The sequence below is a fragment of the Variovorax sp. R-27 genome, assembly GCF_049913215.1.
Lineage (GTDB): Bacteria > Pseudomonadota > Gammaproteobacteria > Burkholderiales > Burkholderiaceae_C > Variovorax.
This window is the reverse complement of sequence record NZ_CP183984.1, coordinates 1-55791: the sequence shown is the minus strand read 5'-3', so window position 1 is coordinate 55791 and position 55791 is coordinate 1. Positions and strand designations below refer to the sequence as shown.

Sequence of the window (55791 nt, the reverse complement as noted above, 5' to 3'; positions counted from 1 at the left end):
GCTGGGCTTGATGTCGAGGATGGGCGCCGAGCCGGACTTGGCCAGCAACATCTTGAGGCCCAGCCACGCCAGGTAGGCGGCGCCCAGCCACTGCACTGCCTTGAAAGCGGTCGGGTAAGCGGCCAGCACGGCCGACACACCAGCCACCGCCGCCCACATCAGGCACTGGTCACCAATGATCAGGCCAGCTGTTGCGGCCAGTCCTCCACGGATGCCGCCTTTGCTCGTCGAGGTAATCAGCGCCAGATTGCCCGGGCCGGGAATCAGAAGGAACAGGACGATGGCGGCGACGAATGCGCCGTAGTCAGCGATGCCGAACATGGGATTTGCCTCGAAAAAGCGAGTCGGAAAAGGGACCGGAGGGAGGCATCGAGTCTAAGCGAGCACACCGCCGCGAGGATCGTTCGGACACCGGCTTTTACCGGTGTCGCCGCTTCATTTGCGGATTCAGGCGCCGATTTCAGCTGCTTCTTTGCGCGCCCAGACGATGCAACGCTCGGCATCCAAGCCGGGAACCGTCAGTTGTTCCACGTGAAACACTGCCACGTCTTTTGGCAAAGCGGCGAGTTCGTCGGTCGGAACTTTGCCCTTCATGGCGAGCCAGACACCACCGGGTGCGAGCAGATTCATCGAACCGTTGAAGAAATCCGGCAGCGACGCGAAGGCGCGCGAGCTGATGACTTCGTAGCTGCCGACCAGAGATTCAACCCGGGCGTGCAATCCCCGAAGGTTCGTGAGCTCCAGTTCGGCTGCCACTTGCTGGACGAAAGCCGCCTTCTTGGCGACCGCATCGAGGCAGCTCACCTCAAGATCAGGCCGCATGATGGCGATCACCACACCCGGCAAGCCACCGCCAGAACCCACGTCCAGCAGCTTGCCCTTCCCTGCCCACTCGCGCTGCAGCGGCGCGACTGCCGCCAGACTGTCGAGCAAGTGGTGCGTCAGCACGCTTGCCGGATCGCGCAGCGCCGTCAGGTTGTAGACCTTGTTCCACTTGAGCATCAACGTGCCGTAGGCCAGCAGCTGTTCACCTTGAAGATCGGACAGTGCCACGCCCATGGCGGCTGCGCCGGCGCGCAGCGTATCGATCTGCGCCGTCATTCCGCGGACTGCGGCTCGGTGGCTGCTTCCGTGGTGGCGGTATCGCGGGCGAAGGCCTTGTGGCCGCCCTTGCGCAGATGGATCATCAACAAGGAGATGGCGGCAGGCGTCACACCGGAGATGCGCGAGGCCAGGCCCAGCGTTTCCGGCCGGTGCTTGTCCAGCTTCTGCCGCACCTCGAAACTCAGTGCCTTGACCTGACCGTAGTCGAAATCAGCCGGCAGCTTCAGGTTCTCGAAGTGCGCGGCCCGCTCCACTTCGTCGTGCTGACGCTCGATGTAGCCAGAGTACTTGGCCGAGATCTCGATCTGCTCGATCTCGGTTTCGCTCAGCGCCGTCTGGGCACCATACTTGCCGCCGTCCAGCGACATCAGCGTTTCGTAGTTCACGTCGGGCCGGCGCAGCAGGTCGGCCAGGTTGTATTCGTGGTCGATGGCCTTGCCCAGTACCCGCTCCGACTCGGCGGCCGGCAGGTTGCGCGGGTTCACCCAGATCGACTTGAGCCGCTCTGTTTCACGTGAAACAGCGTCGCGCTTGCGGCTGAAAGCGTCCCAGCGCGCGTCGTCTACCAAGCCCAGCTTGCGCCCTGCTTCCGTCAGGCGCATGTCGGCGTTGTCCTCGCGCAGCTGCAGGCGGAATTCCGCGCGGCTCGTGAACATGCGGTACGGCTCGGTCACGCCCTTTGTAATCAGGTCGTCGACGAGCACGCCCAAGTAGGCTTCGTCACGGCGCGGCAGCCAGGCATCTTCGCCACGGCATTGCAGCGCAGCATTGATGCCGGCGAACAGGCCTTGGGCAGCGGCTTCTTCATAGCCGGTCGTGCCGTTGATCTGTCCGGCAAAGAACAGGCCCTTGACCGAGCGGGTCTCGAAGCTGCTCTTGAGCTCGCGCGGATCGAAGTAGTCGTACTCGATGGCGTAGCCCGGCCGCAGGATGTGCGCGTTCTCCAGCCCAGGCATCGAGCGCACCAGCTGGTACTGGATGTCGAACGACAGGCTCGTCGAGATCCCGTTCGGGTAGTACTCGTTGGTCGTCAGGCCTTCAGGCTCGAGAAAGATCTGGTGGCTTTCCTTGTCGGCAAAGCGGTTGATCTTGTCTTCCACGCTCGGGCAGTAGCGCGGACCCACGCCGTCGATCTTGCCGGTGAACATCGGGCTGCGGTCGAAGCCGGAGCGGATGATCTCGTGCGTGCGCGCGTTGGTGTGAGTAATCCAGCAGGGCATTTGCTGCGGATGCATGTCCGCGCGGCCCATGAAGCTGAACACCGGCATCGGCCCTGCCCCACCGGGCATGCCGTCGCCGGGCTGCTCGGTGCACTTCGAAAAATCGATGCTGCGGCCGTCGAGCCGTGGCGGCGTCCCGGTCTTGAGCCGGCCTTGCGGCAGCTTCAGTTCCTTGAGCCGCGCCGACAGGCTGATCGCCGGCGGATCACCCGCGCGTCCAGCCTGGTAGTTGTCGAGGCCGACATGGATGCGGCCATCGAGAAAAGTACCCGCCGTCAGCACCACGGTACGGGCACGGAATGCGATGCCCACCTGCGTGACGGCACCGACCACGCGATCGCCCTCCACCATCAGGTCGTCGACGGCTTGCTGGAACAGACTCAGGTTCGGCTGGTTCTCCAGCCGATGGCGAATGGCGGCCTTGTACAGAACCCGATCCGCCTGCGCGCGAGTGGCGCGCACCGCCGGGCCCTTGCTCGAATTGAGAATTCGGAACTGGATGCCGGCCTCGTCGGTGGCAATCGCCATCGCACCGCCGAGCGCATCGACCTCCTTCACCAGATGGCCCTTGCCGATACCGCCGATCGACGGGTTGCAGCTCATCTGCCCCAACGTCTCGATGTTGTGGGAGAGCAGCAGCGTCTTGGCGCCCATGCGCGCAGCGGCGAGCGCGGCTTCGGTGCCGGCATGGCCACCGCCGACGACGATCACGTCGAATTCTTCGGGGTACAGCATTTGAAATGGGGAGCGCACAACTGACGCGTGCGCGGCGCAAAAGGGGCACTGATTTTAATCGTCCAGGCCGATCTGCGCCCTTTGTGTGGACAAGCTAGAGGGCCATGCCAAATTACCCGCCAATGCCCACGGAGCCTCGATAGTTTGCTATATATTTCATAGCAAACTATCCGCGTCAGCCCGTCGCTTCGGCCACCTGCACCACCGGCACAGGCTTCTCGATGCCGACCAGCGCGCCAGTCGGCGGCGGCGCCTTCGACGGTTCAAGGCTTTCATCCTGCAGCTCGCGAACGACGAGCTTCTTGTCCGTCATGCGCACGTTGCCGAAGATCGTGCAGAAGGCCACGTCCTTCGCGTCGCGCCCAGTGCCCACGCGCACCACCCGGTCGACTGGCGCCATGCGCGTCGGATCGAACAGCACCCACTGCCCGCCGAGCCAGGCTTCGAACACGGCGTGGAAATCCTGCGGCGGCTCGTCGAACCACACATAGCCCACCACCAGCCGCGCCGGAATGTTGAGCGCGCGGCAGAAGGTGATGCCCAGGTGCGCGAAGTCGCGGCACACGCCCGCGCGTTCCACGAACACCTCGCGCGCCGTCGTTGTCGAGTCGCTGCTGCCCGGCTCGTAGGCGATGCTCTCGTGGATCCAGTCGACGATGGCCTGCACACGGCCGATGCCCGGCGGCAGGCCGCCGAAGAGCTGCTGCGCGCAGCGCGACATCAGGTCCGACTCGCAGTAGCGCGTCGGCATCATGTAGTGCAGCACCTCGTCGGGCACTTCGCTGACCGGCACCTCTCGCAGGTCGGTCGGCACCACCACATGCGCGCGCTGCACGCTGGCCTTGTAGCGAATCTTCAGCGGCCCGGGCTTCGCGTCGAAACGGATGAAGCGGTTGCCGCTGCCCTCGTCGCAGAACACCTGCATCTCGGTCGGCGGCTCGATCGTCAGCTCCTCGCTGACGACGGCCTGCGCACCCGAGCGCGCCGCTTCGATGTTGAGCAGCATGTGGGCCGGCGCGACGACCTCGTAGCCGAGCTGCGCATCGACGTGGGAGATGTGCATCAGTCGAGCGCCTTTTTCACCGCACCCACGCCAAGCGCGGCCAGCACGACGAACAGCACAGCCAGCACCAGGAACAGGCCGAACAGCAGCTTGGCAATGCCGGCAGCCCCGGCCGCCACGCCACCGAAGCCGAGCAGGCCGGCCACGAGGGAGATGACCGCAAAAATGATCGCGTACTTCAACATCGGGTACTCCTTGCAGCAGGCCTTGCCCACCGTGCGACGCAGCTTAGGAAGCGGCCCGCTCGCGCCCGATAGTCGCCTCGCGCGTGCGGCCGTAGGACAAAAACGCGAGGCAGCCAAACCCGCTAGCATCCGCTGCGATCTCCCACAACAATCAATCAACCTCGTCATCCATTGGAGTTTTTCGAATGAAGCTGTATTACTCGCCCGGTGCCTGTTCGCTCTCGCCCCACATCGCGCTGCACGAAGCAGGCATCGCCGTCGAACCCGTGCTGGCCAGCACCAAGAGCCACAAGCTGCAGGACGGCACCGACTACTACGGCATCAACCCGCTGGGCTACGTGCCGATGCTCGAGCTCGACGACGGCACCCGCCTGCGCGAAGGCCCGGCCATCCTGCAGTACATCGCCGACCTCGCACCCATCAAGAACCTCGCGCCCGCAGCCGGCACCCTGCAGCGCTACCGCCTGCAGGAGTGGCTGACCTTCATCGGCACCGAAGTGCACAAGGGTTTCAGCCCGCTGTTCAACCCGAACATGCCCGAAGAAGCCAAGACCATCTTCAAGGACAAGCTCAAGTCGCGCTTCCAATGGCTCGACGGCGAACTGGCCAACAAGCAATACCTGATGGGCGACCACTTCAGCGTGGCCGACGGCTACCTGTTCACCGTCACCAACTGGACCAAGCCCACGGGCGTGGACATCTCCGGCTTTCCCAACGTCCAGGCCTGGCACGCACGCGTTGGCGCCCGCCCCGCGGTGCAGGATGCAATGAAGGCCGAAGGCCTGCTGAAGTAAGCCGAAGCACGCGAAAGCGTGCAGAAGCATTGAAGCGGCCGGATTCCCTCTAGGGGAAAACCCGGACTGCTTCAGCCACAAGCCGCACGATGCGGCTTTTTTTTCGGGTCACGCTACGGGCAGAACTTCAGACGACCGAAGAAGGAACCCGCGCCATGCCCGAAACCCCGCCCCCCGTCGAACTGCGCGAAGAGATGCGCGGGCCCGTCATGTGGCTCACCATCGACCGCGAAGAGCGCCGCAACGCCATCAACGGCGCAGTGCTCGCCGGCCTGAGCGACGCACTGGCCCGCGCCAACAGCGACGCCGCCGTGCGCGCCGTGGTCATCACCGGTGCCGGCACGCGCGCCTTCTGCGCCGGCGCCGACCTGCAGAGCGGCACCTCCTTCAAGTTCGACTACGCCGCGCCCTACCAGGGCTTTGCCAATCTGTTCCGCCAGGCCCGGCAATCGACCGTGCCGCTGATCGCGCGCGTCAACGGCGCATGCATGGCCGGCGGCATGGGGATCATGGCGATGTGCGACATGGCCGTGGCCAGCAGCCAGGCCGTGTTCGGCCTGCCCGAGGTGAAGGTCGGCCTCTTTCCCGCACAGGTGCTCAGCGTGCTCGGCGGCCTGCTGCCGCGCCGCGTGCTGGCCGAGATGTGCATCACCGGTGAGCCCATCACCGCCGCGCAGGCGCTCGAACTGCGGCTCGTCAACCGCGTGAGCGACGACGTCGACGAAAGCATCGACTGGCTGCTCGGCCGCATGCTCGACAAGTCGCCCGCCGCCATCCGCCGCGGCCTCTACACAATGAAGAAGATCGAGGCGATGGCCTTCGAGGAATCAATGGCCTTCACCGAAAGCCAGATCGGCCTGTTCGCACTCACCGAAGACGCCGCCGAAGGACAACTCGCCTTCCGCGAGAAGCGCAAGCCGCAATGGAGTGGCCGATGAACAGCAGCAACAACAACGAACGCGTCGTCCGCATCGGCGGCGCATCGGGCTTCTGGGGCGACAGCAGCGTGGGCGCGCCGCAACTCGTGGGCAGCAGGCAGATCGACTACCTCGTGTTCGACTACCTCGCCGAACTCACCATGTCGATCCTCGCGGGTGCCCGGCTCAAGAAGCCCGAGCTGGGCTACGCAACCGACTTCGTCTCCGTAGCGATGAAGGCAGTGCTGAAGGACGTCGTGAAACAGGGCATCCGCGTGGTGAGCAACGCTGGCGGCGTCAACCCGCAAGGCTGTGCCGATGCACTCGCGGCCCTGGCCGCCGAGCAGGGCGTTGCATTGAAGATCGCCGTGGTGAGCGGCGACGACGTGTCCCCGCAGCTGCCGCAACTGCGCCAGGCACAACCACCCGTGCGCGAACTGCAGAGCGGGGCCGCGCTGCCCGAACGCGTACTCACCGCCAACGCGTATCTCGGCGCACGGCCGATACAGGCTGCGCTCGATGCAGGTGCGCAGGTCGTCATCACCGGCCGCTGTGTCGACTCCGCCGTCACGCTCGGCGTGCTCATGCACGAATTCAAGTGGCAGCCGGACGACTTCGATCTGCTCGCGGCCGGCAGCCTCGCGGGCCACATCATCGAATGCGGCTGCCAGGCCACCGGCGGCCTGCACACCGACTGGGACACCGTGCCCGACTGGCCGAACATTGGCTATCCCATCGTCGAATGCAGCGCCGACGGCAGCTTCGTCGTCACCAAGCCGGAGGGTACCGGCGGCAAGCTCACGCCCGCGGTGGTGGGCGAGCAGATGCTCTACGAGATCGGCGACCCCGCGGCGTACCTGCTGCCCGACGTGGTGGCCGACTTCACGCAGGTGCGCATCGAGCAGGCCGGCGAGCACCGCGTGCGTGTGCACGGCGCGCGCGGCCATGCGCCGACCGCGAGCTACAAGGTCAGCACCACGTATGTCGACGGCTTCAAGACGGCGGCGCAACTCACCATTGTGGGCTTCAATGCGGTGGCCAAGGCGAAGCGCACGGGCGAAGCCATCCTCGCGCGCACGGGCACGCTGTTCTCGCAATACGGCTTCGGGCCGTACAGCGGCACGCAGCTCGAAGTGCTGGGCGCGGAGTCGTGCTACGGCCCGCACGCGCAGGCATTGCAGACGCGCGAAGCGGTGCTGCGGCTCGCAGTGACGCATCCACGCAAGGAAGCGCTGGAGCTGTTCGCACGCGAGGTCGCACCGGCGGGCACGTCGTGGGCGCCAGGCACCACGGGTGCGGGCGGCGGGCGCGCCTCGGTGTCGCCTTCGATCCGGCAATACGCGTTCCTGCTCGACAAGTCGCGGGTGGAAGCCACGGTGGCCATCGATGGGGAACGCGTCGATGTTCCGCGCAGCGAGGTTTCCGCGTCAGCCCCCATCCCATCGCCTGCCAGAGCGCCAGAAACGCATGAAGCACCCCTGGCCCCTGACGCCATCGAGGTGCCTCTCATACGCCTCGCCTGGGCTCGCAGCGGCGACAAGGGCGACACATCGAACATCGGCGTCATCGCGCGCCACCCTGCCCTGCTGCCGCTGCTGCGCGAACAGCTCACCGAAGCGCGCGTGGCCGAATGGCTCGCGCACCTCGTCAAAGGCCGCGTCACGCGCTACGAGGTGCCGGGCATCGGCGCCTTCAACTTCGTCTGCGAGCAGGCGCTGGGCGGCGGCGGCATGGCCTCGCTGCGCAACGACCCGCTCGGCAAGGGCATGGGCCAGATCCTGCTGGCCGTGCCCCTGCGCGCAAGCCCCGCGCTGCTGGCGTTGCTTGCCTAGCACCAATCGGGACAACCGTGCGACAGCAGGGTTGAGGCCGGGGGCTTAGCCTTGCGCCTCTTTCAACTTTGCTTTCGATCGCACGATGTCCACCCTTTTCGACCCCGTCCAGGCCGGCGACCTGAAGCTCGCCAACCGCATCGTGATGGCGCCGCTCACGCGCAACCGCTCGCCGAACGCGATCCCACCCGACATCGCCGCCACCTACTACGCCCAGCGCGCCAGTGCCGGCCTGCTCATCACCGAGGCCACCGCCATCAGCCACCAGGGCCAGGGCTATGCCGACGTGCCCGGCCTCTACGGCACCGAGCAGCTCGACGCCTGGAAGCGCGTGACCGACGCCGTGCACGCCAAGGGCGGCAAGATCGTCGTGCAGCTGTGGCACGTGGGCCGCGTCTCGCACACCGAACTGCAACCCGGTGGCGGCAAGCCCGTCGCCCCCTCGGCCATCACCGCCAAGACCAAGACCGTGCTCATCAAGGAAGGCGTGCCAACCTTCGTCGAGACCTCCGAGCCGCGCGCGCTCGACGCCGGCGAATTGCCCGGCATCGTGCACGCCTACGCGGTGGCCGCGCGCAGCGCGGTCGAGACCGCCGGCTTCGACGGCGTGGAACTGCACGGCGCCAACGGCTACCTGCTCGACCAGTTCCTCAAGGACGGCAGCAACAAGCGCACCGACGACTACGGCGGCAGCATCGAGAACCGCGCCCGCCTGCTGCTCGAATCCGCGCGTGCCGTGGTCGACGCCGTCGGCGGCGGCAAGACCGGCATCCGCCTGTCGCCCGTGACGCCGGCCAACGACGTGCACGACAGCAACCCGCAGCCGCTGTTCACCTACGTGGTGAAGCAACTCGCCACGCTCAACCTCGCCTACATCCACATCATCGAAGGCGCCACCGGTGGCCCGCGCGAAATCGAAGACCGGCCCTTCGACTACGAAGCGCTTAAGGCCGCTTACCGCGAAGCCGGCGGCAAGGGTGCATGGATGGTCAACAACGGCTACGACCGCCCGCTGGCCGAAGAAGCGCTGAAGGAAGGCGACGACCTCGTGGCCTTCGGCAAGCCCTTCATCTCGAACCCCGACCTCGTGCGCCGCCTGCGCGAGAACGCACCGCTCAACGAGCTCGACAAGGCCACCATGTACGGTGGTGGCGCGAAGGGCTACACGGACTACCCCGCACTGGCGTAATCCGGAAAAGGCCATGGCAAGATGCGGCGGACGCTTTGTGTCCGCCCCAGGAGAGAAATGCCATGGCCCGCATCGAGCAACGACTGGCCGCGCTCGGCCTCGTTCTTCCACCAGCAGTGACGCCGCCACCCGGCGTCGTGCTGCCCTTTCAATTCATCCGCATCGTCGGCCGCCGCGCATTGATCTCGGGTCACGGCCCGCTCAATGCCGATGGCACCATCGCCGCGCCGCTTGGCAAGTTGGGCCGCGAACTGAGCGTCGAGCAGGGCTACACCGCCGCACGTCTCACGGGGCTCGCGATGCTCGGCAGCCTGCAGCGCGCGCTCGGCGATCTCGACCGCATCACAGCCTGGACACGCGTGTTCGGCATGGTCGCTTCGGCGCCCGGCTTCGACAAACAGCCAGCGGTGATCAACGGCTTCTCGGACCTCATCCTCGAGCTCTTCGGACCCGACATCGGCGCGCATTCGCGCAGTGCGGTGGGCATGGCCGAGCTGCCGTTCAACATACCGGTCGAGATCGAAGGCGAAGTGGAATTCGACGCATGACGACGTGGACCATCAGGCGCGCCACCGAGAGCGATGCAACATCCGTCGCCAACTGCGCCGTCGAAGCCTTCAGCCACTACATTCCGCGCCTGGGCCTCACGCCGATTCCGATGACCAGGGACTACGGCGCGGCCATCGCCAATGCGCAGGTCTGGGTCGCCACGCAGCATGGCGAGACCATCGCCGCGCTGGTGCTCGACACTACCGACGAAGGCTTCCTGATCGACGTGATCGCGGTGCTGCCGCAACACCAGGGCACCGGCGTGGGCCGCGCCCTGCTCGAGCTCGCCGAACAGGAAGCACTGCGGCAAGGCCACGACTCGATCTACCTCTTCACCAACGAGAAGATGACCGAGAACCGAGCGCTCTACGAACACATCGGCTATGTCGAATACAAGCGCCTCGCCTTCGCGGAGCGCACTCGTGTCTTCCTGCGCAAGCCATTGAAGTGACCGCCATGCAGCTGGCCCGCATCCATCACGTCGCGATCATCTGCGCCGACTACGCAGTGTCGAAGCGCTTCTACACCGAAGTGCTCGGCCTGCGCGTGATCGCCGAAAACTACCGCGCCGCGCGCGACTCGTACAAGCTCGACCTGGCACTGCCTGACGGCTCGCAGATCGAACTCTTCTCTTTCCCCGATGCGCCTGCGCGCCTCACGCGGCCCGAGGCGCAGGGGCTGCGTCACCTGTCTTTCGAGGTGCCCGACGTGCAGGCCGCGGCCGACGAACTCGCAGCACAGGGCATTGCGGTCGAGCCACTGCGCACCGATGAATTCACGGGCCGGGGCTTCACCTTCTTCGCCGATCCCGACGGCCTTCCGCTCGAACTCTACGAAGCCGCGCCCGACGACGATCTCGACGCGCTGCTGCTGAAACTCGAAGGCGCATTGCATCTTCGCGAGGTGCGCGCAAACGCCGCACGACTCGAAGAACTGCTCGACGACGACTTCCATGAACTGGGCGTCTCGGGCACGGTGTGGACGCGGGCCGCCATCATCGAAGCGCTGCGCGACGAGGCGTTTTCGCAGCGGACGATGTCGGACTTTCGCGTGCTGCGCATGGCACCTGATGTGGCGCTGGTCACCTATCGCGCGCACCGCGAAGCCATTGCGCAGCGCCCCGCCGCGGACTCGCTGCGCAGCTCGCTGTGGCAACGCCGCGCCGGCCGCTGGCGCATGGCGTTCCACCAGGGCACATCGCTCCAAACGCTCTAGATTGCCTCGCCGAACGCCACGCTCACGCGCAGTCCGGTGGGCTCGGCCGCTTCAAGCCGCAGCTCAGCCCCCAGCAACTCCGCATAGCGCGACACGATCGACAACCCCAGCCCCGAGCCCTGCCCGAGCTTCTCGCCCGCGGGCCCTTGCGCCCAGCGCTGCATCAGGGCACGTTGGGCTTCGAGCGGAATGCCAGGCCCGTCGTCGATCACGCTCAGCGTGCGGCCCGCGAGCTCGACGGTGATGGTGCGCCCGCCATAGCGCAGCGCGTTGTCGATCAGGTTGTCGAGGATGCCTTCCACCAGCGCCTCGTTGGCATGCACGACCACGCCGTCGTCGAGGCCGCGCGCACCGAGGTCGACGCCGCGTGCATCGGCACGCGCGAGGTGCCGCAGCACCGTCTGCTCGGCCAGCACGTCGAGCCGCACCGGCACTCGCTTGAGCTCGGTGCGCGCCTCCTCGGCCAGCGCCAGCGCCAGCAACTGGTCGATCAGATGGCTAGCGCGCGCCTGCCGTTCCGACACACGCTCGAGCTGCTCGCGCCACACGTTGGTGTCCTGCTGCGCGAGCCCGTACTCGGCCAGCGCGCGGATGCCGGCCAATGGCGTGCGCAGTTCGTGCGCCACGTTGCCCACGAACTCGCGCTGCGCCTGCACGCTGTTGCCCAGCCGCTCGAACAGCGAGTTGACCGCATTGCCCAGGCGCTGAAGCTCGCGCGAAGTCTGCGCCACCGCCACCGGCGACAGGTCGCGCACGTCGCGCCGGTCGAGCGCGCGCTGCAGGTCGGCGAGCGGGCGCAGGTCGCTGCGAATGCCGTACCAGAGCCAGACTGCAAGCAGGATCAGCAGCACGATCTGCGGCGCCAGCGCATAGCCCAGCAGCTGCCGTACCAGCGCGGTCCGGCTAAGCGTGGTCTGCGCAATGATCACGCGGTAGGGCATGCTGATGTCGGGCTCGGCGTCGTGTTCGAGCACCACCGCGCGCAGCGTGCCGCCTTCGTAGCGGATGTCGGAAAAGCGGTAGCGCGAGCCGTCCACCGGCAGCGGCGCCTGCAGGCCCGATTGCCCCGAGATCAGCGAGCCGTCGAGCCGCTGCACCGCGAAGTACACCTTGTCGACCTGGTCGAAGAGCACGGTGGCCACTTCGCGCGGCGTCAGCAGCAGCTCGATGCCGCGCTCACCCGCCTGCACGTTGGCCGACAGCGCATAGGCATCGTCGAGCATGCCGCGGTCGAAGGCCTGCTCGGAAAAGTAGTTGGCGATGACCAGCGCGATGACAGCACCGACCATCCACGTGAGCGCCAGCGGCACCAGCACGTTGCGCAGCACGCGCCGCGTGAGCGACGGCGCACGCACGATGGCCGCGGGTTGCGTTTCAGTCGGCTGTTGCTGCGGCTCGGTCACGCGCGGATCACACCTCGGCTTCGAGCAGGTAGCCGATGCCGCGCAGCGTGCGGATGCTCGCGCCCGTGCCCTGCAGCTTCTTGCGCAGGCGGGAGATGAAGGCCTCGAGCGCGTTGTCGCCAAGCGATTCGTCGAAGCTCGACAGCTTGTCGGACAGCGCACGCTTGCTCACGGTGCGGCCCGGCGGACTCATGAGTTCCCACAGCACCTCGAACTCGCGCGCCGGCAGGTCGAGCGGACCGCTCGCGGTCGAGAAGCGGCGCGCCTTGCGATCGAGCTTCAGCTGGCCCAGCAGCACGATGTCTTCGGTGCCCTTGGCGCGGCGCACCAGCGCACGCAGGCGGGCTTCGACCTCGGCCAGGTCGAAGGGCTTGCCGAGGTAGTCGTCGGCGCCCGCATCGAGGCCGGCAATGCGCTCCTCGGTGCGACCGCGCGCGGTGAGCACCAGCACAGGAGTGCGGTCGCCGCGCGCTCGTGCCTGCCGCAGCGCGGTGAGGCCGCTTGCGAGGCCGCTGGTCGGGCTCGCGGTGGCCGGCAGGTTGAGGTCGAGCAGCACGGCATCGAAGGGCTGCACGCGCCACAGGTGATCGGCATCTTCGACGTTGGTCGACACGTCGACACGATGGCCGGCATCCGCGAGGCTGCGCACCATCACATCGCGCAGAACGGCGTCATCTTCGACAAGCAGAATTCGCATGGTTATTGAGTGGTTGGGGGTGATCTGCCTTGCGAACGACGGGTCAGCGGCCGGTCAGTCGCTCCAAGCGATAAACGCAACATGAGCATACGACAGCAAGATGAAATACGGGCCATTTTCATGGCCGACGCCACACGATGAGCGCGCGTGAACCCTCCGATCTTTTGAGCCTGGTGCCTCCGGAGGTGGAACGCACCGCCGTGGTCTTGCTGCATGGTTTATGCAGCACGCCTGACGAGTTGCTGACCGTGCAGTCCGCCCTGCGCAGCCGCGGCTACTCGGTGCACCCGCTGTCGATCGAGGGTTACTCGTTCGACGCCAATGCGCCGCTGCAGCGCGCGGCGCCGTACGAACGCTGGCTCGACGCGATCCAGGCGCAGGTGAAGGCACTGCGCGCGCAGCACGACCGCGTGATGCTGGTGGGTATTTCCGCCGGCTCCTCGCTTGCGCTCGGCGCGGCCATCCGCTGCGGCAGCGAAGTCGATGCGCTGGTGCTCATGTCGACCACGCTGCGCTTCGACGGTTGGGCCATTCCCCGCACACAGTTCCTGCTGCCGCTGGCCTTCTACACGCCGCTCGGGCGGCTCTGGCAATACCGCGAACGCCCGCCCTACGGCGTAAAGAACGAACGCGTGCGCGCCTGGATCGAGCGCGAGCTGCGCCACCGCAAAGTCTCGCGCGCCGGCAGCTCCGTCATCGGCGTGGGCCACCTGCGCGAGCACGACCGGCTCATCCGCCACGTGCGCCGCAACCTCAACAGCGTGCGATGCGACAACGTGCTCGCGCTGCACGCCCAGCAGGACGAAGTGGCCAGCGTGGCCAACCTCGACATCCTCGCGCGCGGCCTGCGCTGCCGCGCCTTCCGCACCGTGGTGGTCGCCAACAGCTACCACATGATCACAATCGACAACGATCGTCAACAGGTTGTGCGCGAAACAGTGTCGTTCGTCGATGCAGTGGCGCATGGCACGATGCCCGAGCATCCGCTGTACGCCTGACACCTTCGACAACGTTCGATCACGCCCGAAAGGAAAGCATTTCCATGTCTTCTTCCAACGCTTCTTCGCCCACCTTCAACAGCATCGCCGCGATCCTGGAAACCGACTTCCGCGTCGAGCGCTCGGCCATCTCGCCGGACACCGCGCTGTCCGACCTGGGCCTCGACTCGCTCGCGCTGATGGAGTTCGTCTTCGCCGTCGAAGACGCCTTCCACCTGCGCATTCCCGAAGACCGCCTCGACCCGCGCGAAGCCGGCATCACGCTGCAGCGCCTGTGCGAAGTGATCGACACGGAAAGTGCCGGCAGCGCAGCCGCCGCCCAGCCCGCCGAAGCCATCGCATGAGCAGCGGTGCAGCCCACGCCGCGCTCGCCGCTTCGGCCGCACGCGCCGCCTCCGCGCCGGTGCGCGTGAGCGGCATCGGTTTCGTCACGCCCATCGGCCGCACCGTCGAAGCCTTCGACGAGGCACTGTTCGCGGGTCGCTCGGCCGTGCGCGCGCAGACGCTGGAGATCAAGGGCATGGACCCGATGCTGCTCGCCGTTGCCGCCTGCGACTTCGATTCGAACGGCGTGCGCAGCACCTCGCGCCTCCCGCTGGACCGCGGCACCGCCATGGCGCTGGCCGCCGCGCAGGACGCGGCTGGCGAAGCGAAGCTCAACCTCGACGCCATCGACCGCGACCGCCTCGGCATCTTCTGGGGCAGCGGCCTCGCGGGCGCCGGCACCTTCGACAACACCACCAGCGCGCTCTACGGCGAACAGCGCCGCATGCGCCCGACGACAGTGCTCACCGTGATGCCCAACGCCGCCGTGGCAGAGCTCGCGCTGCACTTCGGCGCGCGCGGTTCGGCCATTGCCTACGCCTGTGCTTGCGCCTCCTCGGCCGTGGCCATCGGCGAGGCGATGCGCGCCATTCGCGGCGGCTGGATCGACGTTGCCATCGTCGGCGGCCACGACGCCATGCTCACGCCAGGCGTGATGGCCAGCTGGCACGCGATGCGCGTGATGGCTCCGCCGCCGGCCGATGCGCCCTCTTCGGCCTGCCGCCCGTTCTCGGGTGACCGCGCGGGCTTTGCCATTGGCGAAGGCGCGGCCGCGCTGGTCCTCGAATCCGAAGCGCATGCAGCCGCACGCGGCGCCGAAGCCGCGCCCTTCGTGCTTGCGGGCTACGCCACCAACTGCGACGGCACACACATCACCAACCCCGACGCCCCGGGCCAGGTGCGCGCGATGCGCGCCGCACTGCGCGATGCAGGCATCGAAGCCTCCGACGTCGGCCATATCAACGCACACGGCACGGCCACTTCCGCAGGCGATGCGGCCGAAGCCGCATCTATCCGCGAGGTGTTCGGCAACCACACACCGGTCAGCGCGACCAAGGCCATCCACGGCCACGTGCTCGGCGGTGGTGGCGCGATAGAGCTCGTTGCAGCGCTGCGCGCACTGGCGCGCGAGACGCTGCCGCCCATCGCCAACCTGCAGACGCCCGACGCCGCATTCGATCTCGACTTCGTGCAAGGCGAGGCGCGCGAGGCCAAGGGCATCCGCTATGTGCTGTCCAATTCCTTCGCCTTTGGCGGCACCAACGCGGTCATCGTGGCCGGCCGCGCGTCCTGACGCTGAAGATTCGCTGAACCCTTCCTGAAAAACGAACGCGGTGCACCGGCTGGTTGTTTTCGTCGTGCCCGTGTTCGCGCTGCTCATGGCGTGCGAGTTCGCATGGGGTTGGCTCAAGCGGCGCAACACCTACCGCTTCAGCGACACGCTCGGCAGCCTGAGCCAGGGGCTGCTGAGCCAGGCACTGTCGGTGTGCACGCAGCTGTTCCAGATCGGTCTCTACGCGATGATCTATCCGCTGGTCGCGATATGGACGCGGCCCAGCTTCTGGGACAGCGTTGTGGGCTGGATCGTCGCCGTGCTGCTGTTCGACTTCTTCGACTACTGGCTGCATCGCGCAGGCCATGAATCGGCCGTGTTCTGGGCTGCGCACTCGGTGCACCACCAGAGCCAGCACTTCAATTTTTCCACTGCGCTGCGGCAGGAAAGCACCGTGGCCTTTCTGGGCTGGGCCTTCTACCTGCCGATGGCGGTGGTGGGGGTGCCGCCCGAGCAGTTCGGCCTTGCGGGGCTGATCGTGCTGGTCTACCAGTTCTGGATCCACACCGAGCACATCGGCAAGCTCGGCTGGTTCGACCGCGTGTTCTCGTCACCGTCGAACCATCGCGTGCATCACGCGGTGAACGACGGCTACGTGGACCGCAACTACGGCGGCATGCTCGTGGTGTGGGACCGCATGTTCGGCACCTTCGCTGAAGAGAAAGAGCGCTGCGTCTACGGCACACGCAAGACGCTTGCGAGCTTCGACCCGATGCGCGCGATCCTCGGCCCGTATGCGCCACTGTTGCGAGACGCCTGGCACACACGGCGCTGGCGGGACAAGATTGCCGTGTGGTTCAAGCCGCCGGGCTGGCGGCCGGTCGACGTGGCGCAACGGTTTCCCGATGCACCCTTTTCGCTGGAAGAAGCGATGCACATTCACGATCCGGTGCTGACGCGCCCGCAGGTGGCTTCGGCCTCGATTCACTTCGCGTGCTGGGTCGGCGTGACGCTGGCCTTTCTGTGGCGCGCCGACGACCTCGCGTTCCAGACGGGACTGGGACTGCTTGCGCTGGCCGTTGGTGGCTTCTGGTCCATTGGCGCCGTGCTCGACTCGCAACTGCGGCTGCGATGGGCCTGGTGCGCACAGCTGGCCTTGCTGGGAGTTTCGGCGGTACTGCTCGCCTGACGGCCTCGCTATGTATGCTCGGCGCTCTCATCGCACCGGGAGCATTCCATCATCATGCGCAGGCTGGCCACACCCGAAGACATCGACGCAGTTTTTGCCCTCTACATGCACGAGAAGGTCGTGCGCTTCCTCGGCTACGACCCGATGCCGATCGAAGACTTTCGCGCCATCTACCAGGCACTGCTCGACACCCTGTGCTTCTATGTCTATGAACGCGAAGGACGCATCGCCGGCTTCTACCGCGCCACGCGCTATCCGGGTCGCATTCAGCATGTGGCCGGCCTCGGTACGCTCGCTGTCGATCCCGCATTCCATGGCCAGGGCGTTGCGCTCGCCATGGTCAGCGAGGCCATCGATGCACTGAAGACTGCCGGCGTCAAGCGCATCGAACTCTTCGCCGAAAGCGACAACGCGCCCGCGCTGCGCTTCTACGAGAAGCTGGGCTTCGAGCGCGAAGGTACGCTGCGCAAGTACTACAAGCGGGCCGGCGAAGATAACTACGTCGACGAGTACGTGATGGCGCTGCTGTTCGACTGAAAAGGCATCGTCAGGGCTTCCAGCGCCGCAGCAGCAGCGCGTTGGCCATCACACTCACGCTCGACAGCGCCATGGCTGCGCCGGCCACCACCGGGCTCAGCAAGCCGAAAGCCGCGAGCGGAATGCCGGCCACGTTGTAGGCAAAGGCCCAGAACAGGTTCTGCCGGATCTTCGCGACCGTGCGTGCAGAGAGCTCGAAAGCCTGTGCCACCAGCGCGAGATCGCCACGCATCAGCGTGATGCCGGCCGCTTCCATCGCCACGTCGGTGCCGCCACCCGAAGGCGCCATCGCGATGCCCACGTCGGCCGCGGCCAGCGCGGGCGCATCGTTCGCGCCGTCGCCGACCATCGCCACGACGTGCCCGTTCTTCCTCAATGCTGAAACCTGCGCCGCCTTGTCGGCCGGCAGCACATCGGCGCGTACGTCTTCGGCCGCGATGCCCAGCCGCGCCGCCATGGCTTGAGCCGCACGCAGGTTGTCGCCCGAGATCATCACCACGCGAAGGCCGCGTGCACGCAGCGTGCGGATGGCTTCTGCAGCTTGCGGCTTGGGCTCGTCGGCGAAGGCAAACAATGCATGCACGTGCGCGGCACCGGCTTCATCGAAGCGCAACAGCGCGGACACCGTGGCGCCTTGAGACTGCAGACGATCGACTTCCGCAGCGTCGGGCATCGCGTCAAGTTCACGACACCAACGCAGGCTGGCGATGGCCCAGTGCACGCCGTCGACCTCACCACGCACACCACGACCCGGCCACGCCTGCATCACACCCAGCGCAGGCGCCTGCACGTTGCGCTGCGCCGCAGCGGCCAGCACCGCCTTGGCCAGCGGATGCTCGCTGCCGCTCTGCAGGCTGGCGGCCGTCGCCAGCAATTGGTCTTCACTGGCATCGGTGCCTGCCACGGGTACCAGCGCAGTGAGCACCGGCCGGCCGATCGTCAGCGTGCCGGTCTTGTCGAATGCAACGGTGTCGACGCGGTGCGCGACTTCCAGCGCACGCGCATCCTTGATCAGGATGCCGTGACGCGCCGCCACGCCCGTACCCGCCATCACCGCGACAGGCGTTGCGAGGCCCAGCGCACACGGGCAGGCAATGACGAGCACCGCCACGGCATGGATCAACGCAGTCTCGATGCCCGCGCCCGCAATCAGCCAGCCCGCCAGCGTGAAGAGCGCAATCACCAGCACCACCGGCACGAACACGGCCGCAACCTTGTCCACCAGCCGCTGGATGGGCGCCTTCGCCGCCTGCGCGTCTTCGACCAACCGGATGATGCGCGCGAGCACGCTCTCTGCGCCGATCGCGCTCACTTCGATGACCATGCGGCCATCGCCGTTCACCGCGCCGCCGGTCAATGCATCGCCCGGCCCTTTGGCCACCGGCAGCGGCTCGCCGGTGAGCATCGATTCATCGACTTCGGATTGCCCTTCGATCACGCGTGCGTCGGCCGGCACGCGTTCGCCGGGCCGCACCGCGAGGCGGTCGCCCACCATCACCTCGGCCAGCGGCACATCGCTTTCCTTGCCGCGCGGGCCCACCAGGTGCGCCACTTCGGGCCGCAACTGCTGTAACGCGCGGATCGCCGACGTGGCCTGGCGCTTGGCACGCGCCTCCAGCCACTTGCCGAGCAGCACCAGCGTGATCACCACCGCCGAAGCCTCGAAGTACAGGTGCGGCATCGCACCGTGGCCCGCATGCTCGCCGGTGGCCGCGCGCCACCAGAGCCAGAGCGACAAGCCAAAGGCCGCGCTGGTGCCGAGTGCCACCAGCAGGTCCATGTTGCCGGTACGCGCTTTTGCCGCATGCCAGCCCGCGCGATAGAAGCGCGCACCCAGCCAGAACTGCACCGGCGTCGCGAGCAGCAGTTGCAACCATGGCGGCAGCATCCAGTCTTGCCCGAAAGGATCGCCGAGCATCGGTGCCAGCAAGGGAATCGACAGCGCCAGGCCGACAGCGACCGGGCCGAAGCCGTGCCATGGCGACAGCGCGGCTTCTTCGGCCGCTGTGCTCGCCGCGCGCGGCTCGTAGCCTGCGGCCCGTACGGCTCGGCGCAGCAGGACGTCCATGTCCTCGTTGCCGCCTGTCACCACGCGGGCCGATTCGGTCGCGAGATTCACGCTCACGTCTTGCACGCCCGGCACGTTTTTCAGAGCACGCTCGACACGCATCACGCATGAGGCGCAAGTCATGCCGCCGACCGAGAGGTCGAGCGTGGTGGTGCCGGGGATTTGCTGCTGCAGAACTTTTTCCATGCGCCAAGGCTAAAGCCTCACACCATGGCAAGGTCAAGCAGATAAATTCAGTGCCCCTGCGCTGGACATTGACATCGTGAGAGGGTTCAAACTTGCGTCCTCAGTCAATCACTTTCAAGGAGCTACCACGATGAGCCAGAAATTCCAGGTCACGGGCATGAGTTGCGGCCACTGCGTGAGCGCAGTACAGAACGCGGTGCAAACGGTGGACCCCGAAGCGCAGGTCACGGTCGATCTGGAAACGGGCCATGTCGACGTATTGAGCGAACAGCCGCGCAAGGACATCGTGGCCGCGATCGAGAACGCGGGCTACGCGGTTCAATGACGACGGGCCATGTCGCCATCGGCGAAGCGGCGCAGCGCTCCGGCGTGTCGGCCCGTATGGTCCGCCACTACGAAGGGCTAGGCCTGCTGCCGGCGGTGGCGCGCACCGAAAGCGGCTACCGCCAATATGGGGAGGCCGACATCCACACGCTGCGCTTCATCAAGCGCTCGCGCGACCTGGGTTTCTCGATGGAAGAAATCGCGGAGCTGGTCGGGCTGTGGAACAACCGTCGGCGCGCAAGCTCGAGCGTGAAGCGCATCGCCGAGAAACACCTCGGTGAACTGGAGCAGCGCATTGCCGACATGCAATCCATGCGCAACACGCTGGCCCACCTGGTTCATTGCTGCCACGGCGACGCAAGGCCGGACTGCCCCATCCTCGACGACCTGAGCAAGGTCTAGATCAGGCGCCCCGCACCAGCGACAGCACCTTGCCTGCACCCAGCGTGCGGGCCTTTTCCTGGATGGCCGGCAGGTACTGCGTCTGCAGGCTCTGCCCTTCCTTCACCACGCCCGAGAACGCGTCCTTCAGCATCTGCGTCGACAGCGTGCGGCCGCCGGCGTAGTAGCGCTTGGCCACATGGCCCAGTGCGTAGGTCGAAGCAAAGCTCATCCCCGAGCTCACGGCCTGGTTGCCCAGCCCGCGAAGCAATCCACCGCCAACCTTGCCAAGGAGGCCGCCGAGCAGCTTGCGCCCGGCCTGCTCCAGGTACTGCGAAGTCAGGCCCACGCCGACCGTGGCCAGGAAATCCTTGATGTGGCCGCTGTCGAGCTGATAGCCGTACGACTGGCCGATGCGGTAGACCAGCTTCATCTGCAGCGGAATGATCGCCATGGTCGAAAGCGTCTCGGGCAGCAGCTCCAGCGCGCCGTTGAGGATTGCAGCGTTGAGGATCGACTTGTCGAGCTCGGCGGTGTCGGGCGTATTCGGCGTCGATGGCGCCGCGACCGCGGTGCCGGCAGCAGCAGCAACAGGCACCGCCGCAATGTCTTCGGCCTGCTGCGAAAACGCGGCCGCCGAAGCATCCAGCCCCAGCGACGTGCGCGCATCCGCCAGGAACATGCGCTCCGCCTCCGACTGCGTGCCGTCCGCGTCGCACACGCACACCGCCATCTCGTAGGCGAGTTGCCTGGCTTCGCTGCTTTTCAGCTCTCCGGCCACCGAGGCCAGCGACACGCGCTTCATCAGCACGTCCTGGTACAGCGTCGGCAGGTTCAGGCCGTCGGCCTGCGACAGGCCCTCGGCAATCCGCTTGATCTCGGCCCGTTCACGCTCGTGCTTCTCACCATCGACAAAGGCAGCCAGCAGGCTCAGGGTAACTATCGACTTTGTTTCTGAAGGTGTCATGTTCAACATTTCGCAATATGAAGGATCAGGTTCGGTCGTCGAAGGGGCCGGAAGGTTCCGGCGAGCTTCTCCCCACAAACCTTGAGTAACTCTGTGGATAACGTTGGTACTTCTGTGTAGCGGAGTTGCAAGTCTTTGATTTAAAAGGGAAATCTACAGATCGCCCAAATTTTCAGCAATGAATTTCTCCGGGGAAAAACCGCCTTTCGCAGATTTTCCGGAAGGAGTCAAAGCACAACTCTGGGGACAGTTTTTGAACAAGCCAGGGCTTATCCACAGGCCGGATCGGTTACCCAATGTTGTTCATGTGGCGGGTACAAACCGGAAGCGCAGCTGCGCACAGTGACAGAGCCATGACAAGTGCTTGTCACATAACGAAAAAAACGGCATGTCCACAGAAGAGGGCAACCCTTATCTACTACTACTAATTTGAATAAGAAGAATAAGAAGACAGGGAAAGGGAAAGCTGCGCGCGAAAAAAAAGCCGCGAACGGCCGCGCCAGTCGATGGCGCCTTTGAACAAAACCAGTCCTCCCGTTCCACTCCCCTCGGTAACATTCGTGGATGAGCTTCAAACCCCGGATCCTGATTGCCGAAGACGAATCAGGCATCGCCGACACGCTGCAGTACGTCCTCAAAAGCGACGGGTTCATTCCGGTCTGGTGCGCCACGGCCGAAGAAGCCATCGCCCAGTTCGCGCAGGAACCCCCGGCGCTGGCCATCCTGGACATCGGATTGCCCGATCTCAATGGTTTCGAGCTCTTCAAGCGCCTCCAGGCGCTCAACCAGTCCATGGGCGGCCCGGAGGTGCCCATGGTGTTCCTGACGGCCCGCAGCGACGAAATAGACCGCGTGGTGGGCCTCGAACTGGGCGCGGACGACTACATCGCCAAGCCGTTTTCGCCGCGCGAACTCGTCGCCCGCGTGCGGACTATCCTGCGGCGCAGCGCCAGAAACGGCGCAGGAGCCTCCACAGCGGGCGCGGCTCCAAACCATGGGATACCCCATCAAATCCAGGCCCAGACGCCTCCAGCGAGCTCACAGGCACCCGCACTGCCCTTTTCGCTCGACAACGAGCGCATGCAGATTCGTTATTACGGACGCCTGCTGGAACTCTCCCGTTACGAATACGGGTTGCTCAGACTGCTGGTGCAACGGCCCGGCCGCGTCTTCACGCGCGACGAGTTGCTCGAACTTGTCTGGGACGATTCCAGCGACAGCTTCGACCGGACGGTAGACGCGCACATCAAGACCCTGCGCGCCAAGCTCAAGGCAATCGCGCCGGAAGTGGAGCCGATCCGCACGCTGCGCGGCACCGGCTACGCACTGAACGAAGAACTGCCCGCCAAGGCGTCGTGACCCGGCGCACGCGGATCTTCATCGGCATCCTGCTGATCTACACGGCGGGCATCGCCTTCCTGCTGTACCGCGTCGTTTCCGACATCGACCCGCGCTACCGCGAGTCGGCCGAGGAATCGCTGGTCGAAACCTCGCAGTTGGTGGCCAGTCTGGTCGAGCAGGACGTGATCGCCGGTGCCATCAACACGGCGCGGCTCGAGCCTCTGTTCCGAACGGTCTACGCGCGCGAGTTCTCCGCCCAGATCTACAACCTGCACAAAAGCCGTGTCGAGCTGCGCGTGTACGTCACCGACCGCAATGGCCGCGTGATGTTCGATTCGCTCGGCAGGCATCTGGGCGCTGACTATTCGCAGTGGGCCGACGTGAGCCGCACGCTCGCCGGCCTGTACGGCGCGCGCACCTCGCGCGATGTCGACGGCGACCCGCGCACTTCGGTCATGTACGTGGGCGCACCGATCCGCTGGAACAACGAGATCGTCGGCATGGTCAGCGTAGGAAAGCCGGTGCAGAGCTTCGGCCAGTTCGTGGAAGACGCCCGCGTGCGCACCATCTGGGTAGGCGTCGGCTCGGCACTCGCGCTGCTGCTGCTCACGCTCATCGTCTCGATCTGGCTGGTGCGGCCCTTCGGCCTGATCCGCGACTACTGGGCCTGGGTGCGCGCGCAGCGCAGCCTGAGCCTTGTGCGCATGGCACGCCGCGCGGTCGACGGCGTACGCACCGGCTTCAGCGAAATGCGCGATGCCCTCACCGGCCGCAACTACGTGGCCGACTACGTGCAGACCTTCACGCACGAAGTGAAAAGCCCGCTCTCGGCCATCCGCGGCGCGGCCGAGCTGCTGCAGGAGCCGTCGATGCCGCATGCCGAGCGCGAACGATTCCTGAAGAACATCGAACGCGAGACGCAACGCATCCAGGAAATCGTCGACCGCATGATGGAGCTCACCGCGCTCGAGACGAGGCGCACGCTGGACCGCACAGAACCGGTGGTGCTGGCTTCGCTGATCGAGGACATCGCCGCCAGCGCACAACCCGCGGCAGCCAAGCGCAACATCAAACTGCTCGTGAACATCCGCGACGATGCCCGCACCGAAGGCGACCCCTTCCTGCTCCGCCGCGCCATCAGCAACCTGCTCGACAACGCCATCGATTTTTCACCGCGCGACAGCGAAGTTCTGCTCACGTTGGAAACGACGTCGAAGCTGGCCCGCGTGAGCGTGCGCGACCACGGCCCGGGCATTCCGGAATACGCGCAGGAAAAAGTCTTCGAGAAGTTCTATTCGCTCGCCAGGCCGCACAGCCAGAAGAAGAGCACGGGGCTGGGGCTGGCGTTCGTGAAGGAGATCGCGGCATTGCACCGCGGCCGGATCGATCTGGGCAACGCGTCGCGCGGTGGCGCCGTGGCGACGCTCACGCTGCCGTTGTTGTCACATCACTGAGGGCGGCCGATCAGCGCGCAATAGGCGCTGCGAGTTTCCGGACTCACAGCCCCGAGCGCCTGCAGGTACTGCGTCTGGTGCTGCCCGATCATGCGAGCCGACGCCACCGTCTTCGAGCGGCAATACCAGTGGCAGGTGTGCTGCATCAGGAACAGCTCGGCCGACATGGTGAAGGCTTTCGATTTAGGCGTGCGCCCGGCTTCGTTGCGCATCACGCCGGCAACGCCGCGTGCGTGGATGAGCAGGGCCTGGCGCACATCGAAGGTCGAACCCGGAAAGAATTGTGTGAACAGCGGAATGGCCACCGGCAGCTTGCTCACGCGCGTGGCGGGTTCGGGCATGCGCGAGAACTCTGCGGCGAAGCTGTCGAACTGGGCGGAGAGCTTTTCCTCGGTGGCGTCGAGCAGGTGCCAGATCTGCTGGCGGCGCTCGGCGTCGTCTTCGCCGAGGCAGCGCATGTAGCCGGAAGTGAGGCTCTCCATCAGCCTTTCGATCTGGTAGCGGCCGAGGTGGCTGGCCAGCAGCGCGATGCGCATGCGCTGTTCCCTGGACTTGAGGATGTAGAAGCCAGTGGCAAAGAGTGCCACCAGAGTAAGAATTTCCATGGATGCGTGGAGAAGAAAAAGAGAAGGCGGGAAGCAGCACCGAGTGTAGGCACCGCGACCCGCCTTCTCTTTTCAGCTTTGCGACTTACCGGAAGAAATCGAGGATCCTGTTGCGTTCTTCCGGTACTGGCGGCGCTCCGATGGGCGCACCCGTGAGTTCTTCGGCCGGCGGTGGCGGCGCTTCGCTCTCCAGGCCCAGGCTCGCCACGTTGTGGCCCGGCGTGAAGTCGTCGAAGTACCACTCGCCGTCGACGTTCACCACGCCAGGCGGTTCCGCGGGCTGCGTCACCGGCACGCCCTGCAGCGCGGTCTGCATGTAGCCGATCCAGATCGGCAGGCTCAGGCTGCCGCCGGTTTCACCGCGCACGCCGAGTTGGCGCGGCGTGTCGTAGCCGATCCACGCGATGCCGACCATGGTCGGCTGGAAGCCCGCGAACCAGGTGTCGAATGAGTCGTTGGTGGTGCCGGTCTTGCCGTAGAGGTCGTCGCGCTTCAGGGCCTGGTGCGCCTTGAAGCCGGTGCCGTTCTTCACCACGCTCTGCAGCAGCGAATCCATGATGAAGGCGTTGCGCTGTGGAATGGCGCGGCGCGCTTCGTCGAGCACAGGCGGCTCGGTTTCCATGATGACCTTGTCCCTCATGTCGGTGACACGCGTGACCAGGTACGGATTGACGCGGTAGCCGCCATTGGCGAACACCGAATAGCCCACCGCCATCTGCATCGGCGTGACCGAGCCGGCGCCCAGGCCCATCGGCAGGTTGGCAGGATGCTTGTCCTTGTCGAAGCCGAACTTGGTGATCCAGTCTTGCGCATAGGGCGCGCCGATCGACTCCAGCACGCGCAGCGTGACGAGGTTCTTCGACTTCATCAGCGCGGTGCGCAGCGGCATCGGGCCTTCGTAGGTGCCTTCGAAGTTCTTCGGCTCCCAAGGCTGGCCGCCGTTGGCGCTGGCGTCGAAGTACAGCGGCGCGTCGTTCACCACGGTTGCGGGTGTGAAGCCTTTTTCAAGCGCGGCCGAATAGATGAAGGGCTTGAAGCTCGAACCCGGCTGGCGCCAGGCCTGCGTCACGTGATTGAACTTGTTCTTGCCGAAATCGAAACCGCCGACCAGCGCCTTGATGGCACCGCTGCGCGGGTCCATGCCGATGAAGGCGCCTTCGACCTCGGGCAGCTGCGTGATCTCCCAGGTGTTCTTCGGCGTCTTCGCCACGCGGATGACTGCGCCGCGGCGGATCTTGATATTTGGTGGTGCCTTCGCCGCGAGGCCCGACTGCGCGGGCTTCAGGCCATCGCCCGTGATCTGGATGGTTTCACCGTTCGCGCGCACGGCGCTGATTTCCTTCGCGTTCGCGTCGAGCACCACGGCCGCGACCACATCGCCGTTGTCTGGATGTTCGGCCAATGCGTCGTCCACGGCTTCGTCGATTTCCTTCTGCTCGGTCGGCAGGTCGACGAACCTCTCGGGGCCGCGGTAGGGCTGGCGGCGCTCGTAGTCCATGATGCCCTTGCGCAGCGACCTGTAGGCAGCTGCCTGGTCGGCCGCCACGAGTGAGGTATAGACCTTCATGCCGCTGGTGTAGATGCTGTCGCCGTACTGCGCGTACATCATCTGGCGCACCGTCTCGGCCACGTACTCGGCATGCAGGCGGTTCGGATCGGCGGCGTCGCGCAGGTGCAGTTCTTCCTTCTTGGCTTCTGCAGCCTGGTCGGCGGTGATGAAGCCGGTTTCCTGCATCCGGTCGATCACGTAGAGCTGGCGCGCCCGCGCGCGGCGCGGGTTGGCCACGGGGTTGTTGGCGCCGGGCGCCTTCGGCAGGCCGGCCAGCATTGCGGCTTCGGCGACGGTGACGTTCTGCAGCGGCTTGCCGAAATAGGTTTCGGCGGCGGCCGCAAAGCCGTAGGCGCGGTTGCCCAGGTAGATCTGGTTCAGGTAGATCTCGAGGATCTGGTCCTTGGTGAGCTGCCGTTCGAGCCGCAGCGCCAGCAGGATCTCGTAGGTCTTGCGGCTCATCGTCCGCTCCGAGCTCAGGTATACGTTGCGCGCAACCTGCATCGTGATGGTCGACGCGCCCTGCTTGCGGCCGCCCTTCAGGCTGGCCACCGCTGCGCGCAGGAAGCCCTTGTAGTCCACACCGCCGTGGTCGTAGAAGCGCGCGTCTTCCACAGCCAGTACCGCGTCTTTCATGACCTTCGGAATGTTGGCGAAGGGCGTGAGGTTGCGGCGCTCTTCACCGAACTCGCCGATCAGCTGGCCTTCGGTCGAGTACACGCGCAGCGGCAGCTTGGGCCGGTAGTCGGAGAGCTCCGATACGTCGGGCAGCTTCGGATAGATGGCGACCACCGCGACGATGGCTGCGACCAGCACCACGAGCGCGCCGGAGCCGACCGCGATGGCGCCCCAGCCGGCAATGCGCTTCCATGGCGCGCGGGGTTCGTTGGACGCCGCATTGCCGTCGTCGGAAGGTTTGGAGCTTGAGCGTTTGAACATAAGAGTTGGCTGCTTACTGGCTAGCGAAAGGATTGGAGCCGCCGCGCGCTGCTGCGTTCCTGCATCGGGAGGTCGAGCGTGCCTTGCCGCGCAGCCTGCAGCGCGCAATGCATGGCATCGAAATACTTGTCGTGGTCGAAGGCGATCAGCAACAGGTCCACGCCGGCGCCAAGGGCGCGAACGGTGGCATCGCAAAGACCGCGGTTGTAGGCTGCGCCCATCGTGAGATCGTCGGTGACGAGCAGGCCCTGGTAGCCCCATTCGCCTCGAATCACCCGCTGCACGATTTTGCGCGAGAAAGAGACCGGATATTCGGCGTCGAACTCTACAAGGATGACATGGCCGAGCATGATCGCGGCATCCGAATGTTTCGACACGTCTTGAAACGGCTTCCAGTCGTGCGCCGCGAGTTGGGCGACAGGCGTGCGCAGTTCGGCGGCGAAATGATGGGTGTCCTCGGCCACGCCGCCCAGGCCGGGAAAGTGCTTGAGCGTGCCGCGAACGCCTGCGGATTCAAGGCCCAGCTCGTAAGCGAGCGCCACCTGCGCAGTGATGGCGGGGTCGGCCGAGATCGCGCGTTCGTCGATGCGGGTGTGGAAGTCCCAGCGGCCCGGTGCGCGGCCGGGCCGCAAGTCGACCACCGGGCTGAAATTGAGCGTGATGCCAAGAGCCGCGAGCGCCTTGCCCTGTTGCGCGCCGTAGGCATGGGCGCGTTGTGTGAGCTCGTTGTCGGGCACATCGGCGTCGAGCAGCGAGGCGAGTGCAGGCTGGCGTTCGACCAGTGGCGAGAGACGCGAAACCGAGCCGCCTTCCTGGTCGGTTGCGACGATCAGCGGTGGCAGGCCGGCTTCGCGGCGCAATGCCTGCAGGCCCTCGATTTCATCGCGCAGTTCAGCGGCCGTGCGGCCCTTTACATTGCGGCCGGTTACGAAGATTCCGCCGATCAGCCCCTTCCTGGCCAGCTCTCGCAGGTTTTTCGCATCGTCGTACCCGACGATGAAATGCGCGCCCAGCGCCTGCGCGAGCGGGCCCTCCGATGCATTCACTTCGGCCCGGTGCTGGTGCGATGCCGCTTCATTGCACAGGGCAGTCAGCAAGGCCGCGAATGCCAGGCCCAGAGCGACCGGGCGCAAGTTGCCCCGTGCAAACCGCCAGGCGATTGCGATGCCGGCCACCAGCATCGCCAGCAGCAAGGGCAGTTCCCACGCGCGCATGAAGCGCAGATGCGGGTCCTTCAGGTGCCAGGCCCAGAACCACAGTGTGGCCAGGGCCAGCCAGCCCGATGCACTCGCGATGACCCGCAGCAGTCTCATGCCGCCTGCGCTTCCGGTGCCGGTTCCACGCGCCGCGAGAGCGCATACCAGTCGACCTTGCGCGTGACGAGCATCAGCGTGGCCAGCATGCCGAAGATCAACAGCGCACCGAGCAGAAGCGCATTGCTTTCGGAAGCCAGCAGGCCGTAGAGCGCGCCATAGAGCAGCGCCACAAAGGCGCCGAAGGACAGGCCGCGCCGCCAGCCTCCCAGCACCGCGCTGAAGTACACGGCCAGCAGCGCGACGCTCGCCGTGGCGGCACCCGCATACGCCATCCAGAACGCGAACTTCTCCGACAGCGCGAGCAGCAGCAGGAAGAACAGCGCGATCGACAGGCCGACCAGGCCGTACTGGATCGGATGCAGGCGCAGCTTGCGGAACAGCTCGAACATGAAGGCGGCCATCAGCACGAGCCCGATGAACAGCGCACCGTACTTGCCGGCGCGCGTGCTCATCGAATACACGTTGATGGGTTGCGCGAGAGACACGTCGAAGGTCTGCAGCGGACCTATGTTCTGGCGTGCCTGGGTGGTGGCGGCTTCAGCGGCGTTGCTGCGACCCGAGAGACCCGCGCGTACCTGTTCGCGCGCAGAAGTCACGAGCGACGACACACGCCAGTGCGCGTCGAAGCCCTGCGGCGTCACGCTGCGCTCGGCCGCGAGAAAGCGACCGCCGAAGCTGGGGTGTGCCCAGGGCGAGGTCAGATGCGCGGTCGTTTCCTCGGCGATGGGCGCGATGGAGAGCGTGTCCTGCCCGACCAGGCCGAGCTTCATTTCAAACGCGATCGGTGTGCTGGCCTGCCATGCACTGAGCGCTGCACCGGTGAGTGGCGCGTGGATGCCGTCTGCAAACCATGCACCGTCGGCCAGGCCCGGCACGCGTTGCTTGAAGCGCAGTGTCTCGCTGCCCACCGTCATCGCGGGCGAGCCGTCGAGGCCACGAAGGTCGCTCACGTTGAAGGCGATGAAGGGCACCTTGAATTCGATGCTCGAGTCGGACTCGCTGTGCGGCACGGCCTTCGGGTCGAAGGCCGTGAAGCCGCCAGTGAGCGCAGCGTTGAGCGTGTAGAACGGAATCTTGAAGATGCCGCGATAGCGCTCCTGCGGCGCCATCGTGCCTTCGATGTGCAGCTTGTCAGGGAACACCACGTGGGCCATTTCCTTGCTGCGCGGCTCCTGGCCGATCACTTTTCCCTGTGCGTCGCGCAGCGGCTCCATCCAGCGCTCCACATACGGCACCAGCAGCAGCGGCCCGACCATCGTCTGGCGGCCCGCATAGGTGGCGGCGAGCTCGTCGGCTGCTTCGCGCTGGCTCTCGCCGCGGGCGCGGTTGATCGAGTCGATCTCCCCCAGCGGAATGCACAGGAGCAACAGCAGGAAGAACAGGCCGGCGACCTTGGCCAGCACCGAGCTCTGAAGGGCCTTCAACAACTGAAGCATTTTTTCTCTCCTCGTCTGTAGCGAAGCCGCGATGCTCGCCGCGCGATCCGAAGGCCGTGTGAAGCGTGCGCGCCGCTTCGCTTCACACAGACTTCACAGAGCCGGGCACGGGTGTTTTCGACTTCAAGAAGTCTTCCAACTGCCTTCTCGTGTGGTGCCGACAGTTGCGGCTGTGCAAGTTCGCACGGACAAGGACCCCCGCCATGGATGCCCACATCACCACCCCACGTCCCGGCCGCTGGCTCTGGCTCGCCACCGTGAGCCTGGCGACTGCGGGCTTCATTGCCATGGGCGTGCGCCCTGCGCATGCGCAGGAAGCGCCCGCCGGCCCGCGCCTGAAGACCGAAAGCCCCTATTTCTTCGTGAAGAGCGACGATCCCTCGGTCGACCGCCTGCCGTTGAAGGGCACCGAGGTCTCGGTGAAGATCTCGGGCGTGATCGCCGACGTGACGGTCACGCAGACCTACCGCAACGAAGGCCAGCGCGCCATCGAAGCGAAGTACGTTTTCCCCGGCTCGACCAAGGCTGCCGTGAGCGGCCTCAACGTGCGCCTGGCCGACCGGCTCATCACCGCGCAGATCCGAGAGAAGCAGCAGGCGCAGATCGAATACGACACCGCCAAGAAGGAAGGCAAGACCGCCGCGCTGCTCGAGCAGCACCTGCCCAATGTGTTCCAGATGAACGTCGCCAACATCCTGCCCGGTGACGACGTGAAGGTGGAGCTGCGCTACACCGAACTGCTGGTGCCGCAGTCGGGCAACTACCAGTTCGTGTTCCCGACCGTGGTCGGGCCGCGCTACAACTCGCCGCAGTCGGAGAACGCGCAGGCCAAGTGGGTCGCGCAGCCCACGCTGCCTGCTGGCGTGGCGCCGGCCACCAACTTCAAGCTCAAGGCCAGCATCGACACGCCGATGGGCATCAAGGAAATCCGCTCGGCCACGCACACCATCGACGTGAAGAAGAGCGACGAAGACCAGCACGCCGACATTGCGCTCAAGGCCGACGGTCGCCCCGCCGACAACCGCGACTTCGTGCTCGACTACCGCCTGGCGGGCGAGAAGATCGAATCGGGCCTGATGCTCTACAAGGGCCAAGGCGAGAACGCAGAGAACTTCTTCCTCGCGATGGTCGAACCGCCCAAGGCCGTGGCCGCCAGCGCCATCTCGCCGCGCGACTACATCTTCGTGGTGGACATCTCGGGCTCGATGCACGGCTTTCCGCTCGACACCGCGAAGACGGTGCTCGAACGCCTGATCGGCGGGCTGCGCCCCAGCGACACCTTCAACGTGCTGCTGTTCTCGGGCAGCAACAAGATGCTCTCGCCCAAGTCGGTGCCGGCCACGCGCGCCAACATCGAACAGGCGCTCGCCACCATCCAGAACTACAGCGGCAGCGGCAGCACCGAACTCATTCCTGCGCTCAAGCGCGCGTACGCCGAGCCCAAGGAAGAAAACGTATCGCGCAGCATCGTGGTGGTGACCGACGGCTACGTGACGGTCGAGCGTGAAGCCTTCGAGCTGGTGCGCAACAACCTCTCGAAGGCCAATGTGTTCGCTTTCGGGATCGGCTCGTCGGTCAACCGCAGCCTGATGGAAGGCATTGCACGCGCCGGCATGGGCGAGCCCTTCATCATCACCGACCCGGTGCAGGCGCCTGAGCAGGCCGCGCGGTTTCGCCGCATGGTCGAGTCGCCGGTGCTCACCAGCGTGAAGGCCACTTTCGGCGGGCTCGATGTGTACGACGTGGAACCGCAGGCTCTGCCCGACGTGCTCGGCGAACGCCCGGTGATCGTGTTCGGCAAATGGCGTGGCGAAGCCAAGGGCCGCGTGATCATCGAAGGCCAGAGCGCCAGCGGCCCGTACCGCCAGGAAGTTCGCATCGACGATCGCACCCGCCAGGACACCGCCGCGCTGCGCACGCTGTGGGCCCGTCACCGCATCCAGAGCCTGAGCGACCAGGAAACGCTGGAAGGCGGCACGGCCTTCAAGGAACGCATCACCGAGCTCGGCCTGAAGTACAGCCTGCTCACGCAGTACACGAGCTTCATCGCCGTCGACAAGGTGGTGCGCAACGTGGCGCCGCAAGACAGCGTGGGCGTGAACCAGCCGCTGCCGATGCCGCAGGGCGTGAGCAATCTCGCGCTGGGCGCCGAAGTGCCGAGCACGCCCGAACCCGAATCGCTGGGCGCCATCGCCGTGGTGCTGTCGATGCTCGCGATGCTGCGCCGCCGTGCGCGCCGCAGCGACGCGCGTCGTTTCACTGCCTGAACAAAAGCAAAAGAGAGAGAAGAAAAATGTCTTTGGCAACGCTCGCCCACCGCCACCCGCGCATCGTGGACTGGGGCATCCACATCGACCGCACGCCGGCCGCCGGCTGGCTGGGGCTGCAGTCCATCGCGCTGATGCCGACCTGGGTCTGGATGGTGCAGCGCATGCGCGACGGCTCCGACGATCCGATGGGCCTTCTGGCGCTGGTCGCCCTCGCAGCGCTGACCTGGAGCCGCCGGCATGAGCTGCGCGCCTCGCCGCGGCTGGGCTGGCTCGCGTTGGCAGGCGCCGGCACCGTGCTCGCGACGCTGCTGCGCACGGGGCTCGGCTTCATGCCCGCGCTGCCGCCGCTCGCGGCCGGGCTGGTGGCCGTGCTGGCGCTGGCTTGCGGGCTGCTGGCTTTTCTGCCGCGCCGCGTGGCGGCGTTTCCGGTGGCCGGCCTTGCTGTGCTCGCGTTGCCGCTGCTGTCGTCGCTGCAGTTCTACGCCGGCTATCCGCTGCGCGTGCTGACGGCCGAAGTCAGCCGCTGGCTGCTGACGCCGGGCTTCGACGTGGCGCGCGAGGGCACGAGCCTGATGATCGATGGCCGCCTGGTGATCGTCGATGCGCCCTGCTCGGGCGTACAGATGGTGTGGCTCGGCTACTTCACGGCCTGCGCCGTCGCACTGTGGGCGCGCCGCAGCGACCGCGCCTTCATGCGACGCCTGCCGATGGTCGGCCTCTTCGTGCTGGCTGGGAACATCGTGCGCAACAGCGTGCTGATCGCCTTCGAAGGCGCTGGCCATCCGCTTGCGCCGTGGGCACACAACGCGCTGGGCCTGCTGGTGCTGGCCGTGGTGTGCGGCGCCATCGCCCGCCTCATGGTGCCGGCGCAGTCCGAACCCCAAGCTGCCGAACACCCCATTCCAGGCCTGATCACCACCCAAGGAAGCCGCCATGTCGACACCGTTCTTTGAACGTTGGTTTGCAAACCATTTCATCAACCGCATCGGCCACAAGACAGCCTTTGCGCTGGCGATGGTGCTGTGCGTGCTGTGGTCGGCAACCGCGGCCATGCGCGCACCAGCCGAACCGGTTGCTGCCGTGATGTCGCACGAATGGCCTGGCGAGTGGGATGGCGTCCCGTTGCGCCCGCTGGCCCTGAGCGACGTGGAGCAGCGCTTTGCCGACCGCTTCCCCGGCGCCATCGGCCGCATGACCGATGGCACGCAGACCCTGGTGATGCGCGAAGTGGCGCAGCCCACGCGCATGCTGCACCCGGCGACCGATTGCTATCGCGCGTTGGGCTACCGCATCGAACAGGCGCGCCTGGAACGCGATGCACAGGAGCGCATGTGGCGCTGTTTTGTTGCGCAACGGCACGGCGCGCAAAAAATCCGCGTTTGCGAGCGCATCGTCGATGCCCGAGGCACTGCTTTCACAGACACTTCAAGCTGGTACTGGGCAGCGGCCAGCGGCCAATCCCATGGGCCGTGGCAAGCTGTCACGGTGGCAAAACCGATCTGACGATCCGAGAACGTGCCTTGAAGAAGATCCTGCGATTCGTGCTCTATGGCCTGCTGGCCTTGGTCATTACGGCGTGTGTAGCTATCTTTTTGATAGTCAAGCTGGCGCTCGCGCCGGCTGCGGGTGAGTGGAGCACCACCGTGAAGACGGGCCCGCTGAATTTCGAGATCGGCATTCCGACTGCAGTGCGCGTGGCCACCTCCACGTGGTTCGCGCCCTACCTCGACGGTCGTTCGCTCGACACCAGCTTCGGCACCGTGCGCTTCGCCTGGAAGCCGGCCGGCGATCTGCTCGAAATGCAGTGCGCCCCCTGCAGCGCGGAGGTTCCGGCGCTCGGCACCCAGCCGATCCGGGTCGAACGCCTGGTCGCCACCGTGAAGCGCGACGGCAACACGCTCAATGGCACCTTCGAAGCCACGCCCCAGGGCACAGACACCACCCGGCTGCAAGGCAACTGGGACGGCAGGCTCACGCCGAAGAACATCCATCTGAACGCCAGCGTGCAGGACGCGCCCATCGCGCGCTGGTACGCGGTGCTGGTGCCCACCCTGCCCGAGCTGCAGCGCGCACGCATCGGCGGCACGCTGGCGCTGCGCGGCCAGCTCGTGCTGCCAGAGGCCACCTTTGCGGTGCAGCCCGTCATCAGCCAGTTCACTGTCGAGGGGCTGGGCACCGAAGCCATGCTCAACGCGCGCACCAGCTGCGGCCCCTCGGCCAAGCTCGCCAACGACAGCTGGCTGGCGCGCGCCGTCATCGCCGCAGAAGACCAGCGCTTCTTCACCCACAGCGGCTACGACCTGACCGAGATCCTCGCGTCGATCGACAACAACCAGAAGCCCGGCCAGATCCGGCGCGGCGGCAGCACGCTCACGCAGCAGCTGGCCAAGCTGCTGGTGACGGGCAGCGACCGCACGGCCGAGCGCAAGCTGCGCGAGCTGCTCTACGCGGTCGAGATGGAGCAGACGCTGGGCAAGGCCCGCATCCTGCAGCTGTACCTGGACAACGCGCCCTGGGGCGGCAACATCTGCGGCGCCGAGGCCGCGGCGCGCCGCTACTTCAAGCGCAGCGCACGCACGCTCGAACCGGCGCAGGCCGTGTGGCTCGCCGCCATGCTGCACAAGCCGCAGGCCGTGCTCGAGCAATGGCGGCGCGACGGCCACATCGACGCCGACCGCATCAAGTGGGTTGCCGAGGGCATCCGCGGGATCAGCCGGAACCAGCGCGAAACGCTGCTCAAGGGCGTGGCCGCGGCGAAGTTCACGGCGCCGGAGGCCACGCCATGAACACCATGACACTGAACGTCACCGACATCGAAGCCATCGAGCGCGCCACCATCGCAGCCGTGTCGCCCGACCTGACCGAGGAGCTCGACGGCTGGCTGCTGCCCTTTGCCGGCGGCACCGTGAAGCGCGCCAGATCGGCCGTGCCGCTGCACCGCAGCGCGGTCGACCACGCAACGCTCGACCGCATCGAAGACCGCTACGACAGCCGCCAGGTCGTGCCCGCGCTGCGGCTGGCCGACGCACCCTGCTTCGACGGGCTGCGCGCCGAGCTGGAGCGGCGGCACTACATCGGCGACAGCCCGACCTGCGTGCAGATCGGGTCGGTGCAGCGCATGCGGCAGGTGGTCGCGCCGGGCGACGCATTGGCCGATGTCGACCGCGCGCCCGACGACGCGTGGTCGGCGCTGTTCCTCGGCGAGGGCTTCGATCCGGTGGACGGCGCCCATCGCGTGCGGATGCTGTCGCGGGCCAAGGGCACGCTCTATGCCAGCGTGCGCGAAGGCGGCCGCACGCTGGCGGCCGGCGCAATGGCATTCGGCCACGGCTGGGCCAGCGTGCACGGCATGCGCACCGACCAGGCGCAACGCGGGCGCGGCCTGGCGGGGCGCGTGCTCGCCGGGCTGGCGCAGGCCGCATCGGCGCGCAGCTTCGAGCGGGTCTTTCTGCAGGTCGACGCACACAACCACCCGGCGCTGTCGCTCTACCGCCGGGCCGGCTTCGAGACGCATTGGAAGTACAGCTACTGGCAGCGCCAGCAGTGGCCTTGACGGGGCGGGTGGCGCGGCAGGCGCGTTAGTGCCACCATGGACGCATGATGAATGCCAACCACCACGCCAACCACCCCACCGATCCCGTCGCCACGCCGCGCGGCATCGACCACATCGTGGCCGGTGTTTCCACCAGCGACGGCGACGGCGTGAAACTCACCCGCGTGCTGCAGCAGCCCCTGCAGAAGCGGCTAGACCCGTACCTGATGCTCGATGCCTTCGGCAGCGACAACCCGGGCGACTACATCGGCGGCTTTCCCAACCATCCGCACCGCGGCTTCGAGACCGTCACGTACATGATCGCGGGCCGCATGCGCCACCGCGACAGCGAGGGCCACGAGGGGCTGCTCGAGAACGGCGGCGTGCAGTGGATGACCGCCGGCCGCGGCCTCGTGCACAGCGAGCTGCCCGAGCAGGAAGAAGGCCTGATGGAAGGCTTTCAGCTGTGGCTCAACCTGCCTGCCAAAGACAAGATGCGCGAGCCCTGGTATCGCGACGTCCAGACCGAAGAGATTCCCGAGTTCACCACCACCGGCGGCGCGCACGTGCGCGTGATTGCTGGCGCAAGCCACGGCATCGAGGGTGCGGTGCGGCGCGAGCACACCGAGCCCCTGTACCTCGACATCACGCTGCCGCCGGGCGCCGAGTTCGCGCAGCCGCTGCCGGACGATCACAACGCGCTGGTCTACGTGTTCCGCGAATCGCTGTGGATCGCGGGCAGCGAAATTCCGACGCGGCGCATGGCGATCCTGGCCAACGACGCGGGCAGCGACGGCGTGGTGCTGCGCGCCGGCGCAACCAACCACAGCCCGGCGCGCGCGCTGCTCATCGCCGGCAAGCCGCTGCACGAACCCATCGTGCAATACGGGCCCTTCGTGATGAACACGCAGGAGCAGGTCAAGCAAGCCGTGCACGATTTCCAGAACGGCAAGCTGGGCTGAGCCTGTTCACCCCCGAAGCGACTGTGGCCGGCCAATCGAGGCAATAAGTCACGCCATGCGTTGTGCCCACGGTCGCGGTTCATCATTCTTTACGCAAGCTCACGCAGGGCTAACTGGCGCGACACAGAGCTCTTCCACACTTCGTCTCACCTGCTGCCCATCGGTGGCGGGCTTCTTCGAAAGGAAGCAACTCTCATGATTTCTCTTCGCCAACGCATCGTCTGGGCCAGCCTGCTGGGTTCGGCCGCCCTCGCCTCTTCGGGCGCCTTTGCTCAAGCGCCGGCCGCTGCTCCCTCCGCACCCGCCGCCGCGGTGGCCCAGGCCGACAGCGCCGCCGCGCCCAAGGCGCAGCACAAGCGCATGGACCCCGCCAAGCGCATGGAGCGCATGCAGGAGCACCGCGCCAAGCGTCTTGCCGCCCTGAAGGAAAAGCTCAAGCTCACTTCGGCACAGGAAGGCGCATGGAGCTCCTTCACCACCGCGACGCAGCCGCCCGCCGGCCCGCGCCCGCACCTGGACCGCGCCGAGTTCGCCAAGCTGACCACGCCGGAGCGCCTGGAACGCATGCAGACCCGCCAGGCCGAGCGCAGCGCGATGTTCGCCAAGCGTGCCGACGCCACGAAGACCTTCTATGCCGCGCTGACGCCCGAGCAGCAGAAGACCTTCGACGCCGAGACCGCGCACTTCGGCGGCCCCCGTGGCCACGATGGCCATCGCGGTCATGACGGCCACCGCGGTGCGCCGGCACCCGCCAAGGGCTGACCCCCGCCCGCGACGCGCCGGTGACGGCGCTGTCGAAGAAAAAGCCCGCAACGCTTTCGCGCTGCGGGCTTTTTCATTGACGGGCGGCCTTGCCGACTAATCCGGCGTGCCGGTGCCGGCCTTGTCCGTCGGGTTGGTCACCACGTTCGGGCGCTCGCCCTTCTGGCCGAACTGCGGCTTGACCTTGCGCCCTGTCTGGCTGACTTCAGCGCGCGACATCTCGCCGGTCGGCTGCGGCATGGCGTTCGGCTGGTGGTTGATCATGGTCGTTGCCTCGCCCTTGGGCACCATCGTGGTGGCGTTGCTGCGGTTCTGAGCGCGGGCCTCGGCCTTCACCGCTTCGCGCGATGCGGGCATCGAGTTGTCGGGGCGCTGCGGCGGGTTGGCGACGCCGGCCGGCGTCATGGTGCTGGCCTCGCCGCCCGCCGAGGGATCGGGCTGGGCGGGAATGGACGTGGTCTGGGCCAGGGCGATGCCTGCCGTACCCAGCAGCGCGGCGAGAACCGTGGCGCGAAAAGTGACTTGCTTCATGGCTTGCTCCTTGTGGCTTGTATCGGTATCGGTGGATGAAAACGCGGGCTGCTTTTCTCGAGCCCTGAATTCACCGTAGGAGCGGTGAAATCCCCGTCGTGTGGGGGTGCGGCAGGCCTGCCTGTAGGAGCCGGCCGCCATGGGGAGCCCGCCGCCACGCAGCGAAAGGGGCGAATGAGTCCCAAGAAGGTGGCGCGTTCCTACAGTCAGCGCGCGCGGGGCCACGTACAACCCGCACAACGATGTCTTCTTCGCCCATTCCCGACGCCGCGGCGGCCACGCCGGTCTTGCCGACCTCGCTCAAGGTCATGACGGTGAATACCCACAAGGGCTTCACCGCGCTCAATCGCAAATTCATCCTGCCCGAGTTGCGCGATGCCGTGCGCACCGTGGGGGCCGACGTCGTGTTCCTGCAGGAAGTGCTGGGCACCCACTCGCGCCATTCGCGCAGGGTGAACAACTGGCCGGAGGCGCCGCACTACGAATTTCTGGCCGACACCATGTGGCCGCAGTTCGCCTACGGGCGCAACGCGGTGTACCCGAAAGGCCACCACGGAAACGCGGTGCTCTCGAAATTCCCGATCGTGCATTTCCGCAATCACGACGTGTCGGTGAGCGGCCCAGAGAAGCGCGGCCTGCTGCACTGCGTGCTGCGGCTGCCGGGCCGCGTCGTCGACGTGCATGTGATCTGCGCGCACCTCGGGCTGGCCGAGGCGCACCGGGAGCAGCAACTGGAACTGCTGTGCCACATCGTGCGCGACGAGGTGCCGTCCGATGCGCCGCTGATCGTGGCGGGCGACTTCAACGACTGGCGCGGCCGCGCGCACGACATCCTGGAAAAAGGCGCCGCGTTGCGCGAGGTGTTCGTGCACGCCCACGGCCGCGCGGCCAGGACCTTTCCGGCGCGTTTCCCGGTGCTGCAGCTGGACCGCATCTATGTGCGCAATGCCGGCGTGCACGCGCCCGTGGTGCTGCCGCGCCGGCCGTGGTCGCACCTGTCGGACCACGCCCCGCTGGTGGCGGACATCGACCTGTGAGCGGGCAAGACATGAGCAACAACAACAACCGCTGGATCGGCGGCAACCGCATCGAGCTGCTGGAGAACGGCGAGGAATTCTTCCCGCGCGTGTTCGACGCCATCCGGCAGGCGCAGCGCGAGGTGATCGTCGAGACCTTCATCCTGTTCGAGGACAAGGTGGGCATGCAGCTTCATGCCGCCATGTGCGAAGCGGCGCAGCGCGGCGTGAAGATCGATGTGCTGATCGACGGCTTCGGCTCACCCGATCTCTCGCGGGAGTTCATCGAAGGCCTGACATCGGCCGGCGTGAAGGTGCGTGTGTTCGACCCGGGGCAGCGCTTCATGGGCCAGCGGCTCAACGTGTTTCGCCGCATGCACCGCAAGATCGTGGTGATCGACGGCGCGCGCGCCTTCGTCGGCGGCATCAACTATTCGGCGGACCACCTGCTCGACTTCGGCCCCAAGGCCAAGCAGGACTATGCGGTGGAGCTCGCGGGGCCGATCGTGGCGGAGATCCATCAGTTCGTGCTGCGCGCCATCGCGCTCGGCGGCAAGGGCGCGGGCTGGTTCCGCCGCCGGCTGAAGCAGGCGCCGCGCGCCGGGCAAGTGCACGCCGGCGAGGCCGAAGCCATGTTCGTCACACGCGACAACCGGCGCCACACCAACGACATCGAGCGCCACTATCGCGCCGCGATCCGGACGGCGCGCGAGCGCATCGTGATCGCCAATGCGTATTTCTTTCCGGGCTACCGCTTCATCAAGGAGCTGCGGCGTGCGGCGCGGCGCGGCGTGGACGTGCGGCTCATCCTGCAGGGCGAGCCCGACATGCCGATCGTGAAGACCGCCGCGAGCATGCTGTACCACCACCTGCTGCACGCCGGCGTGCGCATCTACGAGTACTGCGACCGCCCGCTGCACGGCAAGGTCGCGCTGATGGACGACAAGTGGAGCACCGTGGGTTCGAGCAACCTCGACCCGCTGAGCCTGTCGCTCAACCTGGAAGCCAACGTGATCGTGCGCGACGAAGCCTTCAACAAGGTGCTGTGGGAGCGCATGGACCAGCTGATGCGGCACAGCTGCAAGCAGGTGGAGGCGGCCGACCTCGCCAGCGAATGGAGCGGCTGGCGGCTGGTGCGCAGCTTCTTCGTCTTCCACATCCTGCGCTGGTATCCGGCCCTGCTGGGCCGCCTGCCGCGCCACGTGCCGCGCCTGACGCCGGCCGAGGCCACCGACCTTGCGAGCCGGCGCGACACCGGGCGCAGCAATCCGGCCGGCGGTGCTACGCAGACGGAAACCGCCTGAGCGGAAAGGCCGTATCGCAATGAGCACGATGGCACTCTCCCGCCACAGCTGGTGGCCCTGGGCCCGCCGCGCGGCGATGTGGGGCTTTTTCGCGCTGATCGCCTGGCTGCTCGTGCGGCAGGCGCGCACCATCGATTGGGAAGAGGTGCTCGATGCGATCCGCGCGCTGCCTCTCATCTTCCTGCTCGCAGCCGGTGCGCTGGCGGCCTGCAGCTTTGCGCTCTACAGCACGTACGACCTGCTGGGCCGGTACCTGACGCGGCACCGGCTCGGCACGGGCACGGTGATGGGCGTGACCTTCATCAGCTACGCCTTCAACCTCAACCTCGGTTCGCTGGTGGGCGGCGTGGCGTTCCGCTACCGGCTCTATTCGCGCCTGGGGCTTGCGAACGACACCATTACGCGTGTGCTCGGCTTCAGCATGCTGACCAACTGGCTCGGCTACCTCGTGGTGGCCGGCACGGCCTTCTGCTTCTGGCCGATGACGCTGCCGCCCAACTGGAAGATCGACGGCGAGGGCTTGCGCATCCTCGGCGCGGTGCTGCTGATGGCGGCGCTGGCCTATCTGGTGCTGTGCGCCACGGCACAGGGGCGCACCTGGCGCGTGCGCGGCCATGCGTTCAAGGTGCCGGGGCTGCCGATGGCGCTGCTGCAGCTGGCCATGTCGTGCACCAACTGGTCGCTGATGGGTGGCGTGATCTGGTTCCTGCTGCAGGGACAGGTCGGCTACGCGCAGGTGCTCGCGGTGCTGCTGGTGGCGGCGGTGGCAGGCGTCATCACGCATGTGCCGGCGGGGCTCGGCGTGCTCGAGGCGGTGTTCGTGGCGCTGCTCGCGCACGAGGTGCCGCAAGCGAAGCTGCTCGGCGCGCTGCTGGCCTATCGCGGCCTGTATTACCTGCTGCCGCTGGTGGTGGCCACGCTGGGCTATCTGGTCACCGAAGCGAGGGCCAGGCGGCTGCGCGTGCCGGCGAGGCCAGGGCGCTAGAAGTGGTAGGTGTAGCGCAGCTTGACGAAGTTTTCGCCCGGGTTCGGCTTCTTGATGCCGCCGTTCGAGAAGTGCTGCAGGCGCAGCGACAGCTCGTGCTCGCCGTGTTCGCCAAAGCTGCGTCCAACGCCCAGCACCTCGGTGAACTGGAAGGCGGTGCTGAAGCTGCGGTCGGGCGTCTTGTAGACGTGGTCCATCACGCTGCCGCCGACGCCGCCTTCGGCAAACCAGGGCGAGCTGCCGTGGTCGAAGCGATAGCGCCAGGTGTAGATCGCGCCGATCTGCGCGTAGTCGTGCGGGCCGTTGCCCAGCGCGGGCGCGTGCCAGTTGCTCAGGAACACGTCCCAGTAGGTTGTGAGGGCGCCTTCCTGAACCGGCTGGCGCAGCGACCACGGGAAGGTCATGCCCACCGTGGCCGAGTTGGTGCTGCCCATTTCGCCGTGCGGTGCGCGGCCCCCTTCGAAATAAATACCGCGTGCGCTGTCTTCGAACGCATGGGCCGCCGTGCCCAGCAGGCCGAAAAGGCCCGCGAACACGGCGGCTCGAAGGGGCGCGGAAGCGTGGAATCTCATGATGCGACTTCTGAATGCATGAAGTGGAAATAAGTCAGCATCATTAATTTCCGTCGCGTCCGGCATTCGCACAGCACGTAATTTCCACATCGGAAAGTAGGACTTGATCAACAAAAATGCAGAGTCAGATTTGTTGCGCTGCAGCATTTGCAGCCGGCGAAGCCTATAGTGGTCCGACCTCCTACAACCGCCTTCGAGCGCACCGCCCCACATGTCGTCTCTTACCTCCGCCGCCCGTCTGGCCAATCCGCTCATGCAGTGGCTCGACCTGGCGCTCAAGACCAACGAGATGCTGCTGTCCTCCGGCTCGGTGATCCGCATCCGGACCGAACGCATCGCCAAGGCCGGGCTCGCGCCCAGCGCGGCCGACCTGGCGGAATTCCAGCTCATGGGCGACGAGAAGCTCGCGGCCGCGAGCGAATCGGGCATTGCGATGGTGAAGCAATGGCACCGCAGCCATTTCTCGCTCGCCAACCGCGTGCTGCAGCAATGGGTTCAGAGCACGACGGCTTTCTTCTCGCTGGCGGGCAGCGTCACGCCGGCCCAGGCGGCAGCGCATGGCGACGCATTCGTGCAGTCGGCAGCCGGCACGGTCAACGCAGCGAGCCAGTTCCCAGGCATTGCGGTACGCATAGCGCGCGAAGGCCTCAAGCCGATTCACGCAGCAGCCACCTCCAACGCCCGCCGGCTGGCCGAGCTGGAATCCTGATCGAGCAGGCCGCTCAGGCCTTCGCCGGCACCAGCGTCAGCAGCGTGATTTCAGAAGGCGCGCCAAAGCGCTTCGGCGGGCCCCAATAGCCGGTGCCCCGGCTCACGTATACCCACATGTCGTGCAGTCGGTGCAGGCCCGCCGTAAAGGGCTGCTGCATCGGCACGAACAGGTTCCACGGAAAGAACTGGCCGCCGTGCGTGTGGCCCGACAGCTGCAGCTGGTAGCCGGCAGCTGCAGCCAGCACCGCGCTGCGCGGCTGGTGCGCAAGCAGCACGCGCGTGTGCACCAGCGGCGGTGCGTCATGCAGCGCCAGGTGCGGATCGCTGGCATGCGCGGCGTCGAAATGCCCGGCGGTGAAGTCGGTCACGCCGGCCAGCACCAGCGCGCTTTCGAACAGCTCTTCGTCGGTCTGCGCGCCGCGCACGTTGCGCGTCTGCAGCACCACGTGTTCATTGAGCAGCACCTTCAGGCCGAGCCGGCGCAACTCGTCGATCCAGGCATGCGCGCCCGCGTAGTACTCGTGGTTGCCCGTGACCACAAAGGTGCCGTGGCGCGCGCGCAGCCCGGCCAGCGGCGCGATGTGCTCGCGCAGTTCAGGCACTGTGCCGTCGACCAGGTCGCCGGTGATTGCGATGGCGTCGGCGCCGAGGCGGTTCACCGCATCGACGATGCGCTGGATATAGGCGCTGCGGATTGTCGGCCCCACGTGGATGTCGCTGAGCTGCGCGATGGTGAAGCCCTCGAGCGCCTGCGGCAGCCCGCGGATGGGCACGTCCACCCGCTTCACGCTGGCCGTTCGGCGCGCATTGAGAAAACCGATTACCGACGTGGCCGTGGCCATCGCCAGCACCGCCAGCGCGCTCCATGGCTGCAGGGCGTTCCAGTGCACCTGCACGCCGCCCAGCGCGCTCGCCAGCCAGGCCAGCAGCAGGCCCGCATCGCGCACCAGTGTCAGCACGAACATCGACGAGAACCAGCCCATGCTGATCAGGCCGACCCACTTGAGCACTTCGCCCACCGATGCGTCGCGCCCGATGCGGCGCGATGCAAAAGGCAGCGGAATCGTCACCGCCGACACCACCAGCGCGAGCAACGTCAACGGCCATGCGGGCGTGAGCATGGCCAGCGCGGGCAGCAGGCGCAGCGCTATATAGACATGCAACAGCGCGGTCAGAGCGCTCAGGGGACGGATCGGCATCGGGGCAATGGGTTCGGGCACTGCCCGGGATACACCACCTGCAAGGCGCATGCCGCGCATTCAAGATACCGGGAGACGCCGCAATCGCTATTTTTTCTATAGCGCAAGGCGCCCGGATAGCAGGCGTTATGGCCTGGTGGAGTTAACAAAGCGAGTGCCGGCCGGATGCGGTGCCGGCGCCCACTTTCGCCGCGCTACTGCACCGTGCGCGTGCTGGCCGAAGCCATGTCGGTGCCCGCCGGCCAGACGAAGGTCGCCTTGGTCGGCGCCCCCTGCAGAACGTGCAGCGGCTGCTTCAGCACCTGGCTGCCGATCCGCGCCTCGACCTCGTAGTTGCCTGGGTCCAGCCGCGCCACCATGAACGGGCCGCCCGACACCACGTTGTCGAGCAACGCGACGCCGCTGCTGTCGCGCACCGTCACGTGCACATTGGCCGCGAAGTCGGCGCCTTTGCTTTCCTTGACAGCGAACTCGAAGGTGGCGGGCCAGCGCGGCGACACCGTCTCCATCAGCTGGGCTTCGTCACTGCCGATGCCGCCGCTCATGTACTCGACGCCGTGCGCCATGTAGATCGGCGGGTTCACCGCCGCTTGCGCAGACGAAAGCGCGCCGAGCAGAACGGCGCCGCAGAACACCGCGGCCGCCAGCGGCCGCATCGTGCGCGATGATGGAAAACGGGGGGTCATGGTCTGGATCCTTTCCTGGTCGTCGTGGCGAGAAGCCACGGTGCCACTGTGCGGCGCGTGGCTTAGGAAAGGCTGACCGGCCCGCCAGGCCGGGTAGCGGAGCGGCCGACCGCTCAGCGGGCGGCGGAAGTTTGCGCGAGAGCCTGCGTCTGCGGCAGCGCCGGCGTCACCGAAGCCATGTCGAAATTCGACGGCCAGACGAACGACGTGCGCGCCGGCATGCCGGCAATCACCACCAGCGATTGCGTCAGCGTGAGACCGCCGAGCGTCACGTTCACGTCATAGGCGCCCGGATTGAGGCGCGCCAGCATGTAGGGGCCTTGCGACTGCACGTCCATCACGATCTGGCCGGTATATTTCTGGCGCACCTCGATCAGGGCCTTGGCCGGAAAGCCAGCCACCTGCGCGCCCTTGCCGTCGCTCACGCCGAACTCGATGGTCGCGGCCCAGCGTGGCGACACCATTTCCATGAATGCGGCTTCATCCCTGGCGGCGCCACCGCACATGTATTCGATGCCCTGCGCCACCTGGATGGGCGGGTTCGAGAACGCATGGGCCGAAGTCACGGCCCCGAGGAATGCTGCTGTACCGCCCAATACCAGCGCGGCCAGGGGCCGGCGGAGACGCGTAGGGTTCATTGCTGTGTGGTCCTCGATCTTGCGTGACGTGAAATCCGTCGAGGATTTTGCTTAGCAAGAGTCGGGCTAGATATAGCGTTTACGAGGAACGATCTTCGGATTGGAACTGAATGCTATTGTTTTCATAGCTGATGACGACCGTGTGACGCGCGTGCGGGCTACTTTTATTAACAGACCTCACGGAAACCCTGATCCGTGCTTTTTCGCCGCGTCATGCGGCGTTTTGGCGTCTGAATCCGCAAACGTGCAGGGGTGTGCGCCTACAGCGGTGCATCGCGGCGCGCGATATGAACTGCTGGACGGACACACGGAGCTTCAGCCATGACCCTCGAATCGACGATCGAAGAGTTCAAGAAAGTGGACGCCCGGCGGGCGGGGACGTTGCAGAGCGGGGGCCCGGCATGGCCGCGGCACTGAGCGGGCGGCCGGAAACCGGCCTCGGGTCGCAACGCTATTGGGCGCCGTGCCTGGCGTTGGCGTTGCTGGCGGTGTTCCTCTTCTACGTGGCACTGACGGACTTGCTGAGGGAGCGCGCGGCGCGAGCGCCTGTCCAGGCGGCCGTGGTCCCTGCGGTCGTTCAGTCGCCGCTGGCAAACGCTCGCTCAGGCGATGCACTACCGGCGAGTTCGGCCGCCCTGCCCGTTCGGGCATCCGCCTTGCCGGCCTCGCCATCCGTCGCCTCCGATCTGAGGCCCGTAGTGGTAACGCCTGCCCGCCTTGCGGTGACCAAGTGCGTCACGCCTTCCGGCACGGCCGAATATTCAGACGGCCCCTGCACCGAAGGCTCGCAGGTCTCGACTCTGCACCTCCAATGACAAGCGCCCGGCAGGACGTGTCCGCGGCGCCCGAAGCTAAGGCGAAATCGCTTCGCAAAACTCCGCCGTAGTGGCCACGGTCGCCTGTTTCGGAAAGATCTCGCGCAACAGGAACTCGTTCACCTTGGCGTCCGGATCGGCGCACGCGTCCGACAGGACGATGAGCCGATAGTCGAGGTCGTGCGCCTCGCGAACCGTGGAAAGCACCACGCCACTGGTGTGTACGCCGGCGAGCACCAGGGTCTCGATGCCCGCGCGCTGCAGTTGGGCGTGAAGGTCGGTCGTCGAGAAGGCGCCCACCCGCGTCTTGCGAACAATGATGTCGCCCGGCGCGACGCCCAAATCCGGATGGACGGCGGTCGATGGGGAGTCGAGATGCATATGGGCGCCCGCCGCCTTGACGCGCGCGCCCATGGCGCTGTGCCCGGGGAAGCGCTCGAGGTCGGCCGCATCGAAAGCCACGCGCACGAAGCCCACCTTCGCGCCTCGCGAGCGCATCAGCTGCTGCACCGGCATGACCTTCGCGAACAGCGTTGCCGGGTCAGGAAGGAAGCCGAGGATGCCGGGCTGGTAGTCCATGACCAGCAGCGCCGATCGCTGGATCTCCGCGGTTGAAAGCCTGTTCATGACACTGCCTGGGCCTAGATGTAGAGACGCTCGAGCGCGTCCCATTGGGGTTTGCCGACGAGGCGCTGGCGCTCGGCGAAAGGGGCTACCAGCGCGGGATCTTCCTCCAGGCGCTTGTCGTCGCGCAAGGCAGTGAGCGCTTTCTGCATGCCGGCCACCGCGCCCTGCAATGCGGCGTTGGCGTAGAGCACGAAGCCGTAGCCCAGCGCGCCCAGCTCCTGCGCACCGAAGGTCGGCGTCTTGCCGCCGATCACCATGTTCATGAGCTGCGGCTTGTTCAGCCGCTGGGGCATCGCACGCACTTCGTCGGCCAGCGTCACGGCTTCGACGAACAGGATGTCGGCGCCGGCCTCGCTGAACTTCTGCGCGCGCTCGATGGCGGCCTCGAAGCCGTGCACGGCGGCCGCATCGGTGCGGGCCATGACGAGCAGGTCGCTGTCCTGCCGGGCGTCGACAGCCGCCTTGATCTTGCCGAGCATCTCGTCGGTGTCGATCACCGCCTTGCCCGAGAAGTGGCCGCAGCGCTTGGGACTGACCTGGTCTTCGAGCTGGATGCAGTCTGCCCCCGCCCGCTCGAGCACGCGCACCGTGTGGCGCACGTTGAGCGCATTGCCGAAGCCGGTGTCGGCGTCGACCAGCAGCGGCAGGTTCACCGCGTCGCGGATGCGCGCCGTGTGCTCGGCGATCTCGTGCAGGCCCATGAAGGCCTGGTCGGGCAGGCCGAGGTACATGTTGGTGACGCCCGCGCCGGTGATGTAGATCGCCTCGAAGCCGAGGTCTTCGATCACGCGCGCCGACATCGCGTTGAACGCGCCCGGCACCAGCACGCCGCGGCGTGCCTCGGCCAGCCGGCGCAGGGTTTTCTTCGGAGATTCGTTGGTCGTGCTCATGGGGTGCTCAGTCTTCCTTCATGCCGGTGGCCTTCACGACGCCACCGAGCCTTGCGCGTTCTTCGTCGACGAACTTGGTGAAGCTCGCACGCGTGCCGCCGATGGGCTCGATGCCCATGTCCTTCAGGCGCTTGGCCGTCTCCGGCGACTTCATGGCTGCGTCGATCGCAGCGGCCATCTTGTCGAGGATGGCGTCAGGTGTGCCGCGCGGCGCATGCACGCCGGCCCAGTGCGCGATGCGGATCTCGGGAAAGCCCTCTTCAGCCGCCGTCGGCAGCTCGGGGTAGGCCGAGATGCGCTGCGTCCACGTGCCTGCCAGTGCCTTGAGCTTGCCGCTCTTGATGTACGGCAGCACCACGATGCTGGCCTCCGACGTCGCCTCGACCTGGTTGCCGAGCACTGCGGTGATCGACTCCGAGCCGCTCTTGTAGGGCACCACGTCGAGCTTGCTGCCGTACTTCGTCTCGAGAATGCCTTCGACGAAATGCGGCGTGCTGCCGGTGCCCGCCGTGGCCCAGTGGAAGCCGTTGCCAGCTTTCTTCGACGCGGCGACGAACTCCTTCAGATCCTTGTAGGGCGCATTGGCCGGCACCACCACCACCGAGGGCGCCAGCGCGATCATGGCCACCGGCACCAGTGCCTCGTCTTTGTACGGCATGTTTTTCTTGATCATGCTGTTCGACACCACGCCGGCCGCGCTCACCAGGAAGGTGTAGCCGTCGGGCGCGCTCTTGGCGACCACGTCGGCGCCGAGGATGGCGCCCGCACCGGGCTTGTTGTCGATGATCACCGGCTGGCCGAGCTGCTTCGATGCTCCTTCGGCCGCGGCGCGCGCCATCAGGTCGTTGGCACCGCCCGCAGAGAACGGCACGACCAGCCGGATCGGCTTGGTAGGCCATGTCTGTGCCTGGACGCTCAGAGATAGCGTGCAAGCCAGGGCGGCGGCAGTTGCGCATGTCACTGCAGAAAGGCGACGGAAGTTCACGGTTGGCTCCTGGTTATTTGAGAAAGCAAGACCACGGGGGTCTTATCCAGGGTGCGCAAGTGCTATGCCATAGACCGGATTCGCAAGTCGTTGGATATAAGTCATTGATCCAAAAGGAATTTATGACTTTCTTCGGTGGTTTTTCAATGCGCGATGTTTCAGATTCATTTCACTTTTGAAACCATAGAATTCGCCGAATGAATGCACTCGCCCTGCCACCTGCCCATTCGTCCGCCGCGCCTCGCCGGCCTCGCATCGTGGCCGTGGCTCGCCACCGGCTGGGCCGCGTGCTGGTGCGACTGGTACCCGAGGTGGCGGCGCAGGCGCAAATCGAACTGGTAGGTCTTGCCTTCGACGAGGCCGTCGAAGCGGTGCGCGAACTGCATGCGCGCGCACCGGTCGATGCGGTGGTGGCGGCAGGTGCCAGCGGCGAATGGCTGCGCCAGCATCTGGACATCCCGGTGGCCATGGTGGAGGTACGCGGCTTCGACCTGATGCGTGCTCTGGCGGCCGCGCGCGCCCTCTCGCCCCGGGTGGGGCTCGTGTCGTTCGACGGTCCCTCGGAGCATCTGGCGCAGCTCGACGCGCTGTTCGGCATGGGCATCGCCCAGTTCAGCTATCGGGGTGCCGACGACGCCCCCGCCTGCGTGGAGGCGCTGCGCGCGGCTGGCGTCCAGGCAGTGGTCGCGCCCGGCCTGGTCGCCGACCTGGCCGAGCAAGCCGGCATCGCCAGCGTGCTGATGTACTCGGACGATGCCGTGCGCCAGGCGCTTCAGGACGCCATCCATCTTGCGCGCCACAGCCTTGCCGAGCGGGCGCGCCACGAACGGCTGAACACCGTCCTCGGTCAGCTGCAGGACGGCGTGGTCGCGGTGGACTTGCAGCAGCGCATCGAGGCGCTGAACCCGGTCATGGCGGAACTGCTGGGAGCCTCCGTCCAGGAACTGGCGGGCCGCGTGCTGGGCGAAGTGGAGCCCGTGCTGGACCTCGGCGCCACGCTGCGCCTGCGCGAGGCCCCGGCCGAGGAGGTGCTGCAGATCGGCATGCGTACGCTGGTGGTCCGGCGCGCGCCGGTCATGGAAGGAGGCGAGGTCACCGGCGCGCTGCTCGTGTGCCGCGACCCGGCAGTGATCCAGCGCGCGGACCGCCACCTGCGCGCCAACCAGCGGCAACGGGGCGCACCCACGCGATACCGGCTTGAGGCATTCACAGGCAACAGCCCCCTGGCGCAGCGCGTGCGCGAGCTTGCCGCGCAATGCGCGTCGAGCGAGGCTACGGTCCTCATCGTCGGGGAGAGCGGCACCGGCAAGGAGCTCGTGGCGCAGGGCATTCATACCGCCAGCCGGAGAGCGACGCAGCCGTTCCTGGCCGTGAACTGCGCCGCCCTGGGAGAGAGCCTGCTGGAGAGTGAGCTGTTCGGCTACGAGGAAGGCGCCTTCACTGGCGCGCGGCGCGGCGGCAAGACAGGCCTGGTCGAAGCCGCCCACACGGGCACTCTGTTTCTCGACGAGATCGGCGACATGCCCCTGGCGCTGCAGACCCGGCTGCTGCGCGTGCTGCAGGAGCGGGAGGTGCTTCGCCTCGGGGCGACCGCTGCCGTACCGGTGGACCTGCGTGTGATCGCGGCCACACATGCCGACCTCGCATCCCAGGTGGAGCGCGGCCTCTTCCGGCGCGACCTGTACTACCGGCTCGCGGTGCTGCGCATCGAGATGCCTCCTCTTCGCGATCGCGAAGCCGACATCGCGCTCCTGGCGGCCGAACTGATGGCCCGCCGCGCCGGCAGGGCTGGCGTACCGGCAGCGCAGGCATCGGCCTGGCTCGCCGCTTTGCTGGAACTGGCCGCGGGCTACGGTTGGCCTGGCAACGTGCGCGAGCTGGAAAACCTGGTCGAGCGCCTGCTGGCTTGTCACAGCTACCTGGCGCCCTCCGGTAACCTGGACCGGGCCCGTCTGCTGGAGGTGTTTCCCGAATGCACCCAAGCTCGCCCGGCGCCCGTGCGCGAGCGCCTGCTGAAGGGTGCGCGCCGCGCCGCTGAACTACGTCGCGTGCGCGAGGTGCTTCAATCGGTGCAGGGCGACCAGGCCAAGGCCTGCGCCGTGCTCGGCATCAGCCGCGCCACGCTGTGGCGGCGGCTGCGCGATGAAGAGTCGGCGACGGACGCTGGTCCCACGCCAAAGAAAACGCGCGCCTAGCGGCTTACACGTCGATATTCGCCGCCCGCAGCGCGTTCTGCTCGATGAACTCGCGGCGCGGCTCCACCTCGTCGCCCATCAGCATCGTGAACACGCGGTCGGCTTCGATCGCGTCGTCGATCTGCACTCGTAGCAGGCGGCGCACGGTCGGGTCCATCGTGGTTTCCCACAGCTGCTCGGGGTTCATCTCGCCCAGGCCCTTGTAGCGCTGGCGCGAGGTGGCGCGCTCGGCTTCGCCGATGAGCCACTTCATGGCCTGGCGGAAGTCGTCGACCTTTTCTTCCTTGGCGCGTTCGCCTTCGCCGCGCTTGACCAGCGCGCCTTCGGGGCTCAGCAGGCCGCGGAAGGTGTTGGCGGCTTCGGCGAGCGCGGCGTAGTCGGCGCCGTGCACGAAGTCTTGCGTGATCACGCTGCTCTTGATGTTGCCGTGGTGGCGGCGGCTGATGCGCAGCAGCGGCTTGTCGGTGCGCGCGTCGAACTCGTTGCTCACCTCTGCCGGAATGCCAGTGGTGTTGAGCTCGCGCAGCTTGGCCTGCAGCGCCACGGCCGATGCCTCGGCGGCGGGCGTGGTGTCGAGGTCGAGCGCCACGCCGTCGGCGATGGCGCGCAGTGCCTCGGCGTCCATGAAGTTGCGCAGGCGCGCGATCACGGCCTCGGCCACCTGGTGCTTGCGCGCAAGCTCGCCCAGGGTGTCGCCGCTCAGCGTGGTGGAGTTGGCGCCGCCGGTCTGCAGGCTCGCGTCTTTCAGCGCCACCTTGAGCAGGAAGGCGTCGAGCGCGGGGCCGTCCTTCAGGTACTGCTCTTCCTTGCCGACCTTCACCTTGTACAGCGGAGGCTGCGCGATGTAGATGTGGCCGCGCTCGACCAGCTCGGGCATCTGGCGATAGAAGAACGTCAGCAGCAGCGTGCGGATGTGGGCGCCGTCGACGTCGGCGTCGGTCATGATGATGATGCGGTGGTAGCGCAGCTTGGCGACGTTGAAGTCGTCCGCGCCGCCGCCCGCGGTGGTCGCGCCGGCACGGCCGATGCCGGTGCCCAGCGCGGTGATCATCGTGAGAATTTCGTTGCTGGTGAGCAGCTTCTCGTAGCGTGCCTTCTCGACGTTCAGGATCTTGCCGCGTAGCGGCAGGATGGCCTGGAACTTCCGGTCGCGGCCCTGCTTGGCGGAGCCGCCGGCGGAGTCACCCTCCACCAGGTAGACCTCGCACAGCGCCGGATCTTTCTCCTGGCAGTCGGCCAGCTTGCCGGGCAGGCCCATGCCGTCGAGCACGCCCTTGCGGCGCGTCATTTCGCGGGCCTTTCGGGCGGCTTCGCGGGCACGGGCGGCCTCGACGATCTTGCCGCAGATGATCTTGGCGTCGTTCGGGCGTTCCTGCAGGTAGTCGGTGAGCAGCTTGCCGACGATGTCTTCCACCGGCGCGCGCACTTCGCTGGACACCAGCTTGTCCTTGGTCTGGCTCGAGAACTTGGGCTCGGGCACTTTCACGCTCAGCACGCAGCACAGGCCTTCGCGCATGTCGTCGCCGGTGACTTCGACCTTCGCCTTCTTCGCGAACTCGTTCTCTTCGATGTACTTGTTGATGACGCGGGTCATCGCGGCGCGCAGGCCGGTGAGGTGGGTGCCGCCGTCACGCTGCGGGATGTTGTTGGTGAAGCACAGCACCTGCTCGTTGTAGCCGCTGTTCCACTGCATCGCCACTTCGACGCCGATGTGCGTGCCGGGGATGCCGCCGTAAGTGTCGGCCGGGCGCTCGCCTTCGGCATAGAACGAGTTCGGATGCAGGACGGTCTTGCCCTTGTTGATGAACTCGACGAAGCCGCGCACGCCGCCGGCGCCGGAGAAGTCGTCTTCCTTGCCGGTGCGCTCGTCCTTCAGGCGGATGCGCACGCCATTGTTCAGGAAGCTCAGTTCACGCAGGCGCTTGCTGAGGATCTCGTAGTGGAAGTCCGAGTTCTCCTTGAAGATCTGCGTGTCGGGCAGAAAGTGCACCTCGGTGCCGCGCTTGTCGGTGTCGCCGATGATCTTCATGGGCGAGACTTCGACGCCGTTCACCGTCTCGAGCAGGCGGTTCTGCACGAAGCCGCGGCTGAATTCGAGTTCGTGGATCTTGCCTTCGCGGCGCACCACCAAACGCAGCATCACGCTCAGCGCGTTCACGCAACTCACGCCCACGCCGTGCAGGCCGCCCGACACCTTGTAGCTGTTCTGGTTGAACTTGCCGCCGGCGTGCAGTTCGGTGAGCGCAATTTCCGCAGCCGAGCGCTTGGGCTCGTGCTTGTCGTCCATCTTCACGCCGGTCGGGATGCCGCGGCCGTTGTCGGTAACGCTGATCGAGTTGTCGGAGTGGATGGTCACGACGATGTCGTCGCAATGGCCGGCCAGCGCCTCGTCGATGGAGTTGTCGACGACTTCGAACACCAGGTGGTGCAGGCCGGTGCCGTCGGAGGTGTCGCCGATGTACATGCCGGGGCGCTTGCGCACGGCTTCAAGCCCTTCGAGGATCGTGATGGAGCCTTCGCCGTAGCTGGTGTCGGGGGCCACGGTGTCGATCTCGGGGATGTAGACGGGCTCGGTGTGGGGCACGTCGGGCTTGTTTTCTTCAGCACTCATTCGGATATTCCTCTAACTCTCACGGTATTCACGTGATATTTCGGGCTCTCAAAAGCTCAATTCGCAGCCTCTTGAAAGCGCAAACCCGCGGAGGGCCGCGGGCTGTATGCGCAAGGCGCTGCGTGGTGTGTCTGCTAGATACGCATCGGCATCACGACGTACTTGAAAGATGCGTTCTCGGGGATGGTTAACAAGGCCGAGCTGTTGGAGTCGGCAAGGTCCAGCTTGACCATGTCCTGGTCCATGTTCGACAGCGCGTCGATCAGGTAGGTCACGTTGAAGCCGATTTCGATGGCGTCGCCGCCGTAGTCGATGTCGAGCTCGTCCTGGGCTTCTTCCTGCTCGGCGTTGTTCGACGCGATGCGCAGTGTGCCCGGCTCGATGTTCAGGCGCACGCCCTTGAACTTCTCGCTGGTCAGGATGGCGGTGCGCTGCAGGCTGGCCAGGAGCGGCGCGCGGCCCAGCGTGACGGTGTTCTTGTGGTTCTTCGGGATGACGCGGTTGTAGTCGGGGAACTTGCCCTCGACCAGCTTGGTGACGAACTCCATGCCGCCGAAGCTGAACTTGGCCTGGTTGTTCGCGAACTGCATCTCGATGGCGCCTTCGGCGTCGGACAGCAGGCGCTGCATTTCGAGCACGGTCTTGCGCGGCAGGATGACTTCCTGGCGCGGCACTTCGACGTCGAGCGTGGCCGACGAGAACGCCAGGCGGTGGCCGTCGGTGGCCACCAGGCTCAGCTGCTTGCCTTCGGCAACGAACAGGATGCCGTTCAGGTAGTAGCGGATGTCGTGTACGGCCATGGCGAACGACACCTGCGAGAGCAGGTCCTTCAGCGTCTTTTGCGGCACGCTGAACACGGGGCCGAAATTGGCTGCTTCCTGAACCAGCGGAAAGTCTTCGGCGGGCAGCGACTGCAGCGTGAAGCGGCTCTTGCCGCCCTTGAGCACCAGCTTGCTCGCGCTCGATTCGAGGCTCACGGTCTGGTCGGCCGGCATGGTGCGCAGGATGTCGATCAGCTTGCGCGCGCCGATGGTGGTGGTGAAGTTGCCTTCGTCGCCGCCGAGCTCGGCGGTGGTGCGGATCTGGATTTCGAGGTCGCTCGTGGTCAGCTGCAGCTGGCCGCCGGTCTTGCGGATCAGCACGTTCGCCAGGATCGGCAAGGTGTGACGCCGCTCGACGATGCCCGCCACCGACTGCAGCGCGGCGAGGACTTTGTCTTGGTTTGCCTTCAAAACGATCATGTCTTCTTCCTCTTCTCTATCTCTTTGAATCAGCCTGTAAGACGCCATTCTCCGCTGTCGCGAGGGGCACCCTTGATGACATTCGGCGGTCAGCCCTTGAGCGTCTGTTCGAGCACGTGGAGCTGCTGGTTGAGCTCGGTGAGCTGCTGGCGCTCGCCCGAGATCTTGCGCACCGCGTGCAGCACCGTCGTGTGGTCGCGCCCACCGAACAGCTCGCCGATTTCCGGCAGGCTTTTCTGCGTGAGCTCCTTGGCCAGGTACATCGCGATCTGCCGTGGCCGCGCAATGCTGGCCGGGCGTTTCTTGCTGTACATGTCGGCGACCTTGATCTTGTAGTAGTCGGCCACCGTCTTCTGGATATTCTCGACGGAGATCTGCCGATTCTGGATCGACAGCAGGTCGCGCAGCGCCTCGCGCGCCAGGGCGATCGAGATCTCCTTCTGGTTGAAGCGCGAATACGCCAGGATCTTGCGCAGCGCCCCTTCGAGCTCGCGCACGTTGGAGCGCACGTTCTTGGCGACGAAGAAGGCCACTTCTTCCGGCATTTCGGCCGATTCGGCGCGCGCCTTGTTGATCAGGATGGCCACGCGCATTTCAAGCTCGGGCGGCTCGATGGCCACCGTGAGGCCCGAATCGAAGCGCGAAACCAGGCGCTCGTGGATGTCCGCCAGCCCCTTCGGATAGGTGTCGCTGGTCATCACGATGTGCGACTTCTTGGCGAGCAGGGCCTCGAACGCGTTGAAGAATTCTTCCTGCGTCCGGTCCTTGTTGGCGAAGAACTGCACATCGTCGATCAGCAACAGATCGAGCGAGTGGTAGCGCTCCTTGAACTCATCGAAAGTCTTGCGCTGATAGGCTTTGACCACATCCGAGACGAATTGCTCGGCGTGGATGTAGAGAACTTTGGAATCCGGCTTGTCGGCCAGCAGCCGGTTACCCACAGCGTGCATCAGGTGGGTCTTGCCCAGGCCGACGCCGCCGTAGATGAAAAGCGGGTTGTAAAGATGGCCGGGCATGCCAGCCACGTGCATGGCCGCGGCGCGCGCCATGCGGTTGGCCGTGCCCTCGACCAGGGTGTCGAAAGTGAGGCCGGAATTCAGGCGGTTCTTGAAGCCGGCCGCGGCAGGCTCCTCGCCCGGGCCGGCCACGTCGCGGGGCACGTCCGTTTCGGTCATGACGGCCACGGGTGCAGAGCGCACGGGCACTTCGCGCGGAGCGAGCGCTAACTCGATGGCAACCGGCTGGCCGTACATCTTCTCGGCCATGGCGGCGATCTTGCCGGCGTACTGGGCCCGGATCCAGTCGAGCTTGAAGCGGTTGGCGACGAACACCGTCATGCGCGACAGGTCGTCGGCGACCTGCGCTGTCAGGGGCTTGATCCAGGTGTTGAACTGCTGCTCGGACAGCTCCTGCGCGAGCTGGTCGACGCAGGCCTGCCACAGGCTTTCGCCGATGCCGTCAGTCGACAT

At 66.3% G+C, this 55791-nt stretch carries 52 protein-coding genes (1 of these 52 only partly in view); 28 read left to right on the top strand and 24 right to left on the bottom strand.

Translation table 11 applies throughout. The features are described from left to right. The 5 genes from ACN9MV_RS00260 to ACN9MV_RS00240 form a co-directional block, all read right to left on the bottom strand. Positions 1-321 carry the 5' portion of a LysE family transporter gene (locus ACN9MV_RS00260; protein ID WP_426390970.1) on the bottom strand. 294 nt of this gene lie to the left of the window's left edge, so 321 of the gene's 615 nt are visible here — the first part of the coding sequence; the start codon lies at positions 319-321; the stop codon falls past the left edge of the window. Between the two features lie 126 nt (positions 322-447). Continuing rightward, the gene (gene rsmG, locus ACN9MV_RS00255; protein WP_426390969.1) at positions 448-1101 is read right to left on the bottom strand and encodes a 16S rRNA (guanine(527)-N(7))-methyltransferase RsmG; all 654 of its coding nucleotides are present in this window, start codon (positions 1099-1101) and stop codon (positions 448-450) included. Beyond that, positions 1098-3059 carry a tRNA uridine-5-carboxymethylaminomethyl(34) synthesis enzyme MnmG gene (mnmG, locus tag ACN9MV_RS00250; protein WP_426390968.1) on the bottom strand — a complete coding sequence of 654 codons (1962 nt, stop codon included), beginning with the start codon at positions 3057-3059 and terminating at the stop codon, positions 1098-1100. Before mnmG ends, rsmG begins: the two co-directional genes overlap by 4 nt. A 175-nt stretch (positions 3060-3234) precedes the next feature. Beyond that, positions 3235-4122: a transglutaminase-like domain-containing protein gene (locus ACN9MV_RS00245; protein ID WP_426390967.1), complete on the bottom strand. Its 888-nt coding sequence runs from the start codon at positions 4120-4122 to the stop codon at positions 3235-3237. Continuing rightward, positions 4122-4307, bottom strand: a complete 186-nt coding sequence (locus tag ACN9MV_RS00240) for a DUF1328 family protein (RefSeq protein WP_013538518.1) — start codon at positions 4305-4307, stop codon at positions 4122-4124. The genes ACN9MV_RS00245 and ACN9MV_RS00240 overlap by 1 nt, the downstream gene beginning before the upstream one ends. A 185-nt stretch (positions 4308-4492) precedes the next feature. On the opposite strand from ACN9MV_RS00240, the gene gstA reads away from it, so the two are divergent. From gstA to ACN9MV_RS00205, 7 genes are all read left to right on the top strand, one after another. Continuing rightward, positions 4493-5101: a glutathione transferase GstA gene (gene gstA / locus ACN9MV_RS00235; RefSeq protein WP_093076490.1), complete on the top strand. Its 609-nt coding sequence runs from the start codon at positions 4493-4495 to the stop codon at positions 5099-5101. Positions 5102-5256: 155 nt separating this feature from the next. Then, positions 5257-6039, top strand: a complete 783-nt coding sequence (locus ACN9MV_RS00230; protein WP_426390966.1) for an enoyl-CoA hydratase/isomerase family protein — start codon at positions 5257-5259, stop codon at positions 6037-6039. Then, a complete protein-coding gene (locus ACN9MV_RS00225) occupies positions 6036-7850 on the top strand; it encodes an acyclic terpene utilization AtuA family protein (protein WP_426390965.1) in 1815 nt (604 codons plus the stop codon). Before ACN9MV_RS00230 ends, ACN9MV_RS00225 begins: the two co-directional genes overlap by 4 nt. An 85-nt stretch (positions 7851-7935) precedes the next feature. Further along, entirely contained in the window at positions 7936-9039 is a 1104-nt protein-coding gene (locus ACN9MV_RS00220) for an alkene reductase (protein ID WP_093057115.1), read from the top strand. A 62-nt stretch (positions 9040-9101) separates the two neighbouring features. After that, entirely contained in the window at positions 9102-9587 is a 486-nt protein-coding gene (locus tag ACN9MV_RS00215; protein WP_093174688.1) for a RidA family protein, read from the top strand. Continuing rightward, entirely contained in the window at positions 9584-10039 is a 456-nt protein-coding gene (locus ACN9MV_RS00210) for a GNAT family N-acetyltransferase (protein WP_426390964.1), read from the top strand. Before ACN9MV_RS00215 ends, ACN9MV_RS00210 begins: the two co-directional genes overlap by 4 nt. Positions 10040-10044: 5 nt before the next feature. Beyond that, positions 10045-10803, top strand: coding sequence for a VOC family protein (locus ACN9MV_RS00205; protein WP_426393224.1), 759 nt, complete (start codon positions 10045-10047; stop codon positions 10801-10803). Here the strand turns inward: ACN9MV_RS00205 and ACN9MV_RS00200 are convergent. Both ACN9MV_RS00200 and ACN9MV_RS00195 read right to left on the bottom strand, forming a co-directional pair. Then, on the bottom strand, positions 10800-12206 hold the full coding sequence (locus ACN9MV_RS00200) for a sensor histidine kinase (RefSeq protein WP_176928844.1): 1407 nt from the start codon (positions 12204-12206) through the stop codon (positions 10800-10802). The two genes, ACN9MV_RS00205 and ACN9MV_RS00200, sit on opposite strands and share 4 nt — an antisense overlap. A 7-nt stretch (positions 12207-12213) precedes the next feature. Beyond that, positions 12214-12903 carry a response regulator transcription factor gene (locus ACN9MV_RS00195; protein ID WP_093057118.1) on the bottom strand — a complete coding sequence of 230 codons (690 nt, stop codon included), beginning with the start codon at positions 12901-12903 and terminating at the stop codon, positions 12214-12216. Positions 12904-13040: 137 nt separating this feature from the next. Between ACN9MV_RS00195 and ACN9MV_RS00190 the strand changes: the two genes are divergently transcribed. The 5 genes from ACN9MV_RS00190 to ACN9MV_RS00170 are packed head-to-tail and all read left to right on the top strand — an operon-like array spanning position 13041 to position 17224. Continuing rightward, on the top strand, positions 13041-13901 hold the full coding sequence (locus ACN9MV_RS00190; RefSeq protein WP_307614826.1) for an alpha/beta hydrolase: 861 nt from the start codon (positions 13041-13043) through the stop codon (positions 13899-13901). 44 nt (positions 13902-13945) lie between these two features. Next, positions 13946-14245, top strand: a complete 300-nt coding sequence (locus ACN9MV_RS00185; protein ID WP_426390963.1) for an acyl carrier protein — start codon at positions 13946-13948, stop codon at positions 14243-14245. Beyond that, the gene (locus ACN9MV_RS00180) at positions 14242-15519 is read left to right on the top strand and encodes a beta-ketoacyl-[acyl-carrier-protein] synthase family protein (protein ID WP_426390962.1); all 1278 of its coding nucleotides are present in this window, start codon (positions 14242-14244) and stop codon (positions 15517-15519) included. Before ACN9MV_RS00185 ends, ACN9MV_RS00180 begins: the two co-directional genes overlap by 4 nt. A 40-nt stretch (positions 15520-15559) precedes the next feature. Then, on the top strand, positions 15560-16687 hold the full coding sequence (locus tag ACN9MV_RS00175; protein WP_426390961.1) for a sterol desaturase family protein: 1128 nt from the start codon (positions 15560-15562) through the stop codon (positions 16685-16687). A gap of 54 nt (positions 16688-16741) precedes the next feature. Then, positions 16742-17224: a GNAT family N-acetyltransferase gene (locus ACN9MV_RS00170; protein ID WP_307614823.1), complete on the top strand. Its 483-nt coding sequence runs from the start codon at positions 16742-16744 to the stop codon at positions 17222-17224. Between the two features lie 10 nt (positions 17225-17234). Here the strand turns inward: ACN9MV_RS00170 and ACN9MV_RS00165 are convergent, their stop codons facing one another. Beyond that, a complete protein-coding gene (locus ACN9MV_RS00165) occupies positions 17235-19478 on the bottom strand; it encodes a heavy metal translocating P-type ATPase (RefSeq protein ID WP_426390960.1) in 2244 nt (747 codons plus the stop codon). Between the two features lie 130 nt (positions 19479-19608). On the opposite strand from ACN9MV_RS00165, the gene ACN9MV_RS00160 reads away from it, so the two are divergent. Then, on the top strand, positions 19609-19803 hold the full coding sequence (locus ACN9MV_RS00160; RefSeq protein WP_007833622.1) for a heavy-metal-associated domain-containing protein: 195 nt from the start codon (positions 19609-19611) through the stop codon (positions 19801-19803). Continuing rightward, complete coding sequence (gene cueR / locus ACN9MV_RS00155; RefSeq protein ID WP_093057125.1) at positions 19800-20204, top strand: Cu(I)-responsive transcriptional regulator; 405 nt, start codon at positions 19800-19802, stop codon at positions 20202-20204. Before ACN9MV_RS00160 ends, cueR begins: the two co-directional genes overlap by 4 nt. Before the next feature lies 1 nt (position 20205). On the opposite strand, the gene ACN9MV_RS00150 is transcribed toward cueR, so the two are convergent. Further along, positions 20206-21150, bottom strand: a complete 945-nt coding sequence (locus ACN9MV_RS00150) for a YcjF family protein (RefSeq protein WP_426390959.1) — start codon at positions 21148-21150, stop codon at positions 20206-20208. A 564-nt stretch (positions 21151-21714) separates the two neighbouring features. On the opposite strand from ACN9MV_RS00150, the gene creB reads away from it, so the two are divergent. Both creB and creC read left to right on the top strand, forming a co-directional pair. Then, a complete protein-coding gene (gene creB, locus ACN9MV_RS00145; RefSeq protein WP_093057126.1) occupies positions 21715-22509 on the top strand; it encodes a two-component system response regulator CreB in 795 nt (264 codons plus the stop codon). Next, positions 22506-23945: a two-component system sensor histidine kinase CreC gene (creC, locus tag ACN9MV_RS00140; RefSeq protein ID WP_426390958.1), complete on the top strand. Its 1440-nt coding sequence runs from the start codon at positions 22506-22508 to the stop codon at positions 23943-23945. Before creB ends, creC begins: the two co-directional genes overlap by 4 nt. Here creC and ACN9MV_RS00135 read toward each other — a convergent pair. The 4 genes from ACN9MV_RS00135 to creD all read right to left on the bottom strand — a co-directional run bounded on the left by ACN9MV_RS00135 (position 23939) and on the right by creD (position 29790). Beyond that, positions 23939-24550: a hypothetical protein gene (locus ACN9MV_RS00135; RefSeq protein WP_426390957.1), complete on the bottom strand. Its 612-nt coding sequence runs from the start codon at positions 24548-24550 to the stop codon at positions 23939-23941. The two genes, creC and ACN9MV_RS00135, sit on opposite strands and share 7 nt — an antisense overlap. Positions 24551-24635: 85 nt before the next feature. Further along, entirely contained in the window at positions 24636-27038 is a 2403-nt protein-coding gene (locus ACN9MV_RS00130) for a penicillin-binding protein 1A (protein WP_093076474.1), read from the bottom strand. A gap of 20 nt (positions 27039-27058) precedes the next feature. Continuing rightward, positions 27059-28351, bottom strand: a complete 1293-nt coding sequence (locus ACN9MV_RS00125) for a glycoside hydrolase family 3 N-terminal domain-containing protein (protein WP_426390956.1) — start codon at positions 28349-28351, stop codon at positions 27059-27061. Then, positions 28348-29790 (bottom strand): cell envelope integrity protein CreD, encoded by a 1443-nt coding sequence (gene creD, locus ACN9MV_RS00120; protein WP_426390955.1) that lies wholly within the window; start codon positions 29788-29790, stop codon positions 28348-28350. The genes ACN9MV_RS00125 and creD overlap by 4 nt, the downstream gene beginning before the upstream one ends. Before the next feature lie 203 nt (positions 29791-29993). On the opposite strand from creD, the gene ACN9MV_RS00115 reads away from it, so the two are divergent. From ACN9MV_RS00115 to ACN9MV_RS00085, 7 genes are all read left to right on the top strand, one after another. Continuing rightward, positions 29994-32057: a VIT and vWA domain-containing protein gene (locus tag ACN9MV_RS00115; RefSeq protein ID WP_426390954.1), complete on the top strand. Its 2064-nt coding sequence runs from the start codon at positions 29994-29996 to the stop codon at positions 32055-32057. 26 nt (positions 32058-32083) lie between these two features. Further along, entirely contained in the window at positions 32084-33013 is a 930-nt protein-coding gene (xrtQ, locus tag ACN9MV_RS00110; RefSeq protein WP_426390953.1) for an exosortase Q, read from the top strand. Further along, positions 32994-33563, top strand: coding sequence for a hypothetical protein (locus ACN9MV_RS00105; protein ID WP_093174660.1), 570 nt, complete (start codon positions 32994-32996; stop codon positions 33561-33563). The genes xrtQ and ACN9MV_RS00105 overlap by 20 nt, the downstream gene beginning before the upstream one ends. A 17-nt stretch (positions 33564-33580) precedes the next feature. Then, a complete protein-coding gene (locus ACN9MV_RS00100; protein ID WP_426390952.1) occupies positions 33581-34846 on the top strand; it encodes a biosynthetic peptidoglycan transglycosylase in 1266 nt (421 codons plus the stop codon). After that, complete coding sequence (locus tag ACN9MV_RS00095) at positions 34843-35613, top strand: GNAT family N-acetyltransferase (RefSeq protein ID WP_426390951.1); 771 nt, start codon at positions 34843-34845, stop codon at positions 35611-35613. The genes ACN9MV_RS00100 and ACN9MV_RS00095 overlap by 4 nt, the downstream gene beginning before the upstream one ends. A 44-nt stretch (positions 35614-35657) precedes the next feature. Then, complete coding sequence (locus tag ACN9MV_RS00090; protein ID WP_426390950.1) at positions 35658-36554, top strand: pirin family protein; 897 nt, start codon at positions 35658-35660, stop codon at positions 36552-36554. Between the two features lie 195 nt (positions 36555-36749). Continuing rightward, positions 36750-37316 carry a Spy/CpxP family protein refolding chaperone gene (locus ACN9MV_RS00085; RefSeq protein WP_426390949.1) on the top strand — a complete coding sequence of 189 codons (567 nt, stop codon included), beginning with the start codon at positions 36750-36752 and terminating at the stop codon, positions 37314-37316. Positions 37317-37412: 96 nt separating this feature from the next. Here ACN9MV_RS00085 and ACN9MV_RS00080 read toward each other — a convergent pair whose 3' ends face one another. Continuing rightward, positions 37413-37847 carry a serine/threonine protein kinase gene (locus ACN9MV_RS00080; protein ID WP_093057139.1) on the bottom strand — a complete coding sequence of 145 codons (435 nt, stop codon included), beginning with the start codon at positions 37845-37847 and terminating at the stop codon, positions 37413-37415. Between the two features lie 242 nt (positions 37848-38089). Between ACN9MV_RS00080 and ACN9MV_RS00075 the strand changes: the two genes are divergently transcribed. From ACN9MV_RS00075 to ACN9MV_RS00065, 3 genes are read left to right on the top strand one after another with little or no spacing between them, the layout of a single operon-like run. After that, positions 38090-38884, top strand: a complete 795-nt coding sequence (locus ACN9MV_RS00075) for an endonuclease/exonuclease/phosphatase family protein (protein WP_093057140.1) — start codon at positions 38090-38092, stop codon at positions 38882-38884. Between the two features lie 11 nt (positions 38885-38895). Then, positions 38896-40167 (top strand): cardiolipin synthase ClsB, encoded by a 1272-nt coding sequence (gene clsB / locus ACN9MV_RS00070; protein ID WP_426390948.1) that lies wholly within the window; start codon positions 38896-38898, stop codon positions 40165-40167. A 19-nt stretch (positions 40168-40186) separates the two neighbouring features. Continuing rightward, the gene (locus ACN9MV_RS00065) at positions 40187-41152 is read left to right on the top strand and encodes a lysylphosphatidylglycerol synthase domain-containing protein (protein ID WP_426390947.1); all 966 of its coding nucleotides are present in this window, start codon (positions 40187-40189) and stop codon (positions 41150-41152) included. Here ACN9MV_RS00065 and ACN9MV_RS00060 read toward each other — a convergent pair. After that, a complete protein-coding gene (locus tag ACN9MV_RS00060) occupies positions 41149-41724 on the bottom strand; it encodes an acyloxyacyl hydrolase (protein ID WP_097197548.1) in 576 nt (191 codons plus the stop codon). The genes ACN9MV_RS00065 and ACN9MV_RS00060 overlap by 4 nt on opposite strands. A 211-nt stretch (positions 41725-41935) precedes the next feature. On the opposite strand from ACN9MV_RS00060, the gene ACN9MV_RS00055 reads away from it, so the two are divergent. Further along, a complete protein-coding gene (locus ACN9MV_RS00055) occupies positions 41936-42433 on the top strand; it encodes a polyhydroxyalkanoate granule-associated phasin (RefSeq protein WP_093057143.1) in 498 nt (165 codons plus the stop codon). Positions 42434-42446: 13 nt separating this feature from the next. Here the strand turns inward: ACN9MV_RS00055 and ACN9MV_RS00050 are convergent, their stop codons facing one another. The 6 genes from ACN9MV_RS00050 to ACN9MV_RS00025 all read right to left on the bottom strand — a co-directional run bounded on the left by ACN9MV_RS00050 (position 42447) and on the right by ACN9MV_RS00025 (position 48251). Continuing rightward, positions 42447-43694 (bottom strand): metallophosphoesterase, encoded by a 1248-nt coding sequence (locus ACN9MV_RS00050; RefSeq protein ID WP_426390946.1) that lies wholly within the window; start codon positions 43692-43694, stop codon positions 42447-42449. A 134-nt stretch (positions 43695-43828) separates the two neighbouring features. Then, positions 43829-44320, bottom strand: a complete 492-nt coding sequence (locus ACN9MV_RS00045; protein ID WP_426390945.1) for a hypothetical protein — start codon at positions 44318-44320, stop codon at positions 43829-43831. A 113-nt stretch (positions 44321-44433) separates the two neighbouring features. Beyond that, positions 44434-44958, bottom strand: a complete 525-nt coding sequence (locus tag ACN9MV_RS00040; protein ID WP_426390944.1) for a hypothetical protein — start codon at positions 44956-44958, stop codon at positions 44434-44436. An 851-nt stretch (positions 44959-45809) separates the two neighbouring features. After that, positions 45810-46400 (bottom strand): cysteine hydrolase family protein, encoded by a 591-nt coding sequence (locus tag ACN9MV_RS00035; RefSeq protein ID WP_426390943.1) that lies wholly within the window; start codon positions 46398-46400, stop codon positions 45810-45812. 14 nt (positions 46401-46414) lie between these two features. Further along, the gene (locus tag ACN9MV_RS00030) at positions 46415-47290 is read right to left on the bottom strand and encodes an isocitrate lyase/PEP mutase family protein (RefSeq protein ID WP_093174637.1); all 876 of its coding nucleotides are present in this window, start codon (positions 47288-47290) and stop codon (positions 46415-46417) included. A gap of 7 nt (positions 47291-47297) precedes the next feature. Beyond that, a complete protein-coding gene (locus ACN9MV_RS00025; protein ID WP_093174635.1) occupies positions 47298-48251 on the bottom strand; it encodes a tripartite tricarboxylate transporter substrate binding protein in 954 nt (317 codons plus the stop codon). 221 nt (positions 48252-48472) lie between these two features. Between ACN9MV_RS00025 and prpR the strand changes: the two genes are divergently transcribed. Continuing rightward, positions 48473-50470 (top strand): propionate catabolism operon regulatory protein PrpR, encoded by a 1998-nt coding sequence (prpR, locus tag ACN9MV_RS00020; RefSeq protein ID WP_426390942.1) that lies wholly within the window; start codon positions 48473-48475, stop codon positions 50468-50470. A 4-nt stretch (positions 50471-50474) separates the two neighbouring features. On the opposite strand, the gene gyrB is transcribed toward prpR, so the two are convergent. From gyrB to dnaA, 3 genes are all read right to left on the bottom strand, one after another. Next, positions 50475-53081, bottom strand: coding sequence for a DNA topoisomerase (ATP-hydrolyzing) subunit B (gene gyrB, locus ACN9MV_RS00015; RefSeq protein WP_097197559.1), 2607 nt, complete (start codon positions 53079-53081; stop codon positions 50475-50477). Between the two features lie 134 nt (positions 53082-53215). Next, positions 53216-54322, bottom strand: a complete 1107-nt coding sequence (gene dnaN / locus ACN9MV_RS00010; RefSeq protein WP_093054972.1) for a DNA polymerase III subunit beta — start codon at positions 54320-54322, stop codon at positions 53216-53218. An 89-nt stretch (positions 54323-54411) separates the two neighbouring features. Next, positions 54412-55791 carry a chromosomal replication initiator protein DnaA gene (gene dnaA / locus ACN9MV_RS00005; protein WP_019653666.1) on the bottom strand — a complete coding sequence of 460 codons (1380 nt, stop codon included), beginning with the start codon at positions 55789-55791 and terminating at the stop codon, positions 54412-54414.

Excerpts from the sequence above, each read along its gene's own strand:
- rsmG (WP_426390969.1), bottom strand. The coding sequence starts at position 1,101 with ATGACGGCGCAGATCGATACGCTGCGCGCCGGCGCAGCCGCCATGGGC.
- mnmG (WP_426390968.1), bottom strand. The coding sequence starts at position 3,059 with ATGCTGTACCCCGAAGAATTCGACGTGATCGTCGTCGGCGGTGGCCAT.
- ACN9MV_RS00245 (WP_426390967.1), bottom strand. The coding sequence starts at position 4,122 with ATGCACATCTCCCACGTCGATGCGCAGCTCGGCTACGAGGTCGTCGCG.
- ACN9MV_RS00240 (WP_013538518.1), bottom strand. The coding sequence starts at position 4,307 with ATGTTGAAGTACGCGATCATTTTTGCGGTCATCTCCCTCGTGGCCGGC.
- gstA (WP_093076490.1), top strand. The coding sequence starts at position 4,493 with ATGAAGCTGTATTACTCGCCCGGTGCCTGTTCGCTCTCGCCCCACATC.
- ACN9MV_RS00230 (WP_426390966.1), top strand. The coding sequence starts at position 5,257 with ATGCCCGAAACCCCGCCCCCCGTCGAACTGCGCGAAGAGATGCGCGGG.
- ACN9MV_RS00225 (WP_426390965.1), top strand. The coding sequence starts at position 6,036 with ATGAACAGCAGCAACAACAACGAACGCGTCGTCCGCATCGGCGGCGCA.
- ACN9MV_RS00220 (WP_093057115.1), top strand. The coding sequence starts at position 7,936 with ATGTCCACCCTTTTCGACCCCGTCCAGGCCGGCGACCTGAAGCTCGCC.
- ACN9MV_RS00215 (WP_093174688.1), top strand. The coding sequence starts at position 9,102 with ATGGCCCGCATCGAGCAACGACTGGCCGCGCTCGGCCTCGTTCTTCCA.
- ACN9MV_RS00210 (WP_426390964.1), top strand. The coding sequence starts at position 9,584 with ATGACGACGTGGACCATCAGGCGCGCCACCGAGAGCGATGCAACATCC.
- ACN9MV_RS00205 (WP_426393224.1), top strand. The coding sequence starts at position 10,045 with ATGCAGCTGGCCCGCATCCATCACGTCGCGATCATCTGCGCCGACTAC.
- ACN9MV_RS00195 (WP_093057118.1), bottom strand. The coding sequence starts at position 12,903 with ATGCGAATTCTGCTTGTCGAAGATGACGCCGTTCTGCGCGATGTGATG.
- ACN9MV_RS00190 (WP_307614826.1), top strand. The coding sequence starts at position 13,041 with ATGAGCGCGCGTGAACCCTCCGATCTTTTGAGCCTGGTGCCTCCGGAG.
- ACN9MV_RS00185 (WP_426390963.1), top strand. The coding sequence starts at position 13,946 with ATGTCTTCTTCCAACGCTTCTTCGCCCACCTTCAACAGCATCGCCGCG.
- ACN9MV_RS00180 (WP_426390962.1), top strand. The coding sequence starts at position 14,242 with ATGAGCAGCGGTGCAGCCCACGCCGCGCTCGCCGCTTCGGCCGCACGC.
- ACN9MV_RS00170 (WP_307614823.1), top strand. The coding sequence starts at position 16,742 with ATGCGCAGGCTGGCCACACCCGAAGACATCGACGCAGTTTTTGCCCTC.
- ACN9MV_RS00165 (WP_426390960.1), bottom strand. The coding sequence starts at position 19,478 with ATGGAAAAAGTTCTGCAGCAGCAAATCCCCGGCACCACCACGCTCGAC.
- ACN9MV_RS00160 (WP_007833622.1), top strand. The coding sequence starts at position 19,609 with ATGAGCCAGAAATTCCAGGTCACGGGCATGAGTTGCGGCCACTGCGTG.
- cueR (WP_093057125.1), top strand. The coding sequence starts at position 19,800 with ATGACGACGGGCCATGTCGCCATCGGCGAAGCGGCGCAGCGCTCCGGC.
- ACN9MV_RS00150 (WP_426390959.1), bottom strand. The coding sequence starts at position 21,150 with ATGACACCTTCAGAAACAAAGTCGATAGTTACCCTGAGCCTGCTGGCT.
- creB (WP_093057126.1), top strand. The coding sequence starts at position 21,715 with ATGAGCTTCAAACCCCGGATCCTGATTGCCGAAGACGAATCAGGCATC.
- ACN9MV_RS00135 (WP_426390957.1), bottom strand. The coding sequence starts at position 24,550 with ATGGAAATTCTTACTCTGGTGGCACTCTTTGCCACTGGCTTCTACATC.
- ACN9MV_RS00130 (WP_093076474.1), bottom strand. The coding sequence starts at position 27,038 with ATGTTCAAACGCTCAAGCTCCAAACCTTCCGACGACGGCAATGCGGCG.
- ACN9MV_RS00125 (WP_426390956.1), bottom strand. The coding sequence starts at position 28,351 with ATGAGACTGCTGCGGGTCATCGCGAGTGCATCGGGCTGGCTGGCCCTG.
- creD (WP_426390955.1), bottom strand. The coding sequence starts at position 29,790 with ATGCTTCAGTTGTTGAAGGCCCTTCAGAGCTCGGTGCTGGCCAAGGTC.
- ACN9MV_RS00115 (WP_426390954.1), top strand. The coding sequence starts at position 29,994 with ATGGATGCCCACATCACCACCCCACGTCCCGGCCGCTGGCTCTGGCTC.
- xrtQ (WP_426390953.1), top strand. The coding sequence starts at position 32,084 with ATGTCTTTGGCAACGCTCGCCCACCGCCACCCGCGCATCGTGGACTGG.
- ACN9MV_RS00105 (WP_093174660.1), top strand. The coding sequence starts at position 32,994 with ATGTCGACACCGTTCTTTGAACGTTGGTTTGCAAACCATTTCATCAAC.
- ACN9MV_RS00095 (WP_426390951.1), top strand. The coding sequence starts at position 34,843 with ATGAACACCATGACACTGAACGTCACCGACATCGAAGCCATCGAGCGC.
- ACN9MV_RS00090 (WP_426390950.1), top strand. The coding sequence starts at position 35,658 with ATGATGAATGCCAACCACCACGCCAACCACCCCACCGATCCCGTCGCC.
- ACN9MV_RS00085 (WP_426390949.1), top strand. The coding sequence starts at position 36,750 with ATGATTTCTCTTCGCCAACGCATCGTCTGGGCCAGCCTGCTGGGTTCG.
- ACN9MV_RS00080 (WP_093057139.1), bottom strand. The coding sequence starts at position 37,847 with ATGAAGCAAGTCACTTTTCGCGCCACGGTTCTCGCCGCGCTGCTGGGT.
- ACN9MV_RS00075 (WP_093057140.1), top strand. The coding sequence starts at position 38,090 with ATGTCTTCTTCGCCCATTCCCGACGCCGCGGCGGCCACGCCGGTCTTG.
- clsB (WP_426390948.1), top strand. The coding sequence starts at position 38,896 with ATGAGCAACAACAACAACCGCTGGATCGGCGGCAACCGCATCGAGCTG.
- ACN9MV_RS00065 (WP_426390947.1), top strand. The coding sequence starts at position 40,187 with ATGAGCACGATGGCACTCTCCCGCCACAGCTGGTGGCCCTGGGCCCGC.
- ACN9MV_RS00060 (WP_097197548.1), bottom strand. The coding sequence starts at position 41,724 with ATGAGATTCCACGCTTCCGCGCCCCTTCGAGCCGCCGTGTTCGCGGGC.
- ACN9MV_RS00055 (WP_093057143.1), top strand. The coding sequence starts at position 41,936 with ATGTCGTCTCTTACCTCCGCCGCCCGTCTGGCCAATCCGCTCATGCAG.
- ACN9MV_RS00050 (WP_426390946.1), bottom strand. The coding sequence starts at position 43,694 with ATGCGCGGCATGCGCCTTGCAGGTGGTGTATCCCGGGCAGTGCCCGAA.
- ACN9MV_RS00045 (WP_426390945.1), bottom strand. The coding sequence starts at position 44,320 with ATGACCCCCCGTTTTCCATCATCGCGCACGATGCGGCCGCTGGCGGCC.
- ACN9MV_RS00040 (WP_426390944.1), bottom strand. The coding sequence starts at position 44,958 with ATGAACCCTACGCGTCTCCGCCGGCCCCTGGCCGCGCTGGTATTGGGC.
- ACN9MV_RS00035 (WP_426390943.1), bottom strand. The coding sequence starts at position 46,400 with ATGAACAGGCTTTCAACCGCGGAGATCCAGCGATCGGCGCTGCTGGTC.
- ACN9MV_RS00030 (WP_093174637.1), bottom strand. The coding sequence starts at position 47,290 with ATGAGCACGACCAACGAATCTCCGAAGAAAACCCTGCGCCGGCTGGCC.
- prpR (WP_426390942.1), top strand. The coding sequence starts at position 48,473 with ATGAATGCACTCGCCCTGCCACCTGCCCATTCGTCCGCCGCGCCTCGC.
- gyrB (WP_097197559.1), bottom strand. The coding sequence starts at position 53,081 with ATGAGTGCTGAAGAAAACAAGCCCGACGTGCCCCACACCGAGCCCGTC.
- dnaN (WP_093054972.1), bottom strand. The coding sequence starts at position 54,322 with ATGATCGTTTTGAAGGCAAACCAAGACAAAGTCCTCGCCGCGCTGCAG.
- dnaA (WP_019653666.1), bottom strand. The coding sequence starts at position 55,791 with ATGTCGACTGACGGCATCGGCGAAAGCCTGTGGCAGGCCTGCGTCGAC.